Raw genomic sequence first — 57671 nt, forward strand, 5'->3', positions numbered from 1 at the left:
CCAGTATGTAAGACCCCTTGAAGACGACGAGGTTGATAGGTTCGGGGTGGAAGCACAGCAATGTGTGTAGCTGACGAATACTAATCGGTCGAGGGCTTATCCTAAACACGTTTACTGTGACCCATACATCCAGTAGACAGCAGCATAAAAGGCTTCAGCAAGCCTAATCTTTCGTATCCAGTTTTCAGGGCGCAATTTGATTACCTGATTATAAACAATTGATCTTACATAAGATTTATGTTTATGCTTAGGGCCTTTAGCTCAGCTGGTTAGAGCGCACCCCTGATAAGGGTGAGGTCGGTGGTTCGAGTCCACTAAGGCCCACCATATTTTCCCTGATAGCTCAGTTGGTAGAGCACTCGACTGTTAATCGAGTTGTCACAGGTTCGAGTCCTGTTCGGGGAGCCAAGTTTGGAGAGATACCCAAGTGGCTCAAGGGGACCCTCTGCTAAGGGGTTAGACTGCGTAAGTGGTGCGAGGGTTCGAATCCCTCTCTCTCCGTTCCAATTTTTCTAGGCCCGTTGGTCAAGTGGTTAAGACACCTCCCTTTCACGGAGGTAACAGGGGTTCGAGTCCCCTACGGGTCACCATATTTTTTCTTTCAAAATGACGCGGGGTGGAGCAGCCCGGTAGCTCGTCGGGCTCATAACCCGAAGGCCGCAGGTTCAAATCCTGCCCCCGCAACCAAAACACCTTTAAATGGTGAAAAAAATCCATATGCCGTTGTAGCTCAACTGGTAGAGCAACTGACTTGTAATCAGTAGGTTGGGGGTTCAAGTCCTCTCGACGGCACCATTTTTTCTTTAGATGCTCCTTGGTTGTTGCCAGGCAAGCATCAAAACTACCTGCAAAGGTAGACATAACCGTTACGCCGTTGTAGCTCAACTGGTAGAGCAACTGACTTGTAATCAGTAGGTTGGGGGTTCAAGTCCTCTCGACGGCACCATTTTTCTTAAGATGCCTCTTGGTTATGCCAAGCAAGCATCAAAAACCACCAGCATTGGTGGACATAATCGATGTGCCGTTGTAGCTCAACTGGTAGAGCAACTGACTTGTAATCAGTAGGTTGGGGGTTCAAGTCCTCTCGACGGCACCATCTTTTCTCGGGACGTAGCTCAGCTTGGTAGAGCACCTGGTTTGGGACCAGGGGGTCGCATGTTCAAATCGTGTCGTCCCGACCATCTTTTAACAGAATGATTGACAACATAAACCGCTATTCTCAAAGTCTACAGGACTTATGGGAATAGCGGTTTTTTTATGTGTTTATGGGGAAATATAAACGCAATATGCGGATGAAGTGCAATCACTTCATTGAATAAGGAGGCTTTACTGTTGAAGCAAAGGGTTAGAGTCGCTGTCATGCTTATTGCGATCTTATGGGGCTTAATAAGTCCAGCAGCTGCATATGGGCAGCCAGGAGTATTCCACTTCGGGTTTAAGAAAAGCGTGGAGGGGCGTCTGCCTTCGATCGATGAGGAGGGCTTTAAAGAAATCGTAACGAAGCACGGGGCTTTGTTCCTAGGGGATACAACGCAAAAGGAGCTATATCTTACTTTCGATAACGGCTACGAGAATGGCTATACACCGCGTATCCTTGATGTATTAAAAGATAAACAAGTACCAGCGGTCTTTTTTGTAACGGGACATTATGTCAAAGATCAGCCGGAACTTTTAAAGCGGATGGTGCTGGAGGGGCATATTGTAGGCAACCATTCTTGGAGTCACCCGGATATGTCGACCCTCTCAGAATCAAGCATCAAAACGGAGCTCGATAAGGTCAAGGAGCATGTAGAAACGCTGACCGGCCAGAAGGAAATGAAGTATCTGAGGCCACCAAGAGGCATATTCAGCGAACGGATGCTTGCCGCTAGCAAACAATTCGGCTATACGAATGTATTTTGGTCAGTGGCGTACAAGGACTGGGATGTGAATGCGCAAAGAGGATCACAATATGCGTATAACGAGGTTGTTAAGCAGCTCCATCCCGGAGCGATCATCCTGCTGCATTCCGTTTCCAAAGACAATACTGAGGCGCTCGGCAGAATTATAGACGAGGCTCGCCGGCAAGGATATCTGTTCAAAAGCTTAGATCAGATGGGCATTGATTTAAATATCTAGTAAAGTACGTCCAAAAGCCTTAACCTCATTACAGGGGTTGAGGTTTTTTGTTATTCCGAACCATTTTATATTGCAAACGCAATGTTAAAATCTTTAGAATTCTGCCCTCATCCCTTACTTTGCCGCATGTTTAGCTATTTTAACTTCCATTATAATAAAGAAGAGTGTGCCTAAGCCCACTTAGGCGATGAGAGGTGAATGATGATGTTCAGCAAAAAAAATTGGGGAGCGTTTGTTAAAAAATTATATTATTCTCTTTCGCTCAAGCACAGAATATGGCTGACCTTCGTTGTTTTAATCATGTTTGGCCTTACAGCAACAGGAGGTATTGCCTACTGGATCGCTTCGAAGGAAATACAGAGGAATGCGCTCAAAACGAGTCAGGATACGGTCAACCAATCTGCTCAAATCGTAAATGAACGGCTTAAGAACATTGGTATTGCCGTTCGTGCGCTTATGTTCAGCGACCCGTTCAAGCAGGTGATGACCGATGCACAAAACAATGACCGAGACCACTATTACAATACATGGACCTCACTTCAAGGTGTTTTCTCGCAGGTGAAATTCAATGACTCGATGATTGACAGCATTTTGATTGCTTCGCCGATCGGCGATTATTATCATACGTCCAATGTCCGGGACACGGCAAACTCATTTTATAATTCGGATTTGTATACGCATTTCAAGGAAATAAAGCGGGGCTTTTGGACGAAAGGGCATAAGGATGCCTTCTTTATGGATAAACAAGATGTGATTTCCCTTGTTGTGGAGGGAGTCAATGAGCTGGGCGAGAAGCGATCGGATGTTTATGTGGTCATTAATGTGAAGCAAGATGATTTGTATGAGCTGTTCATGGAAAATCTGTCGACAGCAGAGAAACAGTATTATTTTGTAGATTCAGAGGGCGAAGATGTGAATTTAGATAATCGATCGAGTCAGGAGAACCAGTTGACAAAGCACTCGGCGTTCACGAAGCAGTTGACCGCAGAAATGATGGGCTCGTTTTTTTATAAGGACAGGAAAAAGGAATATCTGGTGAACTACGCAAGGCTGGAAGTAAAGGATGATTGGATGATTGTTGGTATCCAGTCGAAGAGCGACCTGCTAGCGAAACTGAACGGCATCAAGAAAGCAACGATCTACGTCATACTTGGGTTGATGGTGCTGTCATTATTCATAGCGAACAACATGATCTATTTATTGTTAAAACCATTGTTCAGTCTCCAAAGGCTGATGAAACGGGTGGAAGAAAATGATTTGAATGTGCGTTTCGAAAGCGAATACAAGGATGAGGTATCCCAGGTGGGGTTTCGCTTTAATCGGATGTTGGACGAAATCAAGCAGCTGATTGAAGATGTCAAGGTACGGGAGAGTGAGAAGCGAAAGGCCGAGATCAAGGCGCTTTCCGCACAGATGGACCCTCATTTTTTTTACAATACGCTGAATACGATCTATTGCAAATCAGTGCTTGGCGAGAACAAGGACGTTAATGAGATGATTCTGGCTTTATCCCAAATGTTTCAGCTTAGCCTCAGCGGGGGGAGAGACTTGATTACGCTGGAGGATGAGCTTGATCATGTGCGCCAATATTTAGCCATTCAGCAGATTTCTTACGAGGAGCTGTTCGTTTGCCATATCGAGGTGCATCCGGAGCTGCTTGCCTGCGGAATTCCAAAAGTCGTCATTCAGCCACTTGTAGAAAATAGCATTTTGCATGGTTTTCAAGATCGTGAATCAGGTGGTGAAATTTATATTAATGCGCAATTGGATGAGGACTGGCTGCATTTGACGGTAGAGGATAATGGGACGGGGCTCATTCCCGAGCAGCTCATGGCTTCGATTATTCATCCAACGACGATGGATGAGGGATATGCTCTCCGCAATATTTATCATCGGCTCCAGCTGTACTACGGCGACCAGCAGCGCATGATCATAAGCAATAATGATAGTGGCGGAGCCCGGATTGAAATTTGGATTCCGAAGCAGACGGAAGGGATGGGGTAACATGAGTCAACCGGTCAAATTGTGCATTGTAGACGATATTCGAAGTGTAGTAGATATGCTGAAGCACAAAATCCCTTGGGCGGAGCATGGGATCGAGGTGGTCGGCAGCGCCACGAATGGCGAGGAGGGGCTTGCGGTTATTAAGCAAACGTCGCCGGACATAATTTTGACCGATATTCGAATGCCGAAGATGGACGGGCTAGAAATGACACGAAGTATTGTGGAAATGCTGCCTCATAGCAAAATTATTATTTTGAGCGCTTACACCGATTTTGAATATGCGAAAAAAGCGATCCAGTACGGGGCGCTTGATTATGTGAAAAAGCCTTTTTCAATCGAGGATATTATCAAAGTTGTATTAAAGGCGAAAGAAGCATCGGAGCAAGACAAACGGGAACGTTCGCATGTCATTGGGCTGGAGAAGAAGATTAAGGAAAGCCTGCCTGCGCTGCGGCAGGAGTATATGTCACTGCTTGTCCATCATCAGACCGAGGAGGCGGATATTTCACAGTGGTGGGGATTTCTAGATCTGCCGCCTTTGCAGGCTCCGCTTGCGGTCATGGTAATTCAAATTGACCAGTTTACTGACAAATATGGCGGCTTGGTTGTGAAAGAGCTGGAGCTGGCGCGTTTCTCCCTGCAAAATATCGTCGAGGAGACGATCAAGGAGCATACATCGGCGGTTATCTTCCGGGAGGCGCTTAACCGCTACGTCTGCATTATGCAGGGGCAGCCCGGGGATCATTTGATGCGGATTGCTGATTCCTGCTGCGAAAATATCGCCAGCTACACGAAGTTTACTATTTCCATCGGCATCGGGATGGAGGCGGGGAGTGTGCGTGAGCTCCCGAAGAGTTATCAGCAAGCGCTCAGCGCCTTGTCTTATCATTTCTATACCGGGGGAAATGGCGCATTTAGCTCCCAGCAAGAAGCGCAGGACAGCGCCGCTGGATGGATTTATACGACAGAGAGTGAAAATGAATTTTTATTCGGTTTTCGCTCGGGCAATAAGGAGAAGACATTAGAGTGGCTTGCTTCCATTTTTGATGAAATGCAAAGCTCCTCCGTGCTCCCCGAGCCTAGCGATGTCGAGCATCTCTTTCACGGCCTATCCCTTAGAATGCTCAGGGTGCTGCTGGAGAAGTTCCCACGCAGCAACCTGAAGGAGTTTGAGTCGAAGGTGCAGGAGGCGAGACGGGGAAGCCGTTCGTCGCTGCAGGATTATAGGCAATGGTTGACTGAGCTTTGCGAAATCGGATGCAGGCTGATCGATAAGGAGAGGGCAAGCGAATCACAAAAAATTATATATAGATCGATCGATTATATTAAAACACATTTGCAGCTTGACCTAACTTTGGAGCATTGCGCAAGGCAGGCGAATTTAAGCTGGGGCTATTATTCCAATCTATTCAAGAAAGTGTCGGGAACGACCTTCCAGCAATTCGTCACGCAGGTCAAAATCGAACGGGCGAAATCGATGCTAATCGAGGACTTTCAAGTGCAGGAAATCGCGCAGGAGCTTGGCTATGAACACAGGCGCTATTTCAGCGAGGTATTCAAAAAGCAGACCGGCCTTACGCCGACCGAGTTTAAGGAAATCTCCTTAGGCAGGTCACCGAAGCCGTAGAAGCAAGGTTTTGATAATCATGAAATATCTGCCCTTATTCGCAAGGTAGCCACATTACCTATGTGGGTCTGATCTCTTATAGTTAAGAAGCAAGCAAACGGTTTCACCTACAAAGGGAGGATCACCAATGTACAAAAAACTCGGAACGATCGTGCTGAGCTCATTTCTTGCCTTATCTCTGGCAGCCTGCGGAAGCACAAACAACAATTCGCCAGGGGAGGAGAGCGGAGCTTCCAACAAGCCTGCGGAATCGGACGGCGCAACAACACCAGCGAAAAGCGGCAAAAAAACAAAAATCGTGTATTGGACCGGAGATCGCCACGATATGGACTATATCAAGGAGGTTGTTCAAAGCTTTAATGACACGAATACGGACAACATCGAGGTGGAAATGGTCGTCAAGACGGATGATTACGATCAGGCAATCGACTTGGCGTTTGCTTCCGGACAAGGGCCTGATGTGTTCAGAGTGAAGGAGAATACGATCAAGACTTATGTAACTAAGGGTTATCTTGCACCGATTGATGCGATGCTGACAGACAAGATGAAGGAGCAGTTCCCGGTCATTCAGGACTTTAACCAAATTGATGGCAAAATGTACAGCCTGCCGAACTATGGCTCGACATTAAGGCTAGTGTACAACAAGGACCTGTTTGCCAAAGCAGGCATTGCCGCTCCTCCAACAAACCTTGCGGAAATGGTCGACGCAGCCAAGAAAATAACGGCTGTCGGCAAGGCAGAGGGTGCTTACGGCTTCGCGCAAAACTTCAAAAATGCGGATAGCGCGTTTGGCCGCTCTGCACGTGTCATTGCTGAAGTGAGCGGTTACGGCGGCTTCGGATATGATTTTAAAACCGGAAAATACGACTTTGCAGGCTTCAAAGACATTATTCAATCCTTCAAACAAATGTATGACGACGGAAGCACGCTGCCGGGTATGGAGTCGCTTGATATCGATCCGCTGCGCGCGCAGTTTGCGGAAGGCAAGCTAGGCATGTACCTTTCCTTCTCTTCCGAGCCGGGTGTATACAAAAACCAATTCCCAGCGAAAATCGATTGGGCTGCGGCACCTGTGCCAACAATTGATGGAACAGTCAAAGGTGCAAGCTCGTTCCTTGGCGGCCAATGGCTGGCGCTAAGCAGCTTCTCCAAAAACCAAGAAGCGGCGTGGAAGTTCATGGAATATATGTACGGCGATGAAATTTTGAAAACGTATCATGAAAAAGGCTTTGGCATCTCGATGGTACCTTCAATTTCGGCAGTTGCCGCGAAACCGGACATCAATGGCATTGATGGTTTCCTGCCAAGCGACAACGATGCTACATGGCCATTAAGTCCGGCTGTTACGATTGAGGGCATTAAGTACAATGATGCATTCTTTAAATATATGCTGGGCGGCGGGGATCTGGATGCGATCATTCAGGATCTGAACACAAGGTACAATGCGGCGCTTGATAAAGCGATTGCTAGCGGCGATGTGACCACGGCAGCAAAACCAGATTTTGATCCAACGAAGCTGGGTGCGAAATAACGGCTTAACTATAGGAACAGCAATGCGGGGTGGAGTGCAGACTCCACCCTTTGCTTTCCCCTAAGACAGAGTGTACGGGAGTGGAAACGATGAACAAAGCGCGTCAAATGAGTTTTTCTTATCTTTTTTTATTTCCAAGCCTGCTGCTAACGGTTGTACTAGGCATCTATCCGCTAGGCTGGGCTATCCGGTATATGTTTTTTGATTATAAAGGCTACGGCGAAGCTAGATTTACCGGCTTGTACAACTTCCGCAGGCTGCTTGCTGATAGCCAGTACTGGGACTCCGTAGTGAATACGTTCATTTATGCGGGCGGCAAGCTGATTGTGACAATACCGCTATGCCTGCTGCTAGCCGTTATTTTGAACCAGAAGCTTAAAGGCCGCAATGTACTTCGTGCGATCTATTTTATGCCAACGGTCATCAGCTCCGCGGTTATGGCTGTCGTGTTCTTTATTATTTTTAATTCGTATAACGGGGTGTTGAATCAGTATTTGCTTAAGTTCCATATTATCTCCGAGCGGATTGACTGGCTTGGACCCAAAAACGCAATGATGACTACGATTATTATTGCCATCTGGGGCGCTGTGGGCAACTATATGCTGTTGTTCTTGGCCGGACTCCAGAATATTCCAAATGATGTGTATGAGAGTGCTTCACTAGACGGTGCAAACAAAAGACAGCAGTTTTGGTATTTGACGATTCCGATGCTTGGACCTGTTCTGCAAATCGTCATTATGCTGGCAATTATCAACTCGCTTAAAGGTTATGAAACGATTATGGTACTGACCGAGGGCGGCCCGATTGGAAAAACTGAAGTTATGTATTTATACGTATATAAGCTATTTTTCCCTACGCCTTCCTCCGGTGCGGTCGTTGACCAGCAGTTCGGCTACGGAAGCGCAGTCGGCTTCACTACAGCCGTAATTGTAGGCATCATTACGCTTGTCTACCATCTGCTGTCTAATCGCATGAATAAAATGCAATGAGGGAGGATGCTATGAAGACGGAAGTTATACCCCATGTTCAAACGATCCAGAAACGAAAACCGCTTCGCACAGGGAAATTAGGCGGGCAGCTGCTGCTCTGGATTTTCTTGCTTGCAACGGCGCTCCTGATCTTGTTTCCCATAATCGTAACGTTGTTTGGTTCATTTATGTCGAATGCAGAGATCGCTACGGGCGGCAACATTTTGCCATCGGTGTGGCATTTTGAAAATTATGCGGAGGCGTGGGTGCAAGCGAACTTTTCCCGCTTTACTTGGAACAGTCTCATGCTTAGCGGCATGACAACGATCGGTACGCTTATCGTCGCTTCGATGGCTGCTTATGTTGTAGAACGGATGAATTTTCCGGGCAAAGCTTTGTTCGTGGCGATACAAGCATCGACGATGTTTATCTCGATAGGTGCGGTCGTCATTCGCCCCCAATACGAGCTGATGATCAAGCTGCATTTGCATACCTCTTTATGGGGCGTTATTTTGATATTAATCAGCGGGCACGCTTATATTTTTTTCATCCTGCTTAGTTTCCTGAAAGGAATATCCAGAGAGCTGGATGAAGCGGCACGGATTGACGGCTGTTCTAATGCAGGCATCTTTTGGAAAATTATTTTACCGCTCCTTAGACCGGGTCTCGGAGTGGGAGCGTTGTTCACGTTCTGCGGGGCGTGGAACGAGTATTTGAGGCCGCTCGTCTTTACGATGAATACGCCCGAGCTGCAAACATTAACGGTGGGACTCTCCTACCTACGCTATGGAGCGTCGGCGGCGGTTCAGACGCATTATATGCTGGCCGGGGCTTGCTTGTCGATTTTACCGCTGCTTATCGTCTACATGCTCGCGAACAAATCGTTTATGCAGATGACGGCAGGATCACTGAAAGGGTAGGGAAAGAGGCATGCGTTATGAATGATAAACGGCTGGTGAAAATGAGAACAAACGCATGTCTACCGCAGTTTGAGGCGGCTATGCGGCTGCTGCGACAGGAAGCGGAAGAGGCATCACGCATCTCGTATACGATAGGTCCGGTGGAATATGGAGAATGGATGCATCAGTATTACTGCCATCATGACGGGGCGAAGCTCTCCTTTGATTGGGGGCAGCCGCACACGCATGTCTGTCCGGTATGCGGCACAGTATGGTCTGGCGAACCCTTTGACTCTGCATGGACATCTTTTGTGCATGCGAATATAGGCCGCGCGGTTTATCATATGGCGATGCTTCACGCTATAGAGCCGGATGAAGCGCTGCTCCATCAAACGAAGCAGTTTCTTCTGTCTTATGCAGACAATTACGAAGGGTATAAGATTCACGGGAGCATCCCGTACAACGGTCCGGGTAAGTTGTTTGCACAGACACTTGACGAGGCGCACTGGATTATTGATTTGTCCGTAGGCTTTCAATTCATTCGGGCTTCGTTGTCTGAAGAGGAAGAGGCGCATATCCGTTATGGCTTGCTGGAGCCTTGCGTACATTTTTTAATCGCGCACAAAGAGAAGCAAATCCATAACCATGCGGTGCTGATTACTTCCGCGATCGCGTCCATTGGCATTTTGCTGAACGATGAGGGGATTATTCATGCCGGACTCTCAGGAGAGTATGGGCTGCATGACCAAATGAAGCGGGGCCGCTTTGCTGACGGACTGTGGTATGAGGGGAATGTTCAGTATCATTTTTATGCGTTCAAGTCGCTGCTGAACTACGCGCTTATGGCGGAAGGAACGCCTTGGGATATTTGGCAAGAGTCTGGCCTCCAATCGATGTTTGATTATCCGGTTCACTGGATAGTGCCAAATGGCTATATGCCTTCTTTCAATGATGCAGGAAGCGCGGGCGGCATTCATACTTATGCGCCTTATTATGAAATAGCGCTGGATATTTTTGGTGATGAGCTCTATCGTTCGCTGCTGAATACGGCCTATGGCACGCAGTGGGCGGAAAAGGCATTTACAGGTGTGAAGACAGTGGAGCGAGACTCTATTCTGGCGTTACTGTTTGGCTGTGAGCTTGCACCTGTGGACGCTTCTGAAGGTGAACAGCTGTGGAAGGCATCACACCGTTCAGTATCCATGCCCGTGAGTGGGATAACGAAGCTGGTCAATGCGAAGCGCTGGCAGGCGTTCATTAAGCACAGCAAGTTCGGCGGCGAGCATGACCATATGGACCGGCTCGGCTTGTCCGTCGTATGCGGGGAAGTGCCGCTGCTCGTTGATCCGGGCACGACCGCTTACGGCGTGCCTGCACATTATGGGTGGTTTAAGCATACCTTCTCGCATAATACGGTGTGCCTGAATGGCGTTGACCAGCCTCCCGCGGATGGGCGGGTTATTCGTTTTGAGCAGCACCCATGGGGAACATGGACAGAAACGATGGTAGATTGGAAAGCGGAAGCGTATGAGATGAAGGACCGGATTATTTTGCCCCCGGAGCTTAGTCCATGGGATCTCTTGGCTTACGAAGGTGCCTCTATTAGAAGAATAAATGTGCTGACTGAGCATTATTTGCTTGATATGGTCAAGGTAGATGTAAGCGAGCCGCGGGAAATCAGCTGGATGAATCATTTTAGCGGGATTCTTGAAGAGGAAGAGGATAAGGTCTGGCAATCGACAGATGTATGCTTAAGCAGGCTTGATCAGCAATGGTTTAAGCACAAAAGTAGGTTTATGGCTGGTGGAGTTTCGGAAGGAACGCTAACTTTTCGCTATAAAATGGAGAATGGGAGCTTGAGGCAGCATCTGTGGAGTTCTCAGCCTGTGGAGATCTATTCGGCTTTGACGCCGGATAACCCGCCGGATCGGGACCGGACCTCACTTATTATGCAGGTGAAAACCAGCCAAACGATCGTTTTTGCGCAAGTGCTATTTTATGATTCGGAGCAAGAGCCGTTGTCCGAAGGAGCAAAGCTGGTGGGGAACGTTGAATCAGTAGATTATGCTGATACAATAGAGTCTATAGAAACAGTAGAGTCTATAGAAACAATAGGGAAAACGGAAACGTTTGTGAATACGGAAACTTTGCAGATTACTGAAATGTCGGATCAGAGCTACCGAATGACAATCACAGCAGATGGGGTCAGGGATGAGTACTCGCTGATGTGGGACGATGGCGGAGCATGGCTAGACAAATGCTAAAGGAGGAACTCGGATGAGCAATATCGGAGTATGGGAAAATGCGGAGCCTGGCGTTACACGTAAAATTTTGCAACCGGGAAAAACGCTGATGCTGATGGAGGTTCATTTTGAGCCTGATGCGGTTGGTTATGAGCATGCTCACCCGCATGAGCAGCTGAGCTATTGCTTGAGGGGCGCCATTGAATTTACAATTGACGGCGAGAAGCAAGTGATCCGGCAGGGAGAGTCCATCGTTATACCAAGCGGGGCGAGGCACGGAGTAACCGCATTGGAAGCCTCGGCGCTGCTCGATTCCTTCACGCCGCTGCGCGATGATTTGATTAAGTAAGGGTGAGTATACGGTTATAGAGAGAAGAGCGATTCCATGGCTGAGCGAGCATGGGTGCTCTTCTTTTTTTGCAGGATGGTTGTTGCCGCCTTGTAGAGGGTATATTCTTTGTAATAGGGCTGCAATCATTAGAAACTTTGAAAACGTGGTAATATAGAGTAGGATATCCATACAAATAGAAAATGCCGCCTAGTCAAATAGAGCTTGAGCATAGGGTAAGGGGTTTACATATGAGTAAAATGACATTGCTGCGCGAGCCGAAACAGCGGAAACTGTTGTTTAGCGCGGGGCTTAGCTGGCTTTTTGATGCGATGGAGGTCGGAATGATCTCCTTTATCGTAGCTGCTTTGGCAGTAGAATGGCAGCTTGGTTCACAACAAGTTGGGTTACTGATGGCAATTAATTCGATCGGTATGGCAGTTGGAGCCGCTGTATCCGGTTTGATGGCCGATCGATACGGACGCAGGGCGATCCTGCTCTGGACACTGCTGATCTTCTCCATTGCGAGCGGTCTGTCCGCTCTGGCAACGAGCTTTATCGTCTTATGCGCGCTGCGTTTCATAGCCGGATTTGGGCTTGGCGGGGAGCTGCCAGTTGCGTCGACGCTTGTATCGGAATCTGTGCCTGCCAAGGAGCGGGGCCGGGCAGTCGTCCTATTGGAGAGCTTCTGGGCGATCGGCTGGATTGCTGCGGCTTTGATTGCCTACTTCATCATTCCTGATTACGGATGGAGGATGGCGTTTGCGCTCGGTGCTGTTCCTGCACTTTTTGCCCTATATTTGAGAAGAGCCATTAAAGACTCGCCCAGCTTCAATGCGCAGCAGAGCCGCAAGCTGAGTCTGAGCGATAGAATGAAATCCATATGGTCCTTGCGCTACCGAAAAACGACAGTAACATTGTGGATCTTATGGTTTACAGTCGTATTTTCCTATTACGGCATGTTCCTGTGGCTGCCTTCCGTCATGGTGCTCAAGGGCTTTGATTTGGTGAAAAGCTTTCAATATGTTCTGATTATGACACTCGCCCAGCTGCCGGGTTATTTCACTGCTGCTTATTTTATCGAGAAGTTTGGGCGAAAATTTGTGCTAGTGGTTTATTTGCTGCTAACCGCGGGCAGCGCCCTTTGGTTCGGCAGCGCAGAAACAGAAGGGGTACTACTGGCTGCGGGCATTTGTCTCTCATTCTTTAACCTTGGAGCGTGGGGAGGGATGTACGCCTATACGCCGGAGCTGTATCCAGCCGCAGTTCGTGGAACTGGCGTCGGCTTTGCCGCCTCATTCGGCCGTGTCGGGGGTATTATTGGTCCTTATCTTGTTGGTATGCTAGTTGCTAAACAAGTCGCGATACCGTCTATTTTTATGATCTTTTTTGTAACGATTGTCATAGGCGCGCTAACGGTTTTATTCTTTGGCAAAGAAACGAAAGGGATCGATCCGGATAAAGAGGGCTCTGATTCTGCTCTTACAAGTTGAAGGGATGTTTATTCAAAATGCGAAAAAGCCGTCCAGAATGGGTTGAACCCATCGGGACGGCTTTTTTCTGTGTTTTTATTACGCACCGGTCACTTGCTTGGAGAAAAAGGTTTTAAGCGCTTTGTACACTTCGCCTTTTTCCTTAATTACCGAATACATAAACTTTTTGTGGTTGATGTGTTTGTAGGCGGACATCAGAGTACTGCTTCGATTGTATTGATTGACCTCTCCGTATCCGAACATATTGCTTCTCTCCATCAGCTGACCGATTAGCTTCACACAGCGTTCGTTATCTGAAGTTAGGTTGTCGCCATCAGAGAAGTGGAACGGGTATATATTCCAATTGGGAGTCGGATACCGGCTATCGATGATGTCGATCGCTTTCTGATAAGCGGACGAACAGATGGTGCCGCCGCTTTCCCCACGATTGAAAAATTCCTCCTCAGTAACTTCCTTTGCTTCCGTATGATGCGCGATAAACACAATTTCCACATGCTCATATTTGCGCCTTAAGAAGCGTGTCATCCAGAAGAAAAAGCTGCGCGCGCAATATTTCTCGAACGAGCCCATGCTTCCCGATGTGTCCATGAGGGCAAGAATGACCGCGTTGGATTGGGGTTTGATGACTTCATTCCATGTTTTGTAACGAAGATCGTCAGGTGAAATGCCGCCAATGCCGGATTTGCCCGCATTGGCGTTGCGGCGCAGATTTTCGATTAATGTTCGCTTCTTGTCGATATTGGACATAATGCCTTTTTTCCGAATATCGTGAAAAACGATTTCGGTAGTTTGCAGCTGATCCTTTTGCTTTTGCTCCAGATTAGGAAGCTCCAGCTCCTCAAACAGCATATCCTCCAATTGATCGATACTTATCTCGGTATCAACAACGTCTTCTCCAGGCTGATCGCCTGCATCCTGACCCTTGCCGGGCCCCTTAGCAGCTTGTGGATCGACGCCAAGCACATCCCCAACCTGAGAGTCGCCATCGCCTTGTCCGACGTGCTGCTTCTTGTTGTAGTTGTATATAAAGTGGGACTCGTCGAGACTTTTAATAGGGACCTTGATCGTTCGCCTGCCATCGGACAATACGATGCTTTCATCGGAAACCAGATCGGGAAGATTTTGCTTAATGGCTTCGTGCACCTTCTCCTGATGTCGCGCTTGATCCTCATAACCTTTGCGGTGGAGCGACCAATCTTCCCTTGAAACAATAAATAGCGGCTCTGACTCCATTTCCCTCACCTCATTCCATTATGTTAACGCTGCAGAATGAAAAAAAGCCTTACATGCTCATCGCTTATTTCTTGTCTGTTACTCAATATATTCAAGAGCAGAGCGGTTATGTGAGGGAAAATGAACAGGGATCACATGAATTTATCCCCATAAACAGCTTCTAGAAGATTAACTCCGCAGAAAAATAGGTATCTTTTCCGAGCATCCTGCGTTGCTTTACGATGTTATTTTTGAGTCATGGCAGCAATCTCAGAAACAATTTGGAAGATGCAGCGAAGAAGCCGCATACGCTAGTCTATAAGGATCGTTGATGGTCTCATCCACGGTTCGTTCTATTATAGAAGCGGCAGCCGCGAAGGAGGAAAGGAAGGCATGGGCGTGAATGAGGCAGCAATGAATGAAGAAGACAAAGCAGCGCTGTTAGAGAAGGACCGGAACTATTTATGGCATCATATTTCTCCTCATAATGAGAATCCAATGGTTATCGTGTCGGGAGAAGGAAGCTGGTTAACGGATATGGACGGGAATCGCTATTTCGACGGCATGTCCGGGATGTGGTGCGTCAATGTCGGTCATGGCCGGGTCGAAATCGCTGAAGCGGCTGCGGAACAGATGAAGACAGTAGCTTATGCGACGCTCATTCAATCTCATGTTCCGGCAATTGAGTTGGCTGCGAAGCTGAATGAATGGCTCATTGGCGATTATCGATTTTTTTTCTCCAACTCAGGTTCAGATGCCAATGAGGTCGCCTTCAAAATCGGCCGCCAGTATCATCATCAACGTGGGAAGGGCTCTAAGTACAAATACATTTCACGCCACCGCGCCTATCATGGCAATTCTATGGGTGCACTTAGCGCCACAGGGCAAGCGCAGCGCAAGCTGAAATACGAACCGCTAGGTGTGGGATTTTCCCATGTGCCTCCGCCCTATTGCTATCGTTGTCCTTTCGGGCAAACGAAAGGCTCCTGCAAAATGCAATGCGCTCAAGCCTATGAGGATACCATCCTATGGGAGGGTGCAGATTCGGTCGCTGGCATTATCGTTGAGCCAGTTATTACCGGAGGTGGAATGATTGTGCCGCCTGATCCATATTTAGCTCGGCTGCGAAAGATCTGCGATAAGCATGATGTCCTGCTCATTGTTGATGAGGTCATTTGCGGCTTCGGGCGATCTGGAGAGAAATTTGGACATCAGAATTTCGGGGTAAGGCCGGATATAGTGACGATGGCGAAAGGGCTGACAAGCGCCTATTCTCCATTATCTGCAACGGCAGTGTCCGCCGAAATGTATGAAAGCTTCAAAGAAAGCGGAGCAGACAATCATTTCCGTCATGTGAATACCTTCGGAGGCAATCCTGTATCCTGCGCAGTGGCGCTAAAAAATATAGAAATTATAGAACGTGAAAATTTAGTCAGCCGTTCTGCCTATATTGGCAAAGAGCTGTTTAGCCGAATCAAGCCGCTTGAATTACATCAGTACGTAGGCGAGCTTCGAATTTTCGGCTCGGCTATCGGTATCGAGCTGGTTGAGGATAAACGAACAAAGGAGCCGGCATCTGCTGCTAGAGTTGCTGCTATTATTGCGGAGTGCAAGCAAAAAGGACTGCTCATTAGCAAAAATGGCGATACAGTGCCGGGTTTTATGAATATTTTGACGCTGAGCCCGCCTTTGTCGACTACGGATGATGAGATTGTATTTATCGCCGAAACGCTGCTTCAGGTTTTCGGTGTCTGAGGGAGGCGGATAAAAGAGTGGAGAAAGAACTCAGCATTAATGCCAAGCGGCTGCACAGGCGTATTGATGAGCTTGCTCAGATTGGCAAAATCGGTGATACAGGCGTTTGCAGGCTGGCGCTGTCGAAGGAGGATTTGGCAGGTGTAGAGCTGGTGCGGAGTTGGATGCTTGAAGCGGGGATGGAGGCGCGGATAGATCCGTTCGGCAATTTGATCGGCGTGCTAAAAGGAGCTGACTCGGCAGCACCGGTACTTATGCTTGGCTCCCATATTGATTCGCAGCCGTACGGCGGACGATTCGATGGTGTGATTGGGGTATTAGGGGCAATTGAAGCCGTTCAAACGATGGTTGAAAAAGGCTTTAAACCAGCTAGAAATATTGAAGTTGTCGCTTTTTGTGATGAAGAAGGCTGCCGGTTTAACAAAGGGTTGTTTGGCGCAAGGGGAATGACCGGGAAGCTTGAGGAGGGGGAGCTTGATCGGACGGATAAAAATGGTGTGACTCGCAGGGAGGCATTGATCGCGTTTGGATGTGATCCTGCTGCGTTTGAAGGTTATGTCTTTGATGAAGGGCGAATAGCTGCTTTTCTGGAGCTGCATATTGAACAAGGTCCAGTGCTGGAGTCGCTCCATGAACCGATTGGAATCGTCAGCGGCATATCCGGCCCTGTCTGGTGGACGGTAGAAATGACAGGTTTCGCAGGACATGCGGGTTCCGTGCCAATGTCTATGCGCCAGGATGCATTGGTCGGCAGCGCTAAGGTTATCATCGCACTTAACGAATTAGCTAGCGCTGAACCTGGCGCACCGACTGTAGGAACGGTTGGTTCGCTGTCGGTATTTCCGGACTCGCGCAACATTATTGCAGAGAAAGTAAGCTTCACCGTTGATTTCCGTGATATTGATCGGAGTCGCAGGAACAGGCTGGAGGAACAGCTTCTTGCGAGGATAGATGCTGTTTGTTTAGAGCATGGCTTGACGTACACGATTCGTGAGGATACGAGGAGTGATCCGCGTTACTGCGCGCCTGAGCTTAGGGAGCTAATGCAGGAGGAAGCGGCGAAAATAGGTCTTGCCCCGCCCGTTCTGATGAGCGGCCCGTTCCATGATTCGTTAACGATGTCTTATGTTTGCAACTACGGAATGATATTTGTTCGCTGCAAGGACGGGATAAGTCATAATCCGAAGGAGTATTCATCGCCGGAAGATATCGAACTCGGTGTAGAGCTTCTATACCGAACAGCGCACAGATTAAGTGACTAAAAGTGAACGATTATAGTAGACCAGTAACTCTTGCCCAGGTTATAGACCTGTAAAGCTTTCAGCGTGACTGAATACTTGAAACCTATAAAAATATTAAAGTTGAATAAGGAGGAGATGGGCATGGGCGCAATAGGAAAGGCGGTGTTTATTCCGGTCGAATCACTGCGGCGAAACTTTGCAGAAGTGAAGGCAGGCATGCGGCCAAAGGAAGCTATAGAGGAATCGAACCGCTGTTTGTACTGTTACGATGCTCCGTGCATAAAAGCGTGCCCGACGGGCATCAACATTCCTTCTTTTATCAAAAAAATTGCTTCCGGCAATATGAAGGGATCTGCTCGCGTCATTATGGATGCCAATCCCGTTGGAGCGACCTGCGCCAGAGTGTGTCCGACTGAGGAGCTGTGCGAGGGCGCATGCGTAATGAACGAATCTTCAAAGCCGATTATGATCGGCAGCCTGCAGCGCTATGCCACGGATTGGGCGATAAAAAATAATCAACAGCTGTTCGAACCTGGTCAAAGCAACGGCAAATCGGTGGCAATTATAGGCGGCGGACCAGCAGGTCTGTCTGCTGCGCGCGAGCTTGCAAGATTCGGATTCGCCGTTACGATATTCGAAGCGAAGGAACAAGCGGGCGGTCTTGATACATATGGCATCGTTTCGTTTCGTTTGCCGCAGAGCATCGCTCTGTGGGAGGTTGAACAGGTGAAGAAGCTGGGCGTTGATATTCGGACGAATACAGCAATTGGTTCTGACGTAGCCACAGATTCGCTGCTTGCGCAGTATGATGCGGTTTTACTTGCGATAGGAATGTCGAAGGTGCCTTATCTTAACATCGAGGGCGAACAATTAACCGGTGTGTATGACGCCATTGATTTTGTAGAAGCGACCAAAACGGAGCTTACAAATGACTTTGCTGGTAAACGTGTAGCGGTAATCGGTGCGGGCAATACGGCGGTTGATGCGGCCACCTGCTCGGTGAGGCTCGGGGCTGCAAAGGTGAAGATGGTATACCGCAGGACGAGAGAGGAAATGACCGCCTACGATTTTGAATTCGAATTCGCGAAGCAAGATGGTGTGGAGTTTGAATGGTTAAGCGCTCCCAGCCGGATTATCGGAGATGCTGATGGAAATGTCGAGGCGCTTGAATGCATGAGGATGCAGCTTGAAGAGGATGAACAAGGAGGAAGAAAAAAGGTGACACCGGTAGAAGGCTCCTCTTTCCTGCTTGATGTTGATGTTGTCATTAAGGCAATTGGTCAGACACGTCACTTGCCGCTAATTGAGCAGCTGGGCTTGCATCATAAGCGAGGAATGGTGATGGTGAATACGGAAACCTATCAGACCTCAAATCCCAAAATTTACGCTGCTGGCGACGTTATTTTCGGTGAAGGCCAAGGTGATGCGATGGTGGTTGCCGCCGCGCAGCAAGGCAAGCTGGCAGCTTATTCGATTTACAAAACGCTAGTTGCAGGGAGGGAAAATGATGGCTGATCTGCGCATTCAATTAGCAGGCATAGCTTCTCCGAATCCTTTTTGGCTTGCCTCAGCGCCGCCAACGAACACCGGCTATCAAGTTCAGCGAGCATTTGAAGCGGGCTGGGGAGGAGCGGTATGGAAGACGCTGGGCGATCCAATTATTAATACATCCTCACGATTTGCAGCTATTCATTTCAATGGACAACGAGTAGCAGGATTCAACAACATTGAGCTGATTTCGGATCGCCCGCTTGAAGTGAACTTAAAGGAAATTTACGAGACAAAGAAGCGATTTCCGGAGCATGCGCTTGTCGTTTCATTGATGGTGGAGCCTAAACGCGAGAAATGGCATGAAATTGTAAAAAAAGTAGAGGCAATCGGTGTCGATGGACTGGAATTGAACTTCGGATGTCCCCATGGCATGGCGGAGCGGGGGATGGGCGCTGCTTCTGGTCAGCAGCCGGATCTGGTTGAAATGCAGACAATGTGGGTCAAGGAGGCAGCGAGGACGCCAGTCATAGTCAAGCTTACGCCCAATATTACGGACATTACCGCGACAGCGAAAGCAGCTGTTCGCGGAGGAGCGGATGCGATCTCGCTGATCAATACCATTAATTCACTAGCTGGAGTTGATATCGATACATGGAATACGATTCCGCATGTTGGCGGAAAAGGCGCGCATGGGGGCTACTGCGGGCCTGCAGTTAAGCCGATTGCGCTTAATATGGTTGCGGAATGTGCCCGAAATCCTTTAGTTGGCGTACCCATTTCCGGGATAGGCGGAATATCGAGCTGGCGGGATGCGGTTGAGTTTATTTTGATGGGATCAACTGGCGTTCAAGTATGTACAGCTGCCATGCATCATGGCTTTAGCATCGTAGAGGATATGATCGATGGTTTGAACAATTATTTGGATGAAAAGGGTTTGAAATCAGTCAATGAGCTAATAGGCAAATCGGTAGAGCGCTATTCGGATTGGGGAGATCTAGACCTTAATTACGCGGTCGTTGCACGAATTGAACAGGATACTTGCATCGTTTGCAATAAATGCCATATCGCTTGCGAGGATACTTCGCATCAGTGTATTGAGCGGCATATAGACGATACTGGCGCAGCATACCTGAAGGTTCGCGAGGAAGATTGTGTAGGTTGCAACCTTTGTTCTATTGTTTGCCCGGTTGAAGGTGCGATTGAGATGGTAGAGGTTCCCTCGACGGAGCCGGCTCTAAGCTGGAATCAACGGCAAGCGGCAATTGCGTCACTAGGAAAAAGCAATGATTCTGACGATGGCGATAAGAAGGAGGCTGTATAGGATGACGGTGAGGCTCATTAAAAATGGGGTTATTGTAACGGCAGCCGACACATATAAAGCTGATGTGCTGATTAAGGAAGGCATCATCGCCAAAATCGGTATTGACCTCGAATCGGAAGCGGATGAGATTATCGATGCAACAGGCAAATACGTATTTCCAGGCGGCATTGATCCACATACCCATCTTGATATGCCGTTTGGCGGCACGGTTACGGCGGATGATTTTGAGACAGGCACAAAAGCTGCAGCTTTCGGAGGAACTACAACGATTGTTGATTTCTGCTTGACGACGAAAGGGAAACCACTGAAGGAATCCATTGCGGCATGGCATCAAAAAGCAGACAGTAAAGCCGTTATCGATTATGGCTTTCACCTCATGATTAGTGAAATAAACGATGCAGTGCTTGCCGAGCTTCCATCGATTATTCGTGAAGAGGGCATTACCTCGTTGAAGGTGTTTATGGCGTACAAAAACGTGTTTCAAGCGGATGACGGCACGTTGTTTCGGACGATGCTCGCAGCCAAGGAGCATGGAGCGATGGTAATGGTGCATGCTGAGAATGGCGATGTCATCGATTTTCTCATTCATAAAGCGTTGGAGGAAGGCAACACCGATCCTATTTATCATGCGCTTACGAGACCGTCGATTATTGAAGGAGAGGCAACTGGACGGGCAGCAAAACTAGCCGAGCTTGCTGGAGCGAGACTGTATGTTGTGCATGTGACATGCGCCGAAGCCGTCCAGCAAATCGCAGAGGCGCGCAATCAAGGCGTGGACGTGTGGGGCGAAACCTGTCCACAATATTTGGTGCTCGATCAGTCGCAGCTGGAGAAGCCGGATTTTGAAGGGGCAAAATACGTTTGGTCGCCGCCTCTTCGTGAAGCGCATCATCAAGAGATTCTTTGGAATGCACTGAAGAGCGGCCAGCTGCAAACGCTGGGTTCGGACCACTGCTCTTTTAATTTTGACGGACAGAAGGATTTGGGGCGGGGGGATTTCAGTAAAATTCCAAATGGCGGCCCCGTTATAGAGGATCGATTCTCGCTATTTTATTCGGAGGGCGTTCATCAAGGGCGCATTACGCTTAATCAATTCGTAGACATTGTATCGACGCGCAGCGCCAAGCTGTTTGGTCTTTTTCCCCAGAAGGGGACGATTGCCGTTGGCAGTGATGCGGATATCGTCATCTTTGATCCGCTAGCAGAGCGTATTCTCTCAGCTGAAACACATCATATGAATGTCGATTATAACCCGTTTGAAGGATTGAAGGTGACAGGCTTGCCCGTTAGCGTGCTATCACGCGGTGAATTTGTCATTCAAGATTGTCAATTTGTTGGCTCTCTAGGGGCTGGACGATATGTGAAGCGGGCTCCTTACAAGGGGGATAATCGATAGCTGCTTGTCCCAACGCTGCTTCGCGACATGAGGGATAAAGGGAAGCCATAGCGCCAAAGGAGGAAGAGAAATGTCCGCCTATGAGCAATTCGTCGAGGAGAAAAACAAGATTGATGCGTATTTGAATCAGGAGTATGTCATTACTGGCGTGCGTGAAGGGCTGAGCGGCGATTGGCTGGAGCTTAAGCACCCCGGCGGTGATGAAGCTTCGCTGCTCATTGAGACGGCGGATGCTCGCAAATATTTTGTTAATGTGCTTCTTAAACAAGATGTTAGAGAACAAAAAGACGTGCAGTAAAAATTTGAGCATAGATTTCCAAAAGGAGATAGCTCCTTGAGTGCGACAAAGGATAAAAGGTTTGTTCCCAACGATAATTAACAAACATAGGAGCTGATAGGATGGCTATAGAACCTATTTCCCTACAGGATCCGCTTAAATTACGTAATTTTATAAACGGTGTTTGGGTGGAGTCTGTAAATGGACGAACAGATAAAGTGATAAATCCGGCTACAGGCGCAGTAATCGCTTATGTCCCATTATCCGTTCAAGAGGATGTTGAAGCTGCTGTGCATGCTGCGGAGCAGGCTTATCCAGCATGGAGCAAAACCCCTGTTCCACGCAGGGCGAGGGTGCTGTTTCGTTACTGGCAGCTTCTGCAGGAGCATGCGGAGGAGCTGGCGGAGATTATAACGATGGAGAACGGAAAAAGCTACAAAGAAGCGGTCGGAGAAGTGCAGCGCGGCATCGAAAATGTGGAGTTTGCGGCAGGAGCGCCGACGCATATGATGGGCGCAACGCTTGCAAACATTGCAACGGACATCGATTCGGAGCTGTTCCGGGTGCCGCTTGGTGTAGTGGGAGGCATCACGCCATTTAATTTTCCGATGATGGTACCGTGCTGGATGTTCCCGCTTGCCATCGCGCTTGGCAACACTTTTGTGCTCAAGCCATCAGAACGTACGCCGCTTACCGTTAACAAGCTTGCGGAGCTATTGCGGGAAGCGGGATTGCCGGATGGTGTACTGAATGTGGTGCATGGCGCTAACGATGTTGTAAATGTATTGACGAGCAGTCCCAGTGTTAAGGCCATTTCATTTGTCGGCTCGCAGCCTGTTGCCAAATACGTATATGAACGTGCTGCGTATAACGGCAAAAGAGTTCAAGCGCTTGCCGGCGCCAAGAACATCCATATTGTAATGCCGGACGCGCATATCGATAAAACGGTTGAGAACATCATTGCCTCATCCTTTGGCAGTGCTGGTGAGCGATGCATGGCTTGCTCTGCTGTCGTTGCAGTCGGTGATGGGAGCAGCTTTATGAAGGCGCTGCAAGCTGCAGCGGAAGCGATGATCATCGGTTCGGGAATGCGCGATGACGTCACCTTAACGCCAGTCATACGCGATGAGCATCGCAAGCGCATCGAAAAGTATATTGCGAGCGGGATTGCTGAAGGGGCTGCGCTTCTACTTGATGGCAGGCTTGCAACGGAGCGCAGCGGCGAAGGATATTTTCTTGGACCGACGATTTTTGACCAAGTGAAGCCTGAAATGACGATTGCCACGGAGGAAATATTTGGTCCAGTATTATCTGTCCTGCGCGCGGAAGATTTAAATGAGGCGCTTACTATAGTGAATAGTTCTAGATTTGGTAATTCAGCAGTCATTTATACGGAAAATGCTAAGGCGGTTCGTCAATTCCGCGAGGAAGCGGAAGCCGGTATGCTGGGTGTTAATGTAGGCGTGCCAGCACCAATGGCTTTTTTTCCATTTTCGGGCTGGAAGGACTCTTTCTACGGAGATTTGCATGCCAATGGAAAGGATGGAGTGGAATTTTATACGAAGAAAAAAATGATAACATCGAGATATTTTTGATAAGGCTGCCTAGTATAAAAAATGCCCCCGCAGCGTGCTGAGCTTCAGCACTGGCAGGGGCATTTCTATTTACAATATTGCATTCCTATTTCTAAGCATGCGATAAAGAATGATCGAAGTGACCGAGCAGGCAAGCGCACATGCCCCGATGAATAGATAACCGCCTTGCAGACCTGCAACGAGGCTGGCATGTGAGTTTTCACTTCCGGCAAACAGCTGCTTCGTCCATTCTGTAATGGCGCCGATAGCGAGGTTGCCGATGACACTCGCTATACCCATTAAGGTTACGGTAAAGGTAATAGCGGTATCGGCGTTGTTTGGGTAACGTTTGGCAAGCAGGGCCATGACGGTTGGATAGATTGGGGCGATACCAACTCCTGCGAGTGCAAACAAAAAGGCACCTGGTTCACCGATGATAATGGCTGCAACTGAGCATAACCCAGAAAAAGCAGATAGTAAAATGAGCGATCTCGTGTAGCCAATTTTGTCAGTGACGGGACCGAGAACGAGCCTTGCGAGCATAAAGCAGAAGAAAAAGGCAGATAGCATTTTAGCCGAAGCATCGCCGCTCCAACCGTAAGCCTTCTCCAAAAAGTTAACGAGCCAACCGCCAACAGCAAGCTCCGATATTACTCCGAAAGATAGCACGACGACAATGAGCCAAGCGATCTTGTCACGAGCAAATTCCTTTAAAGTGATTCGTTCCTCGTGTTTTTGCTCATCACCGGCATATTTTGCGAAAAGTCCTGGAAGCATGGGCAAAATCGAGAGCGCGAGCATAAGCATGTACATTCCCCGCCAGCCTAGCGCAGAGCCAAATACTTGAACACCTATCAGCGAAGCAGCAATGATCGGGGCAAAGGTTGAGCTGAGCCCATAAAAAAAGTGTGCGAGGTTCATCATCGTGCCTGTGTTTTTGATGAAAATTCGAGCGGCAAGGATGGCTAGCGCGATTTCCAGCATCCCATTTCCGACATACATGAGGAAATAAGCGGATGAAAGTGAGGTGTAATTGGCTGCAAAATAGATGCAAACACCCGATACCGCCATAGAGCCAAATGTGAGCACCAAGGTGAGCTTCATTCCTGCTTTGCGGGTAAGCCACCCGGTAAAGCTGCATGCAAGCAAATAGCCAAGGGAGTTAAATGCTAACAAAATTCCGACTTGCAGCTCGTCAAGCTTCAACTCACTCTGCATTCTAGGAAGCGCAGGCCCTTTAATATTTTCAGAGAAGCCAAAGATGAGAAAACCTCCGAATACGACAGTAAGCAGCAGTATGTAGTTTTTGGATAAAGTAGATGTGAAACGAGACAATTTGGTAGTCCTCCATCGTTGTCATTATAATAGGAATAGAGTTTGATAAACGTATGCCGTGTCTAACTTTATCGTGTATTTATGTGATGTGCAATAGATAGCGGAAAGCAATTTCAGCTTTACTATGCGGCATGATGAATCGGATGTTAAAATAAATGATAGACCAATAACGTGTTAAGATAGATAGAAATGCAAGGAAGGGATGTTTGTGACGAATGAAGCTATTTCATACTGCGGACTGGCATTTGGGCAAGCTCGTTCAAGGCGTATATATGACAGAGGATCAGCGTTATGTTCTGATGCAGCTGCTGCAAGCGATCGAAATCGAACGGCCGGATGCGGTCATTATTGCTGGCGATCTCTATGATCGTGCTGTACCGCCTACGGAAGCGGTAGAATTGCTTGATGAGCTGCTCAGCCGGATCGTCATCGATTTAGGTACGCCAGTGCTTGCAATATCAGGGAATCACGACAGTCCAGACCGTATTAATTTTGGTACAAAAATGATGGAAAATCGCGGTTTATATTTGGCGGGACAGCTTCGCAAAACGCTCGGACCAGTCGTGCTAAATGATGAATTCGGCGAGGTTCACTTCCATCTTGTTCCGTTCGCAGATCCTGCGCAAGTACGCTACGTGTTTGGCGATGAATCCATAAAAACGCATGACGATGCGATGCGGGCAGTTACAGCAAACATTGCTGAGTCTATGAATCCAGAAGCTCGGCATGTGTTTGTCGGGCACGCTTTTGTTACGGCAACCGGAGAGCCGGAGCTTAATACAAGCGACTCCGAGCGGCCATTGTCTGTTGGCGGAGCTGAACATGTGAGTGCGGCTTATTTTGAGAAATTTAATTATACAGCGCTTGGACATTTGCATCAGGCCCATTTCGTTCGCAATCACAAGATAAGGTATGCAGGTTCCCCGCTTAAATATTCGATTTCTGAGGAGAACCATGCGAAGGGTTATTTCGTCATTGAGCTTAATGAAGCGGGTGAAGTGGAGATCGAGAAGCGCGAGCTGCTTCCGCTTCGCAATATGCGCCGTGTAACTGCTACTATTGAAGAGATAACAAAGCATGAAATAAACGAGGATTATGTTTTTGTTACTCTTTTGAATGATAATCCCGTATTGTTTCCAATGGAGAAGGTGCGTGCGGTTTATCCGAATGCGCTTCATGTGGAACGCAGGCCATTATCTTCAGGCAGCCATTCGAGCGATGGCAGCAGCTTGGACGCTGGAGTGGCAAAAGGACGGCGTGAGGCTGATCCAATCGAGCTGTTCGCAGCTTTTTATCAAGAAGTAAAGCAGCAGCCACTCTCGGAAGCGAAAAAACAGTTGTTTGCGAATACGTATGCAGAGCTGCTGCGTGAGGAAGGAGGTATGCTATGAGGCCAATCAAATTAACAATGACAGCTTTCGGCTCCTATCGAGACACGGAAACGATTGATTTCAGCATGCTGGAGGATCGACGCCTGTTTGTTATTTCAGGCAATACAGGCGCAGGGAAAACGTCAATTTTTGATGCGATTTGTTTTGCTATCTATGGAACGGCTAGTGGAGAGGATCGAGCTGATCCCCGTATGCTTCGCAGTCATTTTGCTGCAGAAGAAATACACACCGCGGTTCATTTCGATTTCGCTATCGGTCGGAGAAGCTACTTGGTCCTTAGGCAGATGCCTCATCGCAAGGGCGGGAACAAAAGTGAAACAGGCGGTAAATGCGAGCTGTACGAGACGACTAGCGGGGAACCCATTCCAGCTGTAGACCGTTTTATTTTGTCTGACGTGAATGCTAGGCTGGAGCAGATTATTGGCCTCACCAAGGAGCAATTCAGTCAGATTGTCATGCTTCCGCAGGGAGAGTTTCGAAAGCTGCTGACTTCCGATACGGATAATAAGGAAGAGATTTTGCGCCGAATTTTTCGGACAGAGCTGTATGAGCGTTTGGAAAATCGTTTTCAGCAAAAAAACCGTGCGCTGCAGGATCAGCTGAAAGAAGCAAAAGCGACTCTTAATGCTTATATGAAGCAAGTGCAAGAGGCGCTGCCAGAGCGAGAAAATAGTAAGCTTGTTGAAACCTTTAAGCAGGAAGTATATAGTGCGAAGCAAGTGACGGACGCTTTGGCGCTGGAGTTCGATTTTTATAAGAAGCTTGCAGGTGAAGCGGAAGAGCAAAAGGAGCTGCTTGCAGGAAGGCTTGAAGCGGCAGAAGTGCAGCTGAGGCTTGCGATGACGCTGAATAGCAAGTACGAGGAGCATGCGAGGAAGCGGTCGCAGCTTGAGCAGCTGGATGGGCAGAAGCCGGATTATGGCTTGAAGGAGCAGCGTCTGGCGCTTGCTGAAAAAGCAGCCCATTTGGCTCCTTATCAGGAGCATGCCGAACGAACCGCTGCTGATGCGAAGTTGAAGCGGGAACAATTTGCTACGAGGCAAGCGGAGCTGGAAACCGCAGAGCGCGACTTTAAGGTTGCAGTTGAGAGGTTTGCAGTAGAAGAGCAGCGCGGCGACGAACGGCGAGAAGCGGAACGTGAGCTCAGCAAATTGCAAGAGATGGCTCCAATCGTAAGAACGCTCGCTAGCCAGCAGCAAGCGATCGACAAGCTCGTACTTGCGGAGAAGGGTTGTACAACTAAGCTTGAGGCATTGGATGCAGAGCTAATAAAGCTGCGAGAAGCGAAGCTCGCTGCAAATGCACAAGTGAAGGAAACAGAGCTTGAAACGGCAGAGCTGACAGATAAGCTGGATCAGCTGCGTCTTATTGAGCAGCAGGGGAAACAATTAAAGCGAGTAGTTGACGTCGAGAAAGAAATGACGAGAATCGCTCTATTAGAGAAAGAATTCGCTCAAACTCTCAGCAAAACAAAAGACAACCACGATCTGCTTGAGGCTGCATGGCTTGAGGGGCAAGCGTCACTGCTGGCTGCCCATCTGCATGAGGGCATGCCTTGTCCTGTGTGCGGCAGTGAGGAGCATCCAGCAAAGTCGGCCATACATTCAGAGATTCCTTCTCGTGAACGGCTGCAAGAGGCAAAGTTACAATTAGCTGCAGTGGAGCGGGAATGGCTTGAAGCGCGAGCACAAGCAGCTGCAGCACAAGCAACACGCGAGGACGGTGCTAAAGAGCTGGCGGAATTTGGATTGAAAGCCGTCATGCTGGAGGAGCAACGAGCGCAGCTGCTGCAGCTTTGGCGCGGCCTTAAGGAAGAAACGGACAAGCTTCTATTGAAAGTGAAGCAGCTTCCTGAGCTCAAGCAGTTGATCGAACGTCAGGAGCAGCAGCTCGAGAAGCAACAGCTTAGTAAGGAACAACTACAGCAGGAGCAGCAGCGCTTAATCGTTGAGCGAACGTCACATCAATCTGCGCTGCAGCAGGAGCTGGGCCGCATCCCAGAAACGCTGCGAACTCCTGAGAAGCTGACTGAAAAACTAAACGAGCAGCAGGTAGTTTATGACCGAATGGCAGCAGCTTGGAAGTCTGTTCAAGAGCAGCAGCAAAAAATGACAGCGAAGCTGGCCGAACAGAAAGCATATGCCGTGCAATCCGAGCAGCAGCAGCAAGAATCGGAAAAAAACAGGCAGCTAGCAGAGCAGCGATTGCTGGATGAGCTTGTGAAAGCGGGTTTTGACACGGTTCAGCAATATCGAGAAGCAGCTTTGCCTGACTCAGCTAGAGAACAGTTGAAAAAAGAAATTGCTGCATACCAAGCAGCCGTTGCTTCACTTATGCAGCAGCTGGTTGAACTGCAAAGCGAGCTTGCAGGCAAACCTAGAGTTGATCTGTCGCAGCTTCAGGAGCAGCTTGCTGCTTTGAAGCAGCAGCATGAGAAACTATTTGCCGCCGCACAAACGGCAATGCGGACGGGTCAAGTTGCTGAGCGGCTCGCTGTTTCAATTGGAAAGGCCAATGATTATGTGAGCGAACTAGAGGCTAAGCTAGAAGAGGTCATGGATATATTCCAGATGCTGAAAGGGGATAATGCGCTTAAGGTATCGTTCGAACGCTATATTCTAATTGAGTTTTTGGAGCAGATTCTCTTTGCTGCCAATACGCGTTTGCATGATTTATCGAATGGGCAATTTATGCTGCAAAGAAGTGATCGCCTTGAAACTCGCGGCAAGCAAAGCGGACTAGGCCTCGATGTCTATGATGCGTATACAGGTCAGAATCGTGACGTGAAAACATTGTCTGGCGGTGAGAAGTTTAACGCCTCGTTATGTCTTGCGCTTGGAATGACGGATGTTATTCAATCCCACATGGGCGGCGTGACGATTGAAATGATGTTCATTGATGAGGGTTTTGGTTCACTGGATGAGGAATCGCTTCAGAAAGCAATTACAGCGCTTGTTGATTTGCAGAAATCGGGAAGAATGATCGGAGTTATATCACACGTTCAGGAGCTGAAGGATGCATTCCCGGCTTGCCTTGAGGTTAATAAGACGAAGGAAGGTTTTAGTCGGACGAAATTAACGGTGAGATAAGCGGCTTGAATAAGAAAAGCCTGCTTCGAGCGCTCCATTGAGGCTGAGACAGACTTTTTACAGCTGGCCGAAATTTAATTAGGCAACAGATGACGCAATAGAAGCAGAGCCTACAAAAAATAAGGCAATACCGCCTACAAATACGACAACGTTAAGTACAATGCCAATAACGCCAAACGTTTTACGACGCTTGCTGGAAACGGCACCGATAATAGCTAATATAAGACCTGCAAGGGAGAGTAGTCCTGCTCCAAAAATACAAACGATAGTAAGCATCATAGAAACAAGAACTTCTTGACCAAGCGCTTCGATTGAAGCTTGAAAGGCTGCTTTATCAGAAGGGTCTGCTATAACGATGTCTGTATTTGCGATCTGATCAGCGAATGAGAAGCCTGAGACGATTGCAATAATAAGCAATACGGCTGAGAGCAGCCCAATGATGAAGGATGTAATGCCAATTCCTGAATGTTTCTTAGGACCTTCATAGATGGTTTGGTCATTGGAGAAAACGGGTCTTGAACCGTAAGGCTCATTGCTGGAAGATGGATTAGCATTGTTATTGGTTTCATTTTCCATTTATATCAGCTCCTTTACTAATTACGGTAAAATTATACACAAATACGAGAGGATTGAAAACAAATGTTTCCAAAATATTTTGCAATCGGAGCAATAAACGCGGCTTTAGCCATTGCTTTAGGCGCATTCGGAGCACATGGATTAGAAAAACAATTGAGTGATCATTATTTAGAGGTTTTTGAAACAGGCGTTCGTTATCACATGTACAGCGCACTCGGTTTAATGCTAATTTCCTTGTTCGCCAAACAAATGGGGACGAGCAAGCTTGCTTTAAATGGCGGTCGATTAATTCTAACAGGAATGATCATTTTTAGCGGCAGCTTGTACGTATTATCGCTTACGAGCTTTAGCAAGCTTGGCATGATTACACCTATTGGCGGCGTTGCGATTATTGCTGGGTGGATATGTATTATTACTGCAGCACTTAAGAAAGAAAGTAATTAGTTAGAAATAAATAATGAATTGACGACATATTACTCTGTATTACAACAAAAAAACAAGTTGCTTTAGTAAATATTTCTATACCAGAGCGCGTACATCGTTTATAATAAAGCGAACACTGACTTGACTCGAAATAGAGGAAGGACGTTTGTGCGTGACGAAACGGATAGATGGTTTTCCTAATAGAAAGCGGCAACTCCTCAAGCAATCATTGAATGGATCGTTGGTTATTAGCTGTTTGCTGGCAGCACTCGGGTTGGTCTGGATTATCGTATCATTTATATTAATTTCTAACACGATGTACAAATGGACCGCTTTGGCCATCGCTGCATCGTTAATCGTAACTGCAGTAATTGTTTATATAAAGCGAAATGTGACGTTTAGCTTCCAAAATTATCATACGGCAATTGTAGAGACCTTGCTTCGTTCAGATGCCGTACCGCTGGCGATATTGGATAAAAACGGGATTGTCATGGAGTTGAACGAGGCGTCCGGCCGTACACTTGGTTATGATCGAACCGAGCTTCTCGGTGAAACGATCTTGCGATTAGTCGAACCGGGCAGCCGGCAATTGCTGCAAGAAACATTTGAGCAGGCTTTGCTGGGTGAAACGAAACAGATCAATATTAACATTACACATGGTTCAGGTTTTCCGCTCGAGCTTCAGGTTGTTTGCTCTCCTATGATACAGATGGAAGAAGTCATCGGAACGGTAGTGATAAGCCAAGATTTAAGCGATCGCAAAAGAAATGTTGAACGAATTCGCTACATGGCCTATCACGACGATATGACCGGATTGCCGAATCGCACTTTGTTTCAAATGAAACTGACGGAGACGTTGACAAGGGCGAAGGAAGAAGAACGTATCGTTGGGATTTGTTATTTGGATTTAGATCGATTTAAGCTGGTTAACGCATCCTTTGGACGCGAATTCGGTGATATTCTTCTCATGCAAGTTGCAGAAAGACTAAATCGAGATCTTGATGATAATGATTTTGCAGCGCGAATGGAAGGCGATGAATTTGCTTTATTATTTTGCAATTTACGATCGGAGAAGCATTTGCTTGAGCTGTGCAGAAATCTCCTCAAGTCGATTGAAGAGCCCTATGAGCTGAGCGGCTTCCCGTTACATATTACAGCGAGCATTGGTTTGGTTACAAACCGCAATGCGGATGATGATAGTTATTCGCTTATCAAGAAAGCAGATATGGCGCTTGTCAAAGTGAAGGAAAGCGGGAAAAATGATTGCCTGCTTTATTCGGAGGACTGGAGCAATTCGTCATTGGAGCGACTTACGCTGCAGCATGAGATGTATCGCGCGATTCAGCGCGAGGAATTTATTTTGCATTATCAGCCGCAATATGATTTGAGCTCAGGTACTATGGTTGGCGTAGAAGCGCTTGTAAGATGGAATCATCCGATTAAAGGCATGATACCGCCAGGGAACTTTATCCCGTTAGCTGAAGAGAGCGGCATGATTGTCCAAATTGGCGATTGGGTGCTGGAAGAGGCCTGCCGTCAAAACAAAGCATGGCAAGACGCTGGATTGCCACTAATGCCGGTATCCGTCAATTTATCGATTAGGCAATTTGTTCAAACGGATCTCGCAGGCAAGGTAGCGGCAGTACTTGAGAAAACAGGCCTCGATCCAAAATATTTGGATCTGGAAATCACGGAGTCGATGACGATGGATGTTAGCCATGTGTCTCGCTGTTTGCTCGACTTAACGGAATTAGGCGTTAATATTAGCGTTGATGATTTTGGCACAGGCTATAGTTCATTTCATTATTTGAAAAACTTCCCGATTGATCGGTTGAAAATTGACCGCTCCTTCGTACGTGATATTCAGCAGGACCCGAGTGATGCAGAAATCGTTGCAGCAATTATTGCAATGGCTCATAACCTGAATATTCAGGTTATCGCAGAAGGCGTGGAAACTGAAGGGCAAATGGAGTTTCTTCGCAAGCATAAATGCGATGAAATGCAAGGCTTCTTCTGGAGTCCGCCTGTATCAAGTGACAACATTGAACAAATGTTATCTCCGGGTTATGCATAAAAAAACCGTTCTATGGCTGATAAACAGTCATTGGAACGGTTTTTTTCTTCATGCGTGGATTAGTATGAGAAGTCTTCAATTTCGTTCATTCGAAACGTATACACTTGCTTCTCATCGACATGATAAACGGTAATAATATTTTCCGATTCATCCATATTAATGATTCGGCAAGGAATGCTGAGCGTAATACCTAAGCCTTTATTAACGAGGAGCCGGATTAAGGTATTGTTTTTCATGAGCGCTCTTATTTTGTCGTAATAGCTTAAAGCTTCTAGAGCATCTGCTGCTGGTTTGTCGGCCTTTTTAGCTTCTTTTGTTTTCTCAGGAGGGGTGGTTGAAGTTCTATTAGGTTGTACGCTGTCAGCATCTTTAGTTAGGTTAGGCGGCAAAGGAATTTCTTGGGTGGAGCTAGTATTGTTCTTGCGATGTTCGATTTGCTCTCCAAGTTGGATGCCGGATAATATACGGAAATCAACAAAGTCAGAACCATTTAGCGAATGAAGCAAATGCTCAAGCGCTGCAGCGTTGTTTTTCCCTTCTACAAGCACCTCAATATTAAAAATAAAGGATGCTCGCTCTTGTGAAGAGTTATGTTTTTCCATAGGACCTCCGGACGATTCGATATAGTACTAATATACCACTAAATCGATTTTTCATGTAGTAGTGAGCAGCGACAACTCGAGTGATGCAAGAAAATGTATCCGCATTCAAATGGTTAGATACAGGATTTAGATTAAAACTGTGCTATACGGCATAAAGACCTAACTACTTATAATAAAGTTATGGCTGATCTATTTTAGCATATATTATTATTTCTTTGAAACATTAAACGGAAGTTGAGGTGTAAAGATTAAATGCAGAATAAATGTAAAATTTTATAAAAAATTAAAAATGGATTGTTGACCTCGATTTATTATGTGGTCTTTGTATGGGAAGAGTTAGACAGGTTAAAAGTAGTGAAAATGATAGAGTCACTTTGCCTTATTGAAGGTAGAGGTGGCTCTATTTTTAGGTATGCTCCAAATGACTATTATTTGGAAAATAAGGCTTAAGTACAATCAATAACTGAGGAAAATTCATTTACTATTAATAGAGTCTGCCGATAGAGGGTTAGAATGTTTTCTGATTCTGGGTGAATTTTTATTTTAAATGATAAGTTTTATATAGATTTAATGATAGGAAAATTGGGATCGAAAAATTTCATCGATTCTGATTTTTTATGATATATGAATTCGAGATTGTTGTACTAAGGATGGGGCTAATGGACATGTATTGTGGCAGCTCAAAACTTAACAGATCGCAATGTTCAAGTAGCAATTGTTCCTGTTCCGGTTCATTAAGCTGCGACGGGACGCGTAAGAAGGGGATAACTGGCGCGACGGGGGCGACAGGTGAAACAGGGGCGACGGGTGCAACGGGAGTAACAGGAGTGACAGGAGCAACTGGGGAGACAGGGGCAACAGGAGCGACAGGAGAGACAGGGGCGAAAGGAGCAACCGGAGCAACCGGCGCTACAGGAGCAACGGGAGTAGGAGTAACGGGAGCTACGGGAGTAGGAGTGACAGGAGCAACTGGGTCTACCGGCGCAACGGGAGCTACAGGAGTAGGAGTGACAGGAGCAACTGGGTCTACCGGCGCGACAGGAGTGACGGGAGCGACGGGAGTAGGAGTAACGGGTGCAACGGGAGTAGGAGTGACAGGCGCCACAGGCACGACAGGAGCGACGGGAGTAGGAGTGACAGGAGCAACCGGGGCCACCGGCGCTACAGGAGCGACGGGAGTGGGAGTGACAGGAGCAACTGGGGCAACCGGCACTACAGGAGCAACGGGAGTAGGAGTGACAGGCGCTACAGGAGCGACAGGAGCGACGGGAGTAGGAGTGACAGGAGCAACCGGGGCCACCGGCGCTACAGGAGCGACGGGAGTGGGAGTGACAGGAGCAACCGGGGCCACCGGCGCTACAGGAGCGACGGGGGTGGGAGTGACAGGAGCAACCGGGGCAACCGGCACTACAGGAGCGACGGGAGTAGGAGTAACGGGTGCAACTGGGGCAACAGGTACGGCAGGAGCAACAGGAGCAACAGGAGCAACCGGTGCGACAGGCCCGAACTTTGCTGCTGAAGGATTTTCAGCATTTTTGTCTTCTCTTACTTTATCAGCAACGGGTCAGCTTATTAACTGGTCTGTAGCGAATCCTTATTATGGAAATGCGAACTTCAATGCTGCAACTGGCAATTACACGATACCGGTCACTGGTAGATATTCTATTTTAGCAACAGTAAATTATATAACCACTGCAGCTATTGGCATAAGCCTCGGAGCTGGAATAAACCCATTCTTTCTAGTTCAAAGAACAGCGCCTACAACAACAAGTCTAGTGACGGGATTATTACCTATTTTGAATGTTAATATTGCATTGCTTCTAACCTTAAGAGCTGTACTCGGAAACGGAACAGTAACCTTGGCAGGTGAGGTTACGCTTACTGCTGGTGATGTTGTTGGGCTTTACTATAATGCGAACGGTCTGACAATCTCGCTTAATATAGGTGGCGGTGCTACGAATGGTGTAGTTTGGTCCATGCACGAGCTTACGTAATATTCAATCATAATCATTCATTACGTTAATGGAGGCTAAATCTACTAGGCATATGACTTCTTTTGGAATAAATTCAGATAATGTATAACCATGTGCCGGAAAGATACATTTAATATAAGTATGAATTGGAATATGCGTTTTTTGAAAGAGGGGGGAATATGCTGAAAAGGAGATTCTGTTCAAAGAAAAAGCCCTTATTTGAATCAATGAATGTTCTCATGGTGAAACCCTCTTTTATTCAAATAAATAAACAAAAATCAAAATATATAATAAAGAAAAAATGCTGTAAAAAAAGAGCTCGAAGGAAAAGATGTTTCCCGATATTTCCGTGTCCTCCTAAGCGATGCCACAGGCCAAGACCGAGACCATGTCCAAGGCCTAGGCCGTGTCCTAGACCTTGCCCGGATCCACCTTGCGTTGATCCTGCGACTATGCTGGTCGAAAAAGAATGCTGTGGAAATATATTACTCCAAGGTAATCTAACGGGACTTCAAATATGGGAAACAGATATTGAAGCAAAAGTTAAGGTGGCGCAAATTACTATATACTCGAGTCCATCGAGCACAGATCCTTTGGAAGTAGAAATTGTTGGTACAGAAACTAAACTAATGATTGCACCACCTGGTAATACGGTTAATTTTATTGGTGAAGGCATAAAATCTGTAAAAGTTTCTGCAAAAGGTAATGAGTTGCTTTATATTGAAGGAAAATATGTAATTTCAACTACGATTGGTCTGCTTTCAAACCCCATTCCATTAAATGAACAATAATAAAGGGTGGTTCTTCAATAAATGAAGAACCACCCTTTATTATTAAGCTATAAGATTAAAGACTATAACGGACAGTAATACAAAACTCCCCTTGTGCTGCTGCCGTCGTAGTTAAGGAAATGGTATTGAATCGTGCTACTGTAAATGATGCACTGCCTCCAACAGGAATAACTATGGTTTGAATAGCTGCTACGATTCCTGTTCTGAAGAAGTTTACTGTTAATGGTGCTGTACCGGTTTCATATTTAACATATCCAGTACCATTTATGGTTTGTGATATATTGTCCGAATAAATGATTTGGGTCCCAGCTGCAGCTAATTGCCAATTCGAGCACACTTTATCTTGCACAATGACTTTGTCTGAGCAACAACTAAGTGTAGAATTTGTTTCACACATATTCCTTTATCCCTCCACTCATTTATTTTATTGGACAGGGTAACGGGTAGTTATGCAGAACTCCCCTTGATAGGTACCTGGTGAAGCTGCTGGAAGCGTTATTTGAATGGCACTGAAGCGCCTATACGTAAAAGCAAGACTCGTTCCGGGAGAGAGTGTAAATGGAGCAGCATTGATGGGAGTTCCCGTGCTGTCGAGAAAATCAAATGTAATATCTTCTGGACCGATGTCGTATTGCAAATACCCGGTACCGACAATATTTTGATTAATATTATTTGTGAAGACGACAACTAGGACATCAGCAGCGACAACGGTGCCACTCCATGGTGTACATACTTTATCTTGCACAAAGTTTTTATCAGCACAACAAGTTAAAGCAGTTGCAGAATTATTACAACCCATACCTAAATCCCTCCTATTTATAATTTCTAACTAGTTAATGCAGGCATTTACCTGCCCGCTTGGACATCTGCCTGAGGTGAGAAATATCTTTTAAACAAGACGACATAGTATCATGCAATTTCTATGGGTAGTAGACTAGAGAGAGGAAGTAGAATTATAAATAGACGGATGATGCAGTGCATTGCCTTTTACTTTATGTAAAAGAAGGGGGTGGATCCTATATGATGCGGATGGTTCCTTCATGACGGACAAAGGATATATTATGCGCTGTGCGCTTCCTATAGGGAGGGAAATGGATTATACAAAACTCTCGAAAAACAACGAAAAACCCAATCATAACAAGCTTTTATTTGGTTTTTCATCATTATTATCTTTAATGAATATTAAGTATAAACTTTTTTAAATGACTAGTTTTTACTAATCTTGAGACCAGTTTGTGAGTTTGTTGAATCGAAATGTAATTGTGAGAAATAAATGCAACTTGCTTTCCTCGTTTTAGGAGGAGCAAATGAATAAACATTGTGCTTGTATTAGTATTTCTTGGATTTAAAGTTGCTTCATCGATGAGTCCAATGGAGTAGTAGGGTACATATATTAGGTATTGAAATCTCGGTTTCAATTGAGGGGGATGAGGAGATGAAAATCAACAAGAAGTATAATTATTGGGTATTTTATTATGACGAAACAAATGACGATGATAGGCAGCGTGTTGCTGCGATTTGGGATGGAGAATGGCATGGCATAGAATTGCTGGATAAGTCTGATGCTGAATTGAAGGAATATCTGACAGAAGTAATTGATGATTACAGTGTATACACAGGTGAAAAAATCAATAGAAATTTGATTAAACATGCTATAACAGAGGTTAAGAAGATTAAAGAAGAACTAAAATTTGATTAATAAAAACTTTATTTCATGTGAAAGGAGGGTAAAGGTTGATATGATTATGAAATTCATTTAAATGGAATAATTAATATGAAAATAATAAAATCCAGTCTGTTTTATGGACAAGTATTAAATTATCTCTAATTTATTTCATATTTTCATTACTCATATCTCTTATTTGCCTACTATTTGTTTTTAGTGATTTTTAAGTTAAGCAATGTCGGTACAGTTTTCTTGACACGTATATTCATGTGGCCCCCAACATGCAACAAGAGCCGACAGTGCAGATTGATTCACTCATAAGTTTGTGACCGCGTTTGTGTTTTCACCCCTAAACCACTGCATAAATAAGCAAACGTCCAACACTGCAAATTTACTTTTGCATATACTGATGTTGCAGTGCATTGCCTCTTACATTATGTAAAAGAAGGGGGTGGATCCTATATGATGCGGATGGTTCCTTTCACACTGGAGAATGGAGAAACCGTTCTTGGCGTTGAAGTGAAGCTGCCCAAAACAACTTTGCTCGCCATCATGACGGACAAAGGATATATTATGTGCGGTGCGCTTGATGTTTCTCTGCTTAATGAGCGACTCAAAGACCGGGAAATTATAGCTGGCAGAGCTGTCGGAGTAAAAACGTTGGAAGAGTTGATGGAAGCCCCTTTGGAATCCGTTACTTTAACAGCAGAGACAAAGGGTGTTGTAGTAGGCATGAAGGGCTCGGAAGCGCTCCAATTGATGCTTTAACCAAAAGAAAACAAAGAGCCCCAATCAAGCTGTACGCGTGAATGCCGCGAACAACAGATTAGGGCTTTTATTCTCTAATGATTATTCAAAAAGTTTGCGAAGATTAACATCGTATGGCGCTTGAACGATGCCTTTTTCAGTAATAATGGCTGTTACATATTCATTAGGCGTTACGTCGAAGGCCGGATTGTATACTTTAATGCCCTGAGGAGCAGTACGTTTGCCGAAGCCTTCTGTAATTTCTTCTGCGTTGCGCTCTTCAATTGGAATTTCAGAACCAGTCGGCGTATTCAAATCAATTGTGGAAAGAGGACTTGCTACATAAAAAGGAATGCCGTGAGCTTTAGCGAGTACAGCTACGCTGTACGTTCCGATTTTGTTAGCTACATCACCGTTTGCAGCAACGCGGTCAGTACCTACGATAACCGCATCTACCCAGCCCTTAGCCATAATCATACCAGCCATGTTGTCGCAAATAAGCGTCACATCGACGCCTGCCTGCTGCAATTCAAATGCCGTTAACCGAGCGCCTTGTAGGACAGGACGCGTCTCGTCAGCATATACACGCAGTGTAATACCGCGTTCCAAGGCTAAGTAGAAGGGTGCAAGAGCTGTGCCGTATTTAGCCGTAGCCAAGCCGCCAGCATTACAGTGTGTCAATACGCCCATATCATCTTTAAACAATGATAGTGCATGTTCACCGATCATTCTGTTTGTTTCTTCATCTTCGCTTTGAATCGCGATTGCTTCCGTTAGCAAAGCGGCTTTGCTTTCCTCGAGCGACAAGCCTTTCTCGATGTAAGCAGCGGCAGCTGCTTTCATGCGATCAAGTGCCCAGAACAAGTTAACAGCAGTTGGTCTTGAAGTCGCGAGATATTCTGCTTGCTTGACTACTTGTGCGAGCCATGCCTCAGTGGTTTGCTCATCTCGGCTGCCTAGAACGACGCCGTAAGCTGCTGAAATGCCGATGGCTGGAGCTCCGCGTACTTTTAAGTGGCGAATCGCTTCCCATACATCCTCTGCAGTCGTTAAAGGCAAATAAACGATTTCTTCTGGCAAAAGCCGTTGGTCAAGTAAATCAAGCCTGTCTTCGGTCCAGATAACCGATTGCAAGCCAGCATAATTATTTGTTGTCATGGTGTCATTTCCTCTCTGTGTTCAATCATTTATTTGCAAGTGATAAGGCAACGTCGATAACTTCCTCAATGGATTGTGTATTGCGGTTGTTGCGAATCAGCGATGTTCCAATAGCAAGAGCGAGGCGCTGAGCTTTCTCTTTAGCAGCTGCATCAGGGATACGATCTACATCGATTACATGAGACAAACCGACGATTCGGCGTACGATTTTGCAGCCTGCAAAACCAACAGCTTCCTGCAGCAAACGATTCATATAGTAATCTTGGTAGCCTGGTGTTGAAGAAGCAATACGATCGAGGCTATGCTCATCCCATAATGCACGGAATTTTTGATCGAATAGGTTCCACACATCACGCACCGAATCGGTCAAATAACGACGGAAGTCATTTCTCGTTTCTGTATCCGTGCTCCAATGCTCTTGCCCTGCAAAGTTGAGAAGCAAATTCGCAATAACAGCACCGATGTCGAAGCCAATTGGACCATAATAAGCGAATTCAGGATCGATGACCTTTGTAGATTCAGGCGTTACGAAAACACTGCCCGTATGAAGATCGCCATGCAAGAGCGCTTGTGCATTTGTTAAAAATTTGTCACGCAGAATCGCTACTTCAAAATGAAGCTGTGAATCCTGCCAAAGTGCCTCAGCAGCATCCTGAATAGCTGGATCAAAGCTGTTGTTAGGCGAATTGGTATAAGGATCGTCGAATATAAGATCCTCTGTTATTTTACATAACTCAGGATTAATAAAAGCTTTGACGCGCTGCTTCTTTTCCTGCTGGTTCATGCCAAGATCAGAGGTGAAAAATAAAGTCCGCGCCATAAATGTTGAAATATCGTCCGCGAATTTAGGATAGCGTGCTCCGCCAATCAGCCCTTGACGCATGATAATATGATCACTGAGATCTTCCATAATCGTGAGATAGAGCTCTGGGTCATATTTATAAACGTTTGGAACAAGTCCAGGAGCAAGCTCGCCTTCCAAAATAAGCTTATCACTTTCAATACGTGCACGATCGAGTGTAAGCGGCCAAGACTCACCAACAACTTTAGCATAAGGAAGCGCCTGTTTCATAATAAGGCTCTTGCCGCTGCTAGAATCAACGATGTGGAAAACCAAATTTAAATTACCGTCTCCAATTTCTCGGCTGGTTAAACTTGCTCCCTCTTGGAAATAACCGTCAAGTGAAAGAGCTATTTGAATGGCTTCTTGTTCTGATAATGGATGATATGCAGACACGGCTGTCCACCTCCGGATTATAGTAGTTGGGCAGCAATGCCCAGTATTCATCTCAACATAGTATAATGTATATTATTTCGCCTTGGAATACCCTCATTTGATATAATGTTATCAATTATAGACAAGTTGGATGGAGGAAGTATAGTGACTGCACAAAAAGAACAACAGTCGATCGCTTTGAAAGAGTGGGCTGTCAGTGTAAAAGCGCTCGCAGAGGGGCAGCAAATTATCGTTATGCGTAAAGGCGGAATCATTGAAGAAACGCGGGATTTCCAGCTTATTAGCCCTAGCTTTTATTTAATGCCTGCTTACGAGCACCAGAAGAAACATCTTCTAAAGGAGCAATATGTTGACGGTTTGGATGAAACGTTAGTGAATTGGTCGATAGACATGGAAACGATTAAGCTAGAAGCTTACGCTGAGGTCGTTGAAGATATTGAAGTAACGGATCAAGAAACACTCGATCGTTTACGCGATTTGCATATATGGACAGATACGTTTGCAGAGGAAAGATTGCGCTGGAAAAAAACCAAGCCGCTGCATGTTTTATTGCTCCGTGTTTACCGATTGGAAACGCCTTTGGAAATTTCGATGAGACCTGCTTATAATGGATGCAAATCTTGGGTAAGAATGGAAGATGAAATGCCATCTCCAAAAATGTTGCCTGTACTGGATGAAGAAACATTTCTGTCAGAAGTTCAAAAGATTAAAAATGCATTAGCATAAAAGATTTATTTTGATCAAAGGATCTTACGAGGAAAACCCATCTAATTGCCGATTAAAGGTGAAATAGGAGAAATATAAGCCGAAATCAACCTTTAGCTTTTCGTTTTATATCTACAATAAAAAGACATTATCAATGAATCAAAGACATCTCACATTGATTTATAACAAAAACTATATTAAAATGATTATTGAGAATCATTGAGAATCACTCTATAATAGAAAGTCTATTATTTATAGAAGTGACTGAGCGAATTAAACCAACCTTGGAGGGATCAGCATATTATGTCTACTCATTTTGTCATTGATGGTCTGAAAGCGGCTATCGACGGAAAAGAGATTTTGAAAGGTATTAACCTAGAAATTAAAGGTGGAGAAATTCACGCGATCATGGGCCCGAACGGTACCGGTAAATCTACACTGGCATCCGCTTTGATGGGACATCCTAAATATGAAGTAACAGAAGGAACGGCAGTACTAGATGGCGCTGACATTCTTGAAATGGGTGTTGACGAGCGCGCGCTTGCTGGTTTGTTTCTTGCAATGCAATATCCAAGTGAAATTCCAGGCGTAACGAACTCTGACTTTCTACGCAGTGCGCTAAATGCACGTCTTGGCGAAGGCAATGAAATCTCGTTGATTAAATTCATTCGCAAAATGGAAAGCAAAATGAAAGAGCTTGAAATGAATGCTGAATTCGCTCACCGTTACCTTAATGAAGGTTTCTCAGGCGGCGAGAAAAAACGTAACGAAATTTTGCAAATGATGCTTCTTGATCCAAAAATCGTTGTTCTTGATGAGATCGATTCAGGTCTTGACATAGATGCACTTCGTATCGTATCACAAGGCGTAAATGCTATGCGTTCGGAAGATCGCGGTTTCCTTATCATCACTCACTATCAGCGTTTGCTTAACTATATTACTCCAGACTATGTACATGTTATGATGCAAGGCCGCATCGTTAAATCGGGTGGTCCTGAGCTGGCTGAGCGTTTGGAAAACGAAGGTTATGATTGGGTAAAAGAAGAGCTTGGAATCGAAGATGAAACGGTCGGTCAGGCTTAAGCAGAGAAGGGGGCAAAACGGATGAGTACACAACTATCAACGCAGGCCAACCGTCAAGCTGCTGAAGCGCTGGCACGTAGTAAAGGCGAGCCGAACTGGCTTGTTGAACTGCGCGGAGAAGCGGCAGACCTTGCCGGAACACTCGGATGGCCTAAGCCGGAGAAGGTTCGTATTGAACGGTGGAATTTGACGGCACTAGGAAACTACGAGCAACCGACAACGGTTGGAGCAATTAGCGAACTTCCACAAGCTGTTCGTGAATTGATCACAGAAGGAACTGAAAATTTGCTTGTTCAACGTAATTCCGGCATCGTATGGAATCAGTTTTCAAACGAATTGGCTAGCAAAGGCGTTATTTTCACAGATTTGGAGACGGCATGCAAAGAGCATGGCGACCTCGTTCAAAAATATTTATTCCAAGCAGTAGCGAAGGACGAAGATAAGCTTACAGCACTTCATGCAGCACTTTGGAACGGCGGCGTATTCGTTTACGTTCCTAAAGATGTTGAAGTCGAGCTGCCGCTTCAAGCGATTTTCTACAATGATAATGCTGAAGCGACATTTGCTCCGCATATCTTGATCGTAGCGGACAATAATAGCCGAGTGACATATGTGGATTGTGTTGTATCCGAACCGGGAGCAAGCAGTGCTCCTTTCGTACATCCATCTGTTGTTGAAGTGTTCGTGAAGCCAGGCGCTCATGTTCGTTTCAGCTCTATCCACCATATGGCTGAGACGGGCGTGGATATGTCAATCCGTCGTTCGGTTATTGAAAATGACGGCCAAATGGAATGGATTATCGGTGATTTGAATGACGGAAATACGTTGTCAGACACGAAATCCATGTTGAAGGGCACAGGCTCTACTTCTGATGCAAAAGTAATCAGCGTAGGCAAAAACGCTCAACAAAACAGCTTGACGACTGGGGCCGTTCACTTCGGCAAAAGCTCCGACAGCAACATGGTAACACGTGCAGTAATGAAGGATTCCGCTTCAGCGATCATTAACGGAATTACAAAAATCGAGAAGGGTGCGACGAAAGCGAACGGTGTACAAACCGAGAAGGTGCTCATGCTGAGCCCTAAAGCGCGCGGCGATGCCAATCCGATTTTGCTTATAGATGAAGATGATGTAACAGCAGGCCACGCAGCAAGCGTGGGGCAAGTAAACCCTGAGCAGGTATATTACCTAATGTCTCGCGGTATATCTAAGCAAGACGCTGAACGTCTAATTATTTACGGCTTTTTGGCTCCAGTCGTATCGGAAATTCCAGTCGAGGCGGTACGCGGTCAGCTTCAGCGTTTGCTCGAAAGGAAGCTAGAGGGATGAATATAAATGCGATTCGGGAGCAGTTCCCGATATTGCATCAAGAAATAAACGGGCACCCGCTCGTTTATCTGGATAGCGCGGCATCTTCGCAGAAGCCGCGCTCCGTCATTGATGCGGTTAATCGGTACTATGAGCTGGATAACGCGAACGTTCATCGCGGTGTGCATACACTTGGTTCCAGGGCGACTGATGCCTATGAGGGAGCGCGCGAGAAGGTAGCGAAGTTTCTGAATGCGGGAGCACCGGAGCAAATTATTTTCACACGCGGTACTACAACAGCACTAAACTTGGTTGCTTCAAGCTATGCACGCAGTGTATGCGGTGAAGGTGATGAAATTGTCATCACACCGATGGAGCATCACAGTAATTTAATTCCGTGGCAGCAGGCTGCTAAGGCCACTGGCGCAACGTTGAAATATATCCCGATGCAGCCCGATGGTACCATTTCTCTTAAGGACATTGAGAAAACGATCACTCCACAGACGAAGGTGGTTTCCATCACTTACGTCTCGAACGTGCTCGGTCTCATAAATCCGATTAAAGAAATTACCCAAATTGCACATCGTAATGGTGCCATTATGGTCGTGGATGGTGCACAGAGCACACCGCATATGAAGATTGATCTCCAAGATTTGGATGTTGATTTTTATGCTTTTTCTGGTCATAAAATGTGTGGTCCTACCGGCATCGGCGCATTATATGGCAAGAAGGCTCTCCTTAACAAGATGGAGCCGATTGAGTATGGCGGCGAGATGATTGATTTTGTTGATCTTTATGAGTCTACGTGGAAAGAGATTCCGTACCGCTTTGAAGGCGGCACTCCCATTATTGCGGGTGCGGTTGGACTCGGTGCTGCAATTGACTTCCTACAAGAAATTGGATTAGATGAAATTGATCAGCATGAGAGACGTTTAGCCACATATGCTTACGAGAAGCTATCTTCGCTGGAAGGCATCACATTGTACGGTCCGAAGCAAAATCGTGTAGGACTCATCACATTCAACTTGGATGATGTACATCCGCATGATGTTGCGACCGTGCTTGATTCCAAAGGCATTGCGATTCGTGCAGGCCATCACTGCTGCCAGCCGCTAATGCGTTGGCTGAATGTATCGGCAACGGCAAGAGCAAGCTTTTATTTATATAATACTGAAGATGAAATTGACCGCTTAGCCGATGCCTTACTACAAACAAAGGAGTTCTTCGGTCATGCAATTGGATGATTTATATCGCAGAGTCATTATGGATCATTATAAAAACCCTCGCAATCGCGGTACCTTGGATGAAGAATCAGTTACCATCAACCTGAATAACCCTACCTGTGGCGATCGTATTTCGCTGCAGCTGCAGGTCGTAGACGGCCAAGTTGCCAATGCGAAGTTCAGTGGCGAAGGCTGTTCTATCAGCATGAGCTCTGCATCGATGATGACAGAGGCGATAAAAGGAAAAACATTTGATGAGGCGCTTGCCATGGCTGAGAAATTCTCAGCTCTAATGAAAGGCGAACCGGTTGAATTTGATGAATATGAGGAATTGGATGCACTTTCTGGTGTAAACAAATTTCCTGCAAGAATTAAGTGTGCGACACTAGCGTGGAACGCCTTACGCAAAGGGATCGAGCAGCAAGAATCACATTAAACTAGATTTATGAGGAGCGTGAATGACCATGGCTAAATCAATGCCGGAAATGGAAGATTATAAGTATGGTTTCCGTGACGAGCACAAAGCCGTATTCGAATCAGGCAAAGGTTTAACGGAAGAAATCGTGCGTACGATTTCGGATATTAAAGGTGAGCCGGAATGGATGCTGGATTTCCGCTTGAAATCACTTGAGCAATTTTTCAAAATGCCGATGCCTAAATGGGGAGGCAACATGGATGAGCTTGATTTTGACGACATCCAATATTATGTTCGTGCTTCAGACAAGCAAGGGAAAACATGGGAGGAAGTTCCTTCCGAAATTAAAGAAACATTCGACAAGCTGGGTATTCCAGAAGCTGAGCAAAAGTTTCTAGCCGGTGTATCGGCTCAATATGAGTCCGAGGTCGTTTATCACAGCATGCAAGAGGATCTTGAGAAGCAAGGCGTTATCTTCACAGATACAGATACTGCGCTTCGTGAGTATCCTGAGCTTATGAAAGAATATTTCGGAACGATTATTCCTCCGAATGACAATAAATTTGCTGCTTTGAACAGTGCGGTATGGTCAGGCGGAAGCTTTATCTACGTACCAAAAGGCGTAAAATGCGAAGTGCCTTTGCAGGCATACTTCCGTATTAACTCCGAGAACATGGGACAATTTGAGCGTACGCTTATTATTGCCGATGAAGACAGCTCCGTTCACTATGTAGAAGGCTGTACAGCTCCCGTTTACAGCACAAACTCTTTGCACAGTGCGGTAGTTGAAATCTTGGTTAAGAAAAATGCACGCGTTCGTTACACTACGATTCAAAACTGGGCACCGAATATCTACAACCTGGTTACTAAACGTGCGGTAGCTGATGAGAATGCTACGATGGAATGGGTAGATGGAAACATCGGCTCCAAGCTGACGATGAAGTACCCAGCTGTTGTCCTTCGCGGTCGCGGCGCAAAAGGTATGGTATTGTCCATTGCCGTTGCCGGCAAAGGCCAGCATCAGGATGCAGGGGCAAAAATGACTCACCTTGCACCAGATACGAGCTCGACAATTATTTCCAAATCAATCAGTAAGCATGGCGGTAAAGTAACATACCGTGGTCTTGCATCCTTCGGACGCAACTCCGACGGCGCGAAAGCTAATATCAAATGTGATACGCTTATTCTCGATAATGAATCAACGTCAGATACGATTCCTTATAACGAGATTTTGAACGATAACATCACACTTGAGCATGAAGCAACAGTGTCGAAGGTTTCTGAGGATCAACTGTTCTACCTCATGAGCCGTGGTCTGAGCGAAGCGGAAGCAACGCAAATGATCGTAATGGGCTTCATCGAGCCGTTCACGAAAGAACTGCCGATGGAATATGCGGTAGAGATGAACCGTTTGATCAAGTTCGAGATGGAAGGTTCCATCGGTTAATAAAAACGTAGGCGTATCAAGGGCTAAACGGTTTCAAAATATCGTATGATACCGTTTTGATACCGTTTAGTCAAATACGCTACTACTTTGAATTTCTATTTGCTAGTAAATCGGTGAATCCGTAGATATTTTCTACGGATTCTTTTTTTTATTTCTTTAAGCAATTTCTGCAATAAATCGGGGAAACGGAAATCAAAAATGATTATAAATGAACAGTAAAAAAAATGACATCGAAAAATCCTCGACTGGCTAGGTCGAGGAGATAACTAATACAGACTGTATAGAAATAACCCTATGATTCAAAGATTAAACAGGTTTACCTGTCAGACTGTTTTCAAACATATCAATTATAACGAGGAAATGTTCTGCTTCTCGGAATACATGATCCGCCAATAACGGATGAATGATACTTTTTATACGGCAGGCTTCAATAAGGTCTCGAGCTGTACTTTTAAAGTCACGAAGCGATTTAACTGACACTCTATTTTGATCAAGAAATTGGTCAAGTAGCGGAACAGTTTGCGATTGAGGTCGCATAGACTCTAAGTCCCTTGCTTGAAATAGTAACGTGTCAAATTCTTCACTGAAGTTATTCGCTTGTTCCACTAACTGTCGCTCTGAAGGATCAAGCAAGTGACTAATGAATTTGGCGTGGTCTGCCATGATTCTTAGAAAGAAAACATTCTCGTCGATAATAGCATCAGGCAGTGGCTGTAACTGACCTAAATTTAATTCCGACAAACGATTTCTGAAATAATTAGCTTCTCTGCTCACATGATCAACTAACAATGGGAAGTTGTTTGCACCTGGAAGTTTGCAAGTCAGAATTAAACCGAGCACTTTTCTTTTGAAAGCCCAAATGTAAGAAACAGCAGTATACACTTCTTCATTGAATCTTTTAATTACGGTAGGATCTGTTTCAATTGTATATGCATTAGATTTATTTTCGATTGATTCAAAAACGGCATAGAAATGATTTGCTTCATTAATTAGTTGGGTATCTTCACATCGGAAACCCAATTTAAGAAAAAGAGAATGCTCTTTCATAATTCGAGACCAAAACCTAACTTCTTCTAGAGAACGAGCTACAAATGACTGATCTAACAATGGCGGAATCCTCCCTTGATACATTATCTTTAAGAGTACTGTATGAAAGGAAGGTTTGTTCTATTCCCTTCCTAGTATTCTAAGTTGGTATTTGGTGATGAATACTCAGTTTAAATACACAAATATGAGCGTTTTTTGAAAAATAATTCGAAGCGAAACAGTAAATTGTCTATCATATGTGCACTGTGCACTAAAACACGATAGCTTCATTTAGACATAGTCGAAATGGAAGGTTCAATCGGTTAACGATAGAGCCAATAGGAAAAGGGGCTGTCCCAAAGTAGAATTTTCTACTTTGGGGCAACCCCTTTTCTATTTTCATCGTCTTCGGCTATTTTTCCATTAGAAGCTTTACTGCTTTCTCAAAATAGCTGCCAAGCTTAGCGGGTTCTTCCATGTTGCCATGAGTCCAATAAAAGATCATCGCGTTGTTTAACTTATAAATACGAGGATAAAGCATATTAATCAATTCGGTTTGTTTTTGAAAATCCTTTAGACCCTCTTCAAGCTGCTGCTCCGAATTAAAAATGTAGATGGAAACCTGTTCTAGGCGAGTAGAGTCAGCTTCATTGTTTATAGAACTGACCGTAAATCTGCTAGGCCTAATACCATCCAAAATCCATTCCTTATCTGGACGGATCGGAGTCAAAAGCAGCTGCTGATTGTTTAGTTCTTCTTTGATTAGATTTAAATAAAGGGAAGATGCCACAACTTCTGGCTCAATAATTTGAACAGTAATTGCAAATCGAATCGGTGGCAATGAGTCCAGCTGCATTTTGGCTGCTCTTACTGCAATAGGCTGACTAATATTTAGCTTCAAATAAACTTTTTTGTCTATTTCATACCACGCTAGCTCGCGCTTTTGTTCTGCTATCTCGATCCATTCATCCATCGTATTTTTCTCTTGTTTAGTCCAATTTGTTGCGATTAAAACACGATAAGAATCATTTTGATTGATTACTTTTTTGTCCATTACAAGTCCTTCGACCACTATCTCTGGCTCTGACCAAGATAGTATTTCCCGAATCTTAATCGTGTCAGAAGGAGATAGCCTGAACATCGTATGCGAGTCATCTAAATTAACGATTGAATCTGTTTTATCATCACCGATCAAAAGATAATATTCAGAGCTGCCGATTATTACTTTATAAGTTGGAGCTGCCATTTTCACGATACCTTTTAATGGTTCAGCTTCTTCAAAAGTTTGTTTAAATACATCTACAAGGTCGGCTTCCGTTATGGTCTGATAGATGGTTTCAATAGCTGCCTTGCTGCCATCAGCATTTTTGAGGTTATAAATGACAACTTTTTCACTGACTCGATTCGGCTGATCGTTCGGTTCAATGATTGTTAGCTCGCTTGGTTGAACAGTTGGTGTATTGCTAATTGCTTCGGATTTGCATCCGGTCATCATTAAAGCAATAATGATTATTGCTAAAATGCTTCTCACTCCATCACCTCTAGTCTTAATTTGCATATTTGGTATCATTTACAATAACAACGATAAAATCATTGTATAAGTTGCGAACGTGGTTGATAAGAATAAGCGGCAGCATAAAAACAACCCGCAATCGCAGATATGATCTGCAATTCGGGTTGTTTTTGAAACATTTAAATATAAACCTGTTGGATTTCATACTCACGCTCAATGGCCATATCGATGAACTCTTCACCAATTTGAATAAGCGGGCGGAAAAACTCGGTAGGGTGAGTCATGACAATAATGCCACTTTCTCCACCTACAAGCTCGATTCTTTTGCCTATGAAATTAGGCATCATATGTTTAATGAAGGTATGGGTGGTATAGGGATCAAGCTCTTTGAAGCTCAGCTGATAAAGTTCCTTTAGTACAAAAAGCAAATCACGCTTCTGTTGATACACGCGCTGGGAAATCATCGCACTGTAAATATCGACTACAGCAATGATTTTGGATACGGGATGAATCTCATCACCCTTCAGACCTTGAGGATATCCAGTGCCATCATTTCGCTCATGATGTTGAAGTGCTCCAATGGCTACAAATGGTTCATCCAGAGAGTCTAAAATAATTTCATGTCCGTATAAGGTGTGTCTCTTCACTTCTTCGTACTCTTCATCAGTCAGCTTCCCAGGCTTATTTAAAATGCTCTCTTCAATTCGGCATTTTCCGATATCATGGAGGAAGCCGGCATTGCCGATACGAACAGCTTCTTCATTGGAGTACCCGACCCAAGTAGCGAGATAATACGACAACATACCGACCTGCACGGAATGCTGATACGTATAATCGTCTTTAGAATTGAGTAATAGCAGCATAGATACAACATCGCGTTCCATTTGGAGGTTGCTCAGTAGAGGCTGGAAGATGGACGTTACTTCCTCGACATCCACTTTTCCTTGCTGATTCGCTTTCGTGAATAATCCCTCAAAGCTTTTGACAGCGTTTTCGTAAAGGGGCTGAACGGTAGGAAGCCACTTGGGATTTATAGTAGATTCAAGTGTACGACCTTCCGTTTCTTCGCTTACTCTTTCATCTATATCAATATAGTCCATTTGATGTTGAAATAATCTTGATATATCTTGGTTATTGAGTACTGTTCCTTTGGAGAGTACATGAAGTCCGTAATTGTTGAAAGTGTCATTGCTTAAACGGTCTCCATTAATTAATTCTGTAACATGAACTCTCATCGAGACACCTCATTGGTAGTAGTAGAAAAGATATACCTACAATAGTAGCAATGATTGATCGGATTGGCAATATGAGGGTATTATAATAGCGACTAATTACCTAATAATTCAGCATAAAGCGACCTTGCTTTTGATAATTGATCTGTGCCTTGGACGATGGCTCGGCCATCCTGGAACAGGACTAAGGTCAAATCAGCCTCAAGTTCAATTCGCAGTAAAAAACGATTGCGTGTTATTGTGCCAACCGGCTTTAAGCGTTCAGCTAACTCTTCCAAGTTCAGTAGAGCATCTTGACTCGGTGTAATTTGCACAGAATGACGACCGCATAGAGCAGCAGCTGATCCCGACATTTGGTCTTCCAAAAATGCGAACTGCCTATTTCCGCAGCAGTCGCAATGGCTTCGCTTCGATTTGGCCACAGAAATAGGAAGCCAAGCATGATTCCAAAGGTCAACTTGAAATAAGGTGCGGTGAAGTGCGTTCTTGTTGCCTGAGAGCAGCTTAATGGCTTCTGTTGCTTGAAGAGAGCCGATGATGTCAACGACTGGAGAGATGACACCTGCCGTTTCACAAGTATCGGTCGTTCCAGGCGGAGGCGGTTCATTGAACAAGCATCGGTAGCAGGGGGATTCGCCTGGTATAATCGTCATCGTCATGCCCGATGCGCCGACGGCTCCGCCATAAATCCAAGGAATGCTGTACTTCACGCTATAATCATTAATTAAATATCGAACAGAGAAGTTGTCACTGCCATCAACAATAAGATCAACATCAGTGAGTAATTCCTCCGCATTCATTGCCGTTAAATCAGCAACTATCGGATCAATGAAGACAGAGCTGTTCATGGCTCGCAAATGCGCAGCAGCGGCCTCTGCTTTGGGAAGCAGCGATAATACATCTTCTTCGGTATACAGCATTTGCCGCTGTAAATTACTCCATTCAATAATGTCCCGGTCTATAATACGCACATATCCAACGCCGGATCTGACCAAATGCTGGGCGATTACAGAACCAAGCGCACCCATGCCAACGACCGCTGCGCGACTGCCGGTAAGCAGCTGTTGTCCTTTCTCTCCAACGGGTGAGAAGCGGACTTGTCTCGCATAACGAGCTGATCCCACGCCCGATATTTCAGGCGCAGCGTTATTTTGTGTGATTGGTTTGTTCATTTTTGCTAATCTCCTTAAAAGCATCGTGAAGCCATGTTCGACACGCCTAGTTGTAATTCTAAAAGTCCTTTAATTGTTCAGTAGGATTCCACGGGCCAAGCTGATGCCCTTTCCATTCTGATCCGTCCTCCCAAATTTCTTTCTTCCATATAGGGACGATTTGTTTAAGACGTTCAATGGCGTAGCGGCTCGCCTCGTAACAGCTGTCACGGTGGGGGGATGACACCGCGATAACGACGCTTGTCTCAGCGAGGCCAACAACGCCAATTCTATGGCTGATGGCACATAAGGCGCCTTGCCAGCGCTCGGCAATTTCATTGCCAATTTGCTGCATCGTTGCAATGGCCATCGGTGCATAGGCTTCATATTCAAGCCGTACCGTACGCTGCCCATGTGTCCATTCACGCGTTGTTCCTACAAATGCAATAGAGGCACCATTTTCAGGTACGATAACTTTTGCAAGCACAGCATCGGAGCTAATGACATCGTTTGTTACGATATAGCGCTCTATAGGCTCCTTGGCAAGCTCTTGTTTCTCTTCTCCTCCGGATACTGGCGGAAGCAGGGCTAGCTCGTCAGAGGCGTGTATGATCGTATCCTCGGCGGCGTAAACGTGGTTGCATGCGATAAAAGCTATCTGTATTAATGCTTGATGATCTGGGTATTCGTCAGAAATGGCGGCCTTCAGATCGGCTACGCTCATTTTCTCCAAATCCGATTGCAGCTGTATGGAAGGGGCCCCAATTCGCTCGGGAAGCCCTGCAAATAATTTAATAATCCAGTCATATTTCATGGTATAAAACCTCTCATCGTATAGGTTTGAAGCTGTTTATAGAATATCATAATTCAAGAAAAAATGTTATGCTTATACTCGTACAGAAAGGGAGTGAAGGTCATGCCGACATTGACGGATCGTTTTGGACGGGTACACGATTACTTACGTATTTCAGTAACGGATCGTTGTAATTTGCGATGCTTGTATTGCATGCCAGAGGAAGGAATGGAATTCACAGAATCAGAAAATTTACTTTCCTATGATCAAATTGTCGAGGTAGTTGAAGCGGGTGCGGCGCTTGGCATTACGAAGCTGCGCATTACCGGAGGCGAGCCGCTTATAAGGCCGGGTCTCGATGGTTTAATTAAAAGATTATCTGCCATAGCTGGCATTAAAGATATAGCATTAACGACGAATGGTGTTTTTCTAGCCAAACAAGCGGAAGCGCTTCGAGCAGCAGGCTTGAATCGTGTGAATATTAGTTTAGATACGCTGGACTCCGCAAGATTTCGTTTTATTGCAAGAAGCGGGGAATTAAAACGTGTGATGGAAGGAATCGAAGCGGCAGCAGCAGTAGGCTTCGACCCTATTAAGCTGAATTGCGTGCTTCTTAAAGAAGTAAATGAGGATGAAATTGCCGCATTTTTAAAACTCGCCTACGAGCAGCCGATGCATGTTAGATTTATTGAATATATGCCAATCGGCCATGCGGATGAAAATTGGAAAAAGCATTATTTGCCGCTTTCGCGTGTACTGGAAGTAGCAGAGCAAGAGGGCTATACGATTAGCCGCGGACCAAACGTGCATGGAAACGGTCCTTCAGAGGATTGGCAAATGAAGGGCGGCCGCGGCTCCTTCGGGCTTATTCATCCCATCAGCGATCACTTCTGCAGCAATTGCAATCGGCTGCGCTTAACAGCGGATGGGTCCATTAAGCCTTGCTTATATTGGGTAGATGAGCTGAATGTAAGAGAAGCATTTGGGCATCCAGAAGAAATGCAGCAGTTGCTGCTGAAATCGATGGACATTAAGCCGGAAAATCATGAAATGGCGGCTAAGCTGGCTGACAGCGCACAAACGCATATTCCTACCGAACGGCGGATGTCGCAGATTGGAGGCTGACGAGCAGCTGATGCATGAGATCAAGATTGAACATTTTGAGATAGAAATGTCCGTTACGACCCCAGAGGAGATGGCAAAACTTTCGGGCGCAAGCTTCCTTATAGCAGGCAGAGTGCCGGATGCTGAAGGTGAAGCATTTGACTTATATCAATGGTACGCTGCATGGATGAGGGACAATAATTCTGAGAATGCTGCAGCGTCCAAGACGCCATCATATTTAATTGTAGAAGCGGCGGATTCTTTCGAGGCTACTATTCCATGGGAGCAGCTTGAGCAGGCGGCTGTGCTTTACCGGATTAATGGCTTGCCTTTGCAGAAGGCAGGCCCTATCCGCCTTTATGTGCCCAACGGCAGCAGCAAATGCTTAAATGTGAAACGCATCGTTAAACTCAAAATGGGACACGATGAGCCAAATACGCAGGTTGAAGCAGCATATGGTTTTAAGCATACATTTTCGATGAATGATTTGCGTAATAACAAGTAGACTGGTTTTGTGTCGCTGAGTACAGGCATTAAGGAGGCGTGCATGAATTTGACGGACAGTTTCCGTACACGGGTAGTGCTTCTTCATAGCAATGATATACATAGTCGTCTGGAGCATGCCGCCAAGATCGCTTCTTTTATCGCAGAGGAAAGACGAAGCTGGGGCAATGAGCGAGTGCTTGCGGTAGACTGCGGAGACCATATGGATCGCATGCGAGTGGAGACCGAAGGCAGCGATGGGATTGTTAATGTAGAACTTTTAAATCAAGCTGGTTATGAAGTAATAACACTTGGCAATAATGAAGGACTTACTTATTCTTCTCAGACGATTTCGGAGGCGTATACCGATCGCGCTCAGTTTGCTGTCGTTTGTGCCAATATGCACGAGGCTGCTTCAGGTGAGCAGCCTGATTGGCTGCTGCCAAGTATTATTATTGATAAAAATGAACTTCGAATCGGTATCATAGGCGTCACAGCGGCCTTTTCTGACTTTTATTCCTTGCTAGGCTGGCAGGTATCCGATCCATTCGCGGCGGTGCAAGAACAGGCGGCAAAGCTGAGAGATAAGGTAGATGTGCTGGTAGTGATGTCCCATATCGGGATTACCTTCGATAAGCAAATGGCGGAGAAGCTTGAGGGCATCGATCTTATTTTGGGAGCACATACCCATCATTTATTGGAAGAGCCGATTGTTATCGGTGATACGACGATTTGTGCAGCCGGAAAATTCGGCGAGTATATTGGGCGAGTAGAAATCGGAATGGACAACGTTTCCTCGCGCCCAATGTTCCGCGCAACCTGCGTTCCTACGGCCGCAATGGCAGAGCATCCCGAAGCTGCCGCCATCATCGGCAGCTATCTAAAGGCGGGACAGCAGCGCCTAAGCCGGGTTATCGCCCGGCTTTCTGCACCGCTGCCCGCCAGAGCCGAGCGGGAATCACCGCTCGGCAACCTGCTGGCCGCTGGCTTGCGCCGCTGGACCGATGCCGAGATCGGCATCGTCAACGCTGGACAGCTGCTCGGCGGCCTCGCGCAAGGGGACGTGACAGCGGGCGAATTGCACGCCCTCTGTCCGTCGCCGATTAATCCTTGCCTCATGCTCATCGCAGGCACGGATATAAGGACAGCGCTGGAGCAAGCGCTGCTGCCCGAATTTATCCATAAGCCGATCAAGGGATACGGCTTTCGCGGTGAAGTGCTTGGAACGCTTGCCATAGATGGTTTGTCCGTTACCTATGATTCGAACAGAATGCCGATGGATAGACTCATACAGGTAACAGTTAATGGAGAAACGCTGGATGATGAACGACTGTATAAGCTGGGAACGATCGATATGTTCAGTTTCAAGGCGGGTTACGAGTCGCTCGCTAACGCGGTGCAAGTGAACTATTACTTGCCCGAATTCATTCGAGACGTAATCGAAGCGCAGCTGCAAAATTCGTCTGAATTGGCGAAATGTTGTCAGCTAAGATGGGAAAATACCTCGATTTGACAAAGAATATGAAAAATATCGACAATTCATGTCGAAAATATAGTATAAAATGGTTGCGATTTTCCCGTATATCCCGTACATTAACATTACGAACGATTTTTTCCGATGTAATAGTTAGCCGACTTTTAATGGGGAAGGATCGAGAAAATGCGGTTGTTGCCAATAGCGAAATGCAGGCCGGGTATGAAGCTGGCCAAAAAAATATTTTCGCAAGAGGGTATCGTTCTTCTTGGCGAAAATATGGAACTGACAGAGAGACTTATATCCCGCTTGGATCAATGCGGAATTCAATATGTTTATATAACAGATCCGAAGACGGATGATATTGTGCTGCCTTCTTTAATTAGAGAGGAAACGATGCAAATCGCGCTGAAGGAAATTCGAACGAATTTCCGCGAAATGATGGATCGTCCTAAACGCAAAAAAGGCGTAACCTACCCCTATATCGCACAGCCATTTAAAAATATGATGAATATGATTATCGATGACCTCTCCGGTCATAAGGATGCAATGATCATGTTAATGGACATGAGCTCCGTTGATCATTATTTGTTCCAGCATTCTTTAAACGTCTGCGTTTATACGACCCTGCTTGGTATGTCGAACGGCTATTCCAAGGATGAGCTTACGACGCTTGGCATGGGTGCTCTTCTTCACGATATCGGCAAGACGCAGATTGCGATCGATGTGTTAAGAAAACCAGGCTCTCTCTCCAAAGAAGAGTTCGAAGCGATGAAGCAGCATGCGAGAATCGGTTACGAGCTGCTCAAGGATGAGCCTAACCTGCCGCTGCTTGTTGCCCACTGTGCATTCCAGCATCATGAGCGAATTGACGGAAGCGGTTATCCGCGCGGAATCAAAGGCAATGAAATTCATGATTATGCCAAGTGGATCGGGTTGGTCGATTCGTATGACGCCATGACAACAAATCGCGTCTACAGTGCTCCAATGCTTCCGCATCACGCGATTGAGCGGCTTTATGCCGGTACGGGAACGTTATACGAGCAGCGAATGCTGCAGCTGTTCCGCGATAAGGTTGCTATTTACCCGATTGGAATAACAGTTAAGCTGCAAACAGGAGAGTCGGGTATCGTAGCAGATCTTAATCATTCTTACCCGCATCGACCTATTATTCGTATTCTATATAATGAAGCAGGCGAGGAACTGAAATCGCCTTACGAGATCGATTTGTCGAAGCAGCTCACAATGATGATCGTCAGCGTGAACGATGACGCGAGCGAAGTGCAGTTTGCCTCAGGAATTTAACGAAAGACAGATTGGGAGCCGCTTATGGCTCCTTTTTGCTTCTTTTTTTGCCGTTTTATTTGCTTCCTTTGCAGTCGCGCATTACAATAACTAAAGAATGATTCATTCCAGAAAATAAGTCAGGTGCTGAAGAAAAAATGAACACAATACAATTTCAACAATCAAGAACACCGTTATCCACACTTTCGCCAACGAATGATCCGTGGGATCCCATTCGTTCGTTGCAGCAATATGGAAGACATCGCTTAACAAGCGTCGAAATGACCGTTTCCAACCTATGCAATATGCGATGCGAGCATTGCGCAGTTGGAGATACACTTGTAATGACAGAACCCGCCAAGCTGCCGCTTAAGCAGATGCTGGACCGACTGGATGAAGTAGAGCATCTCGAAACGATAAGCATTACAGGCGGGGAGCCATCCTTCTCCGACCGAACGGTTCGTGATTACATGGTGCCGTTGCTTCAATACGCCCGCAGCCGCGGCATTCGCTCCCAAATCAATTCGAACGTGACGCTGCCTTACAGCCGTTATGAGCAGCTAGCTCCTTATCTAGATGTCATGCACATTTCGTTTAACTACACGTCTCCAGAAGATTTTCACCAAATTGGATTTGCGAAAGCCAATCACCATGTATCGCTCGAAGCTGCGACCAAGCTTTATGAACGAATGATCGAAAACACGCGTCGCCTTAGCGAGACAGGTGTACTCGTTTCTGCGGAGTCTATGATCAATTACAAAACGTATAACAAAATTGATGAGATTCATCAGCTGATTGTGGATATGGGATGTCAGAGGCATGAGGTGCATCCGATGTATCCTAGCTCCTTTGCGAAGGATTTACCGGTTCTCTCACGTGAGCAAATGCTG

48 protein-coding genes, 9 tRNA genes and 1 rRNA gene (1 of these 58 running past the window's edge) are annotated in these 57671 nt (G+C 46.0%); 45 read left to right on the forward strand and 13 right to left on the reverse strand.

The features are described from left to right. The 19 genes from AC1DOV_RS21570 to AC1DOV_RS21660 all read left to right on the forward strand — a co-directional run. Window positions 1–104: ribosomal RNA gene (locus AC1DOV_RS21570) — 23S ribosomal RNA — on the forward strand; the annotation flags it as partial. Window positions 105–250: 146 nt separating this feature from the next. Beyond that, window positions 251–327 (forward strand) — tRNA-Ile (locus AC1DOV_RS21575). Between the two features lie 5 nt (window positions 328–332). Continuing rightward, window positions 333–408: transfer RNA gene (locus AC1DOV_RS21580), tRNA-Asn, on the forward strand. Window positions 409–413: 5 nt separating this feature from the next. Continuing rightward, window positions 414–501, forward strand: a tRNA-Ser gene (locus AC1DOV_RS21585). A 14-nt stretch (window positions 502–515) separates the two neighbouring features. Then, window positions 516–590, forward strand: a tRNA-Glu gene (locus AC1DOV_RS21590). A gap of 20 nt (window positions 591–610) precedes the next feature. Then, window positions 611–687, forward strand: a tRNA-Met gene (locus AC1DOV_RS21595). A gap of 32 nt (window positions 688–719) precedes the next feature. Beyond that, window positions 720–795 (forward strand) — tRNA-Thr (locus AC1DOV_RS21600). A 75-nt stretch (window positions 796–870) separates the two neighbouring features. Beyond that, a tRNA-Thr gene (locus AC1DOV_RS21605) sits at window positions 871–946 on the forward strand. Window positions 947–1020: 74 nt separating this feature from the next. Further along, window positions 1021–1096, forward strand: a tRNA-Thr gene (locus AC1DOV_RS21610). 8 nt (window positions 1097–1104) lie between these two features. Further along, a tRNA-Pro gene (locus tag AC1DOV_RS21615) sits at window positions 1105–1181 on the forward strand. A 178-nt stretch (window positions 1182–1359) separates the two neighbouring features. After that, window positions 1360–2118: a delta-lactam-biosynthetic de-N-acetylase gene (gene pdaA / locus AC1DOV_RS21620; protein ID WP_179089892.1), complete on the forward strand. Its 759-nt coding sequence runs from the start codon at window positions 1360–1362 to the stop codon at window positions 2116–2118. 198 nt (window positions 2119–2316) lie between these two features. Then, complete coding sequence (locus AC1DOV_RS21625; protein WP_477512910.1) at window positions 2317–4122, forward strand: sensor histidine kinase; 1806 nt, start codon at window positions 2317–2319, stop codon at window positions 4120–4122. A 1-nt stretch (window position 4123) separates the two neighbouring features. Continuing rightward, window positions 4124–5749 carry a response regulator gene (locus AC1DOV_RS21630; RefSeq protein ID WP_477512911.1) on the forward strand — a complete coding sequence of 542 codons (1626 nt, stop codon included), beginning with the start codon at window positions 4124–4126 and terminating at the stop codon, window positions 5747–5749. Window positions 5750–5876: 127 nt separating this feature from the next. Continuing rightward, a complete protein-coding gene (locus AC1DOV_RS21635) occupies window positions 5877–7280 on the forward strand; it encodes an ABC transporter substrate-binding protein (RefSeq protein ID WP_477512912.1) in 1404 nt (467 codons plus the stop codon). Window positions 7281–7369: 89 nt separating this feature from the next. Further along, window positions 7370–8269 (forward strand): carbohydrate ABC transporter permease, encoded by a 900-nt coding sequence (locus AC1DOV_RS21640; RefSeq protein WP_477512913.1) that lies wholly within the window; start codon window positions 7370–7372, stop codon window positions 8267–8269. Between the two features lie 11 nt (window positions 8270–8280). After that, complete coding sequence (locus AC1DOV_RS21645) at window positions 8281–9168, forward strand: carbohydrate ABC transporter permease (protein WP_477512914.1); 888 nt, start codon at window positions 8281–8283, stop codon at window positions 9166–9168. A 17-nt stretch (window positions 9169–9185) separates the two neighbouring features. Next, window positions 9186–11411, forward strand: a complete 2226-nt coding sequence (locus tag AC1DOV_RS21650) for a heparinase II/III domain-containing protein (protein WP_477551044.1) — start codon at window positions 9186–9188, stop codon at window positions 11409–11411. 13 nt (window positions 11412–11424) lie between these two features. Continuing rightward, the gene (locus tag AC1DOV_RS21655) at window positions 11425–11739 is read left to right on the forward strand and encodes a cupin domain-containing protein (RefSeq protein ID WP_477512916.1); all 315 of its coding nucleotides are present in this window, start codon (window positions 11425–11427) and stop codon (window positions 11737–11739) included. A gap of 230 nt (window positions 11740–11969) precedes the next feature. Then, window positions 11970–13211 carry an MFS transporter gene (locus tag AC1DOV_RS21660; protein ID WP_477512917.1) on the forward strand — a complete coding sequence of 414 codons (1242 nt, stop codon included), beginning with the start codon at window positions 11970–11972 and terminating at the stop codon, window positions 13209–13211. Between the two features lie 78 nt (window positions 13212–13289). Here AC1DOV_RS21660 and yhbH read toward each other — a convergent pair whose 3' ends face one another. Further along, complete coding sequence (gene yhbH, locus AC1DOV_RS21665) at window positions 13290–14444, reverse strand: sporulation protein YhbH (protein ID WP_076270296.1); 1155 nt, start codon at window positions 14442–14444, stop codon at window positions 13290–13292. Window positions 14445–14816: 372 nt separating this feature from the next. On the opposite strand from yhbH, the gene AC1DOV_RS21670 reads away from it, so the two are divergent. The 7 genes from AC1DOV_RS21670 (at window position 14817) to AC1DOV_RS21700 (ending at window position 23499) form a co-directional block, all read left to right on the forward strand. After that, a complete protein-coding gene (locus AC1DOV_RS21670; protein WP_477512918.1) occupies window positions 14817–16178 on the forward strand; it encodes an aminotransferase in 1362 nt (453 codons plus the stop codon). A 17-nt stretch (window positions 16179–16195) separates the two neighbouring features. Then, window positions 16196–17440 (forward strand): M20 family metallo-hydrolase, encoded by a 1245-nt coding sequence (locus AC1DOV_RS21675; protein ID WP_477512919.1) that lies wholly within the window; start codon window positions 16196–16198, stop codon window positions 17438–17440. 120 nt (window positions 17441–17560) lie between these two features. After that, window positions 17561–18934, forward strand: coding sequence for an NAD(P)-dependent oxidoreductase (locus AC1DOV_RS21680; RefSeq protein ID WP_477512920.1), 1374 nt, complete (start codon window positions 17561–17563; stop codon window positions 18932–18934). Further along, complete coding sequence (gene preA / locus AC1DOV_RS21685; RefSeq protein WP_477551133.1) at window positions 18927–20231, forward strand: NAD-dependent dihydropyrimidine dehydrogenase subunit PreA; 1305 nt, start codon at window positions 18927–18929, stop codon at window positions 20229–20231. The genes AC1DOV_RS21680 and preA overlap by 8 nt, the downstream gene beginning before the upstream one ends. Window position 20232: 1 nt before the next feature. Further along, on the forward strand, window positions 20233–21627 hold the full coding sequence (gene hydA / locus AC1DOV_RS21690; protein WP_477510566.1) for a dihydropyrimidinase: 1395 nt from the start codon (window positions 20233–20235) through the stop codon (window positions 21625–21627). Window positions 21628–21697: 70 nt separating this feature from the next. Beyond that, entirely contained in the window at window positions 21698–21925 is a 228-nt protein-coding gene (locus AC1DOV_RS21695; RefSeq protein WP_477510567.1) for a hypothetical protein, read from the forward strand. A 101-nt stretch (window positions 21926–22026) separates the two neighbouring features. Further along, a complete protein-coding gene (locus tag AC1DOV_RS21700) occupies window positions 22027–23499 on the forward strand; it encodes a CoA-acylating methylmalonate-semialdehyde dehydrogenase (protein WP_477510568.1) in 1473 nt (490 codons plus the stop codon). Between the two features lie 69 nt (window positions 23500–23568). Here AC1DOV_RS21700 and AC1DOV_RS21705 read toward each other — a convergent pair whose 3' ends face one another. Continuing rightward, complete coding sequence (locus AC1DOV_RS21705) at window positions 23569–24813, reverse strand: MFS transporter (RefSeq protein ID WP_477510569.1); 1245 nt, start codon at window positions 24811–24813, stop codon at window positions 23569–23571. 215 nt (window positions 24814–25028) lie between these two features. Here AC1DOV_RS21705 and AC1DOV_RS21710 point away from each other — a divergent pair, with 215 nt between their 5' ends. Together AC1DOV_RS21710 and AC1DOV_RS21715 are read left to right on the forward strand one after the other, a co-directional pair. Continuing rightward, a complete protein-coding gene (locus AC1DOV_RS21710; protein ID WP_477510570.1) occupies window positions 25029–26204 on the forward strand; it encodes an exonuclease SbcCD subunit D in 1176 nt (391 codons plus the stop codon). Beyond that, entirely contained in the window at window positions 26201–29293 is a 3093-nt protein-coding gene (locus AC1DOV_RS21715; protein ID WP_477551045.1) for an AAA family ATPase, read from the forward strand. The genes AC1DOV_RS21710 and AC1DOV_RS21715 overlap by 4 nt, the downstream gene beginning before the upstream one ends. A 78-nt stretch (window positions 29294–29371) precedes the next feature. Here AC1DOV_RS21715 and AC1DOV_RS21720 read toward each other — a convergent pair whose 3' ends face one another. Further along, a complete protein-coding gene (locus AC1DOV_RS21720; RefSeq protein ID WP_477510572.1) occupies window positions 29372–29869 on the reverse strand; it encodes a hypothetical protein in 498 nt (165 codons plus the stop codon). A 63-nt stretch (window positions 29870–29932) separates the two neighbouring features. On the opposite strand from AC1DOV_RS21720, the gene AC1DOV_RS21725 reads away from it, so the two are divergent. Continuing rightward, entirely contained in the window at window positions 29933–30313 is a 381-nt protein-coding gene (locus tag AC1DOV_RS21725; protein ID WP_430063522.1) for a DUF423 domain-containing protein, read from the forward strand. A gap of 151 nt (window positions 30314–30464) precedes the next feature. Continuing rightward, the gene (locus AC1DOV_RS21730) at window positions 30465–32366 is read left to right on the forward strand and encodes a putative bifunctional diguanylate cyclase/phosphodiesterase (protein WP_477551046.1); all 1902 of its coding nucleotides are present in this window, start codon (window positions 30465–30467) and stop codon (window positions 32364–32366) included. A gap of 59 nt (window positions 32367–32425) precedes the next feature. Here the strand turns inward: AC1DOV_RS21730 and AC1DOV_RS21735 are convergent, their stop codons facing one another. Further along, on the reverse strand, window positions 32426–32968 hold the full coding sequence (locus AC1DOV_RS21735) for a hypothetical protein (RefSeq protein ID WP_477551047.1): 543 nt from the start codon (window positions 32966–32968) through the stop codon (window positions 32426–32428). 659 nt (window positions 32969–33627) lie between these two features. Between AC1DOV_RS21735 and AC1DOV_RS21740 the strand changes: the two genes are divergently transcribed. Then, complete coding sequence (locus tag AC1DOV_RS21740; RefSeq protein WP_477551048.1) at window positions 33628–34962, forward strand: hypothetical protein; 1335 nt, start codon at window positions 33628–33630, stop codon at window positions 34960–34962. 158 nt (window positions 34963–35120) lie between these two features. Continuing rightward, a complete protein-coding gene (locus AC1DOV_RS21745; protein WP_477551049.1) occupies window positions 35121–35732 on the forward strand; it encodes an S-Ena type endospore appendage in 612 nt (203 codons plus the stop codon). Between the two features lie 55 nt (window positions 35733–35787). On the opposite strand, the gene AC1DOV_RS21750 is transcribed toward AC1DOV_RS21745, so the two are convergent. Both AC1DOV_RS21750 and AC1DOV_RS21755 read right to left on the reverse strand, forming a co-directional pair. Then, window positions 35788–36129: a DUF3992 domain-containing protein gene (locus tag AC1DOV_RS21750; protein ID WP_076270281.1), complete on the reverse strand. Its 342-nt coding sequence runs from the start codon at window positions 36127–36129 to the stop codon at window positions 35788–35790. Window positions 36130–36156: 27 nt separating this feature from the next. After that, window positions 36157–36531: a DUF3992 domain-containing protein gene (locus tag AC1DOV_RS21755; protein ID WP_477551050.1), complete on the reverse strand. Its 375-nt coding sequence runs from the start codon at window positions 36529–36531 to the stop codon at window positions 36157–36159. Window positions 36532–37167: 636 nt separating this feature from the next. Between AC1DOV_RS21755 and AC1DOV_RS21760 the strand changes: the two genes are divergently transcribed. Both AC1DOV_RS21760 and AC1DOV_RS21765 read left to right on the forward strand, forming a co-directional pair. Continuing rightward, window positions 37168–37431 (forward strand): hypothetical protein, encoded by a 264-nt coding sequence (locus tag AC1DOV_RS21760; RefSeq protein WP_477551051.1) that lies wholly within the window; start codon window positions 37168–37170, stop codon window positions 37429–37431. Window positions 37432–37860: 429 nt separating this feature from the next. After that, window positions 37861–38166 carry a YunC family protein gene (locus AC1DOV_RS21765; protein WP_076270277.1) on the forward strand — a complete coding sequence of 102 codons (306 nt, stop codon included), beginning with the start codon at window positions 37861–37863 and terminating at the stop codon, window positions 38164–38166. Window positions 38167–38247: 81 nt separating this feature from the next. On the opposite strand, the gene mtnA is transcribed toward AC1DOV_RS21765, so the two are convergent. Continuing rightward, window positions 38248–39303, reverse strand: a complete 1056-nt coding sequence (gene mtnA, locus AC1DOV_RS21770) for an S-methyl-5-thioribose-1-phosphate isomerase (protein WP_477551052.1) — start codon at window positions 39301–39303, stop codon at window positions 38248–38250. A 25-nt stretch (window positions 39304–39328) separates the two neighbouring features. Beyond that, window positions 39329–40540 carry an S-methyl-5-thioribose kinase gene (mtnK, locus tag AC1DOV_RS21775; protein ID WP_477551053.1) on the reverse strand — a complete coding sequence of 404 codons (1212 nt, stop codon included), beginning with the start codon at window positions 40538–40540 and terminating at the stop codon, window positions 39329–39331. A gap of 144 nt (window positions 40541–40684) precedes the next feature. Here mtnK and AC1DOV_RS21780 point away from each other — a divergent pair, with 144 nt between their 5' ends. From AC1DOV_RS21780 to sufB, 6 genes are all read left to right on the forward strand, one after another. Continuing rightward, the gene (locus AC1DOV_RS21780; RefSeq protein ID WP_477551054.1) at window positions 40685–41266 is read left to right on the forward strand and encodes a DUF1802 family protein; all 582 of its coding nucleotides are present in this window, start codon (window positions 40685–40687) and stop codon (window positions 41264–41266) included. 282 nt (window positions 41267–41548) lie between these two features. Then, a complete protein-coding gene (gene sufC / locus AC1DOV_RS21785) occupies window positions 41549–42328 on the forward strand; it encodes a Fe-S cluster assembly ATPase SufC (RefSeq protein WP_076270273.1) in 780 nt (259 codons plus the stop codon). Window positions 42329–42349: 21 nt separating this feature from the next. Further along, on the forward strand, window positions 42350–43657 hold the full coding sequence (gene sufD, locus AC1DOV_RS21790; protein ID WP_076270272.1) for a Fe-S cluster assembly protein SufD: 1308 nt from the start codon (window positions 42350–42352) through the stop codon (window positions 43655–43657). Further along, the gene (locus AC1DOV_RS21795; RefSeq protein ID WP_477551055.1) at window positions 43654–44880 is read left to right on the forward strand and encodes a cysteine desulfurase; all 1227 of its coding nucleotides are present in this window, start codon (window positions 43654–43656) and stop codon (window positions 44878–44880) included. Before sufD ends, AC1DOV_RS21795 begins: the two co-directional genes overlap by 4 nt. Continuing rightward, window positions 44867–45295 carry a Fe-S cluster assembly sulfur transfer protein SufU gene (gene sufU / locus AC1DOV_RS21800; RefSeq protein WP_076270270.1) on the forward strand — a complete coding sequence of 143 codons (429 nt, stop codon included), beginning with the start codon at window positions 44867–44869 and terminating at the stop codon, window positions 45293–45295. Before AC1DOV_RS21795 ends, sufU begins: the two co-directional genes overlap by 14 nt. Before the next feature lie 28 nt (window positions 45296–45323). Further along, window positions 45324–46721, forward strand: a complete 1398-nt coding sequence (gene sufB / locus AC1DOV_RS21805) for a Fe-S cluster assembly protein SufB (RefSeq protein WP_076270269.1) — start codon at window positions 45324–45326, stop codon at window positions 46719–46721. A gap of 306 nt (window positions 46722–47027) precedes the next feature. Here the strand turns inward: sufB and AC1DOV_RS21810 are convergent, their stop codons facing one another. The 5 genes from AC1DOV_RS21810 to AC1DOV_RS21830 form a co-directional block, all read right to left on the reverse strand. Next, the gene (locus tag AC1DOV_RS21810) at window positions 47028–47828 is read right to left on the reverse strand and encodes a DUF2935 domain-containing protein (protein WP_477527628.1); all 801 of its coding nucleotides are present in this window, start codon (window positions 47826–47828) and stop codon (window positions 47028–47030) included. A gap of 331 nt (window positions 47829–48159) precedes the next feature. Further along, a complete protein-coding gene (locus AC1DOV_RS21815) occupies window positions 48160–49278 on the reverse strand; it encodes a YhfM domain-containing protein (protein WP_477551056.1) in 1119 nt (372 codons plus the stop codon). 161 nt (window positions 49279–49439) lie between these two features. Further along, window positions 49440–50495, reverse strand: a complete 1056-nt coding sequence (locus AC1DOV_RS21820; RefSeq protein ID WP_430063499.1) for an HD-GYP domain-containing protein — start codon at window positions 50493–50495, stop codon at window positions 49440–49442. 92 nt (window positions 50496–50587) lie between these two features. Further along, window positions 50588–51664, reverse strand: coding sequence for a ThiF family adenylyltransferase (locus AC1DOV_RS21825; RefSeq protein ID WP_477551057.1), 1077 nt, complete (start codon window positions 51662–51664; stop codon window positions 50588–50590). 58 nt (window positions 51665–51722) lie between these two features. Then, window positions 51723–52457, reverse strand: coding sequence for a molybdenum cofactor biosynthesis protein (locus tag AC1DOV_RS21830; protein ID WP_477510584.1), 735 nt, complete (start codon window positions 52455–52457; stop codon window positions 51723–51725). A 102-nt stretch (window positions 52458–52559) separates the two neighbouring features. On the opposite strand from AC1DOV_RS21830, the gene moaA reads away from it, so the two are divergent. The 5 genes from moaA to yfkAB form a co-directional block, all read left to right on the forward strand. After that, complete coding sequence (gene moaA, locus AC1DOV_RS21835; RefSeq protein ID WP_076270264.1) at window positions 52560–53561, forward strand: GTP 3',8-cyclase MoaA; 1002 nt, start codon at window positions 52560–52562, stop codon at window positions 53559–53561. Then, complete coding sequence (locus tag AC1DOV_RS21840) at window positions 53551–54045, forward strand: hypothetical protein (protein ID WP_477551058.1); 495 nt, start codon at window positions 53551–53553, stop codon at window positions 54043–54045. The genes moaA and AC1DOV_RS21840 overlap by 11 nt, the downstream gene beginning before the upstream one ends. A gap of 42 nt (window positions 54046–54087) precedes the next feature. Further along, the gene (locus tag AC1DOV_RS21845; RefSeq protein WP_477551059.1) at window positions 54088–55536 is read left to right on the forward strand and encodes a bifunctional metallophosphatase/5'-nucleotidase; all 1449 of its coding nucleotides are present in this window, start codon (window positions 54088–54090) and stop codon (window positions 55534–55536) included. 147 nt (window positions 55537–55683) lie between these two features. Further along, complete coding sequence (locus tag AC1DOV_RS21850) at window positions 55684–56802, forward strand: HD-GYP domain-containing protein (RefSeq protein ID WP_076270263.1); 1119 nt, start codon at window positions 55684–55686, stop codon at window positions 56800–56802. Window positions 56803–56939: 137 nt separating this feature from the next. Next, on the forward strand, window positions 56940–57671 hold the 5' portion of the coding sequence (yfkAB, locus tag AC1DOV_RS21855; protein WP_076270262.1) for a radical SAM/CxCxxxxC motif protein YfkAB. The gene runs 408 nt beyond the window's last position; 732 of the gene's 1140 nt are visible here — the first part of the coding sequence; the start codon lies at window positions 56940–56942; its stop codon lies beyond the right edge, outside the window.

Source organism: Paenibacillus sp. 01T47 (genome assembly GCF_056398245.1).

Bases quoted from the DNA above. Each gene is read 5' to 3' on its own strand.
- pdaA (WP_179089892.1), top strand. From the start codon at position 1,360: ATGCTTATTGCGATCTTATGGGGCTTAATAAGTCCAGCAGCTGCATAT.
- AC1DOV_RS21625 (WP_477512910.1), top strand. From the start codon at position 2,317: ATGATGATGTTCAGCAAAAAAAATTGGGGAGCGTTTGTTAAAAAATTA.
- AC1DOV_RS21630 (WP_477512911.1), top strand. From the start codon at position 4,124: ATGAGTCAACCGGTCAAATTGTGCATTGTAGACGATATTCGAAGTGTA.
- AC1DOV_RS21635 (WP_477512912.1), top strand. From the start codon at position 5,877: ATGTACAAAAAACTCGGAACGATCGTGCTGAGCTCATTTCTTGCCTTA.
- AC1DOV_RS21640 (WP_477512913.1), top strand. From the start codon at position 7,370: ATGAACAAAGCGCGTCAAATGAGTTTTTCTTATCTTTTTTTATTTCCA.
- AC1DOV_RS21645 (WP_477512914.1), top strand. From the start codon at position 8,281: ATGAAGACGGAAGTTATACCCCATGTTCAAACGATCCAGAAACGAAAA.
- AC1DOV_RS21650 (WP_477551044.1), top strand. From the start codon at position 9,186: ATGAATGATAAACGGCTGGTGAAAATGAGAACAAACGCATGTCTACCG.
- AC1DOV_RS21655 (WP_477512916.1), top strand. From the start codon at position 11,425: ATGAGCAATATCGGAGTATGGGAAAATGCGGAGCCTGGCGTTACACGT.
- AC1DOV_RS21660 (WP_477512917.1), top strand. From the start codon at position 11,970: ATGAGTAAAATGACATTGCTGCGCGAGCCGAAACAGCGGAAACTGTTG.
- yhbH (WP_076270296.1), bottom strand. From the start codon at position 14,444: ATGGAGTCAGAGCCGCTATTTATTGTTTCAAGGGAAGATTGGTCGCTC.
- AC1DOV_RS21670 (WP_477512918.1), top strand. From the start codon at position 14,817: ATGGGCGTGAATGAGGCAGCAATGAATGAAGAAGACAAAGCAGCGCTG.
- AC1DOV_RS21680 (WP_477512920.1), top strand. From the start codon at position 17,561: ATGGGCGCAATAGGAAAGGCGGTGTTTATTCCGGTCGAATCACTGCGG.
- preA (WP_477551133.1), top strand. From the start codon at position 18,927: ATGGCTGATCTGCGCATTCAATTAGCAGGCATAGCTTCTCCGAATCCT.
- hydA (WP_477510566.1), top strand. From the start codon at position 20,233: ATGACGGTGAGGCTCATTAAAAATGGGGTTATTGTAACGGCAGCCGAC.
- AC1DOV_RS21695 (WP_477510567.1), top strand. From the start codon at position 21,698: ATGTCCGCCTATGAGCAATTCGTCGAGGAGAAAAACAAGATTGATGCG.
- AC1DOV_RS21700 (WP_477510568.1), top strand. From the start codon at position 22,027: ATGGCTATAGAACCTATTTCCCTACAGGATCCGCTTAAATTACGTAAT.
- AC1DOV_RS21710 (WP_477510570.1), top strand. From the start codon at position 25,029: ATGAAGCTATTTCATACTGCGGACTGGCATTTGGGCAAGCTCGTTCAA.
- AC1DOV_RS21715 (WP_477551045.1), top strand. From the start codon at position 26,201: ATGAGGCCAATCAAATTAACAATGACAGCTTTCGGCTCCTATCGAGAC.
- AC1DOV_RS21720 (WP_477510572.1), bottom strand. From the start codon at position 29,869: ATGGAAAATGAAACCAATAACAATGCTAATCCATCTTCCAGCAATGAG.
- AC1DOV_RS21725 (WP_430063522.1), top strand. From the start codon at position 29,933: ATGTTTCCAAAATATTTTGCAATCGGAGCAATAAACGCGGCTTTAGCC.
- AC1DOV_RS21735 (WP_477551047.1), bottom strand. From the start codon at position 32,968: ATGGAAAAACATAACTCTTCACAAGAGCGAGCATCCTTTATTTTTAAT.
- AC1DOV_RS21740 (WP_477551048.1), top strand. From the start codon at position 33,628: ATGGACATGTATTGTGGCAGCTCAAAACTTAACAGATCGCAATGTTCA.
- AC1DOV_RS21745 (WP_477551049.1), top strand. From the start codon at position 35,121: ATGCTGAAAAGGAGATTCTGTTCAAAGAAAAAGCCCTTATTTGAATCA.
- AC1DOV_RS21750 (WP_076270281.1), bottom strand. From the start codon at position 36,129: ATGTGTGAAACAAATTCTACACTTAGTTGTTGCTCAGACAAAGTCATT.
- AC1DOV_RS21755 (WP_477551050.1), bottom strand. From the start codon at position 36,531: ATGGGTTGTAATAATTCTGCAACTGCTTTAACTTGTTGTGCTGATAAA.
- AC1DOV_RS21760 (WP_477551051.1), top strand. From the start codon at position 37,168: ATGAAAATCAACAAGAAGTATAATTATTGGGTATTTTATTATGACGAA.
- AC1DOV_RS21765 (WP_076270277.1), top strand. From the start codon at position 37,861: ATGATGCGGATGGTTCCTTTCACACTGGAGAATGGAGAAACCGTTCTT.
- mtnA (WP_477551052.1), bottom strand. From the start codon at position 39,303: ATGACAACAAATAATTATGCTGGCTTGCAATCGGTTATCTGGACCGAA.
- sufC (WP_076270273.1), top strand. From the start codon at position 41,549: ATGTCTACTCATTTTGTCATTGATGGTCTGAAAGCGGCTATCGACGGA.
- sufD (WP_076270272.1), top strand. From the start codon at position 42,350: ATGAGTACACAACTATCAACGCAGGCCAACCGTCAAGCTGCTGAAGCG.
- AC1DOV_RS21795 (WP_477551055.1), top strand. From the start codon at position 43,654: ATGAATATAAATGCGATTCGGGAGCAGTTCCCGATATTGCATCAAGAA.
- sufU (WP_076270270.1), top strand. From the start codon at position 44,867: ATGCAATTGGATGATTTATATCGCAGAGTCATTATGGATCATTATAAA.
- sufB (WP_076270269.1), top strand. From the start codon at position 45,324: ATGGCTAAATCAATGCCGGAAATGGAAGATTATAAGTATGGTTTCCGT.
- AC1DOV_RS21820 (WP_430063499.1), bottom strand. From the start codon at position 50,495: ATGAGAGTTCATGTTACAGAATTAATTAATGGAGACCGTTTAAGCAAT.
- AC1DOV_RS21825 (WP_477551057.1), bottom strand. From the start codon at position 51,664: ATGAACAAACCAATCACACAAAATAACGCTGCGCCTGAAATATCGGGC.
- AC1DOV_RS21830 (WP_477510584.1), bottom strand. From the start codon at position 52,457: ATGAAATATGACTGGATTATTAAATTATTTGCAGGGCTTCCCGAGCGA.
- moaA (WP_076270264.1), top strand. From the start codon at position 52,560: ATGCCGACATTGACGGATCGTTTTGGACGGGTACACGATTACTTACGT.
- AC1DOV_RS21845 (WP_477551059.1), top strand. From the start codon at position 54,088: ATGAATTTGACGGACAGTTTCCGTACACGGGTAGTGCTTCTTCATAGC.
- AC1DOV_RS21850 (WP_076270263.1), top strand. From the start codon at position 55,684: ATGCGGTTGTTGCCAATAGCGAAATGCAGGCCGGGTATGAAGCTGGCC.